Source organism: Treponema sp. UBA753 (assembly GCF_002297325.1).
Lineage (GTDB): Bacteria > Spirochaetota > Spirochaetia > Treponematales > Treponemataceae > Treponema_D.
This window is the reverse complement of the sequence record NZ_DBKJ01000042.1, coordinates 26,636-84,306: the sequence shown is the minus strand read 5'-3', so window position 1 is coordinate 84,306 and position 57,671 is coordinate 26,636. Positions and strand designations below refer to the sequence as shown.

At 37.5% G+C, this 57,671-nt stretch carries 46 protein-coding genes and 1 tRNA gene (1 of these 47 cut by a window edge); 16 read left to right on the top strand and 31 right to left on the bottom strand.

Going from position 1 to position 57,671, the window contains the following annotated elements; all coding sequences use genetic code 11:
* Window positions 1–562, bottom strand: the 5' portion of a protein-coding gene (locus B4C08_RS03550; RefSeq protein WP_296662942.1) for an IMP cyclohydrolase. The gene continues 152 nt to the left of window position 1, outside the view; the window shows 562 of its 714 coding nt (coding positions 1–562); its start codon is at window positions 560–562; the stop codon falls past the left edge of the window.
* A gap of 152 nt (window positions 563–714) precedes the next feature.
* On the opposite strand from B4C08_RS03550, the gene B4C08_RS03545 reads away from it, so the two are divergent.
* Complete coding sequence (locus B4C08_RS03545; protein ID WP_296662939.1) at window positions 715–2,232, top strand: peptidylprolyl isomerase; 1,518 nt, start codon at window positions 715–717, stop codon at window positions 2,230–2,232.
* Window position 2,233: 1 nt separating this feature from the next.
* Window positions 2,234–3,862: a 6-hydroxymethylpterin diphosphokinase MptE-like protein gene (locus tag B4C08_RS03540; RefSeq protein WP_296662936.1), complete on the top strand. Its 1,629-nt coding sequence runs from the start codon at window positions 2,234–2,236 to the stop codon at window positions 3,860–3,862.
* A gap of 3 nt (window positions 3,863–3,865) precedes the next feature.
* Here the strand turns inward: B4C08_RS03540 and lepA are convergent, their stop codons facing one another.
* The 8 genes from lepA to ispE all read right to left on the bottom strand — a co-directional run bounded on the left by lepA (window position 3,866) and on the right by ispE (window position 12,902).
* A complete protein-coding gene (lepA, locus tag B4C08_RS03535) occupies window positions 3,866–5,671 on the bottom strand; it encodes a translation elongation factor 4 (RefSeq protein WP_296662934.1) in 1,806 nt (601 codons plus the stop codon).
* 33 nt (window positions 5,672–5,704) lie between these two features.
* Entirely contained in the window at window positions 5,705–7,369 is a 1,665-nt protein-coding gene (locus B4C08_RS03530) for a S1C family serine protease (protein WP_296662932.1), read from the bottom strand.
* The gene (locus tag B4C08_RS03525) at window positions 7,353–9,470 is read right to left on the bottom strand and encodes a hypothetical protein (RefSeq protein ID WP_296662929.1); all 2,118 of its coding nucleotides are present in this window, start codon (window positions 9,468–9,470) and stop codon (window positions 7,353–7,355) included. The genes B4C08_RS03530 and B4C08_RS03525 overlap by 17 nt, the downstream gene beginning before the upstream one ends.
* Window positions 9,467–10,831 (bottom strand): tRNA lysidine(34) synthetase TilS, encoded by a 1,365-nt coding sequence (gene tilS / locus B4C08_RS03520; protein WP_296662927.1) that lies wholly within the window; start codon window positions 10,829–10,831, stop codon window positions 9,467–9,469. The genes B4C08_RS03525 and tilS overlap by 4 nt, the downstream gene beginning before the upstream one ends.
* Window positions 10,832–10,952: 121 nt before the next feature.
* Complete coding sequence (locus tag B4C08_RS03515; protein WP_296662924.1) at window positions 10,953–11,507, bottom strand: 50S ribosomal protein L25; 555 nt, start codon at window positions 11,505–11,507, stop codon at window positions 10,953–10,955.
* Window positions 11,508–11,545: 38 nt separating this feature from the next.
* Window positions 11,546–11,618: transfer RNA gene (locus B4C08_RS03510), tRNA-Gln, on the bottom strand.
* A gap of 21 nt (window positions 11,619–11,639) precedes the next feature.
* Window positions 11,640–11,918 (bottom strand): septation regulator SpoVG, encoded by a 279-nt coding sequence (spoVG, locus tag B4C08_RS03505; RefSeq protein ID WP_013701997.1) that lies wholly within the window; start codon window positions 11,916–11,918, stop codon window positions 11,640–11,642.
* Window positions 11,919–12,014: 96 nt separating this feature from the next.
* Window positions 12,015–12,902 (bottom strand): 4-(cytidine 5'-diphospho)-2-C-methyl-D-erythritol kinase, encoded by an 888-nt coding sequence (ispE, locus tag B4C08_RS03500; RefSeq protein WP_296662920.1) that lies wholly within the window; start codon window positions 12,900–12,902, stop codon window positions 12,015–12,017.
* A gap of 167 nt (window positions 12,903–13,069) precedes the next feature.
* Here ispE and B4C08_RS03495 point away from each other — a divergent pair, with 167 nt between their 5' ends.
* Window positions 13,070–13,363, top strand: a complete 294-nt coding sequence (locus B4C08_RS03495; RefSeq protein WP_296662919.1) for a hypothetical protein — start codon at window positions 13,070–13,072, stop codon at window positions 13,361–13,363.
* An 85-nt stretch (window positions 13,364–13,448) separates the two neighbouring features.
* Here the strand turns inward: B4C08_RS03495 and B4C08_RS03490 are convergent, their stop codons facing one another.
* The 11 genes from B4C08_RS03490 to B4C08_RS03440 form a co-directional block, all read right to left on the bottom strand.
* Window positions 13,449–14,666, bottom strand: a complete 1,218-nt coding sequence (locus B4C08_RS03490) for an HD domain-containing protein (RefSeq protein ID WP_296662916.1) — start codon at window positions 14,664–14,666, stop codon at window positions 13,449–13,451.
* Window positions 14,666–15,466, bottom strand: a complete 801-nt coding sequence (locus B4C08_RS03485; protein WP_295796130.1) for a hypothetical protein — start codon at window positions 15,464–15,466, stop codon at window positions 14,666–14,668. Before B4C08_RS03485 ends, B4C08_RS03490 begins: the two co-directional genes overlap by 1 nt.
* Window positions 15,466–17,163, bottom strand: a complete 1,698-nt coding sequence (gene recN / locus B4C08_RS03480; protein ID WP_296662912.1) for a DNA repair protein RecN — start codon at window positions 17,161–17,163, stop codon at window positions 15,466–15,468. Before recN ends, B4C08_RS03485 begins: the two co-directional genes overlap by 1 nt.
* On the bottom strand, window positions 17,156–18,010 hold the full coding sequence (locus B4C08_RS03475; protein ID WP_295796124.1) for an NAD(+)/NADH kinase: 855 nt from the start codon (window positions 18,008–18,010) through the stop codon (window positions 17,156–17,158). The genes recN and B4C08_RS03475 overlap by 8 nt, the downstream gene beginning before the upstream one ends.
* Window positions 18,007–19,083, bottom strand: a complete 1,077-nt coding sequence (locus B4C08_RS03470; protein ID WP_296662908.1) for a DegT/DnrJ/EryC1/StrS family aminotransferase — start codon at window positions 19,081–19,083, stop codon at window positions 18,007–18,009. The genes B4C08_RS03475 and B4C08_RS03470 overlap by 4 nt, the downstream gene beginning before the upstream one ends.
* A gap of 112 nt (window positions 19,084–19,195) precedes the next feature.
* Window positions 19,196–19,687: a chemotaxis protein CheW gene (locus B4C08_RS03465; RefSeq protein WP_288506683.1), complete on the bottom strand. Its 492-nt coding sequence runs from the start codon at window positions 19,685–19,687 to the stop codon at window positions 19,196–19,198.
* 69 nt (window positions 19,688–19,756) lie between these two features.
* Entirely contained in the window at window positions 19,757–20,518 is a 762-nt protein-coding gene (locus B4C08_RS03460; protein WP_296662905.1) for a ComF family protein, read from the bottom strand.
* A gap of 50 nt (window positions 20,519–20,568) precedes the next feature.
* The gene (mutS, locus tag B4C08_RS03455; RefSeq protein WP_296662902.1) at window positions 20,569–23,160 is read right to left on the bottom strand and encodes a DNA mismatch repair protein MutS; all 2,592 of its coding nucleotides are present in this window, start codon (window positions 23,158–23,160) and stop codon (window positions 20,569–20,571) included.
* A gap of 67 nt (window positions 23,161–23,227) precedes the next feature.
* The gene (locus B4C08_RS03450; protein WP_295796113.1) at window positions 23,228–23,761 is read right to left on the bottom strand and encodes an OmpH family outer membrane protein; all 534 of its coding nucleotides are present in this window, start codon (window positions 23,759–23,761) and stop codon (window positions 23,228–23,230) included.
* A 37-nt stretch (window positions 23,762–23,798) separates the two neighbouring features.
* Window positions 23,799–26,276, bottom strand: coding sequence for an outer membrane protein assembly factor BamA (gene bamA / locus B4C08_RS03445; protein WP_296662900.1), 2,478 nt, complete (start codon window positions 26,274–26,276; stop codon window positions 23,799–23,801).
* Between the two features lie 21 nt (window positions 26,277–26,297).
* Window positions 26,298–30,701 (bottom strand): translocation/assembly module TamB domain-containing protein, encoded by a 4,404-nt coding sequence (locus B4C08_RS03440; protein WP_296662897.1) that lies wholly within the window; start codon window positions 30,699–30,701, stop codon window positions 26,298–26,300.
* Window positions 30,702–30,777: 76 nt separating this feature from the next.
* Between B4C08_RS03440 and tmk the strand changes: the two genes are divergently transcribed.
* Genes tmk through B4C08_RS03410 form a run of 6 tightly spaced genes read left to right on the top strand, consistent with a single transcriptional unit; the run spans window position 30,778 to window position 38,003 of the window.
* On the top strand, window positions 30,778–31,422 hold the full coding sequence (gene tmk, locus B4C08_RS03435; protein ID WP_296662895.1) for a dTMP kinase: 645 nt from the start codon (window positions 30,778–30,780) through the stop codon (window positions 31,420–31,422).
* A 32-nt stretch (window positions 31,423–31,454) separates the two neighbouring features.
* A complete protein-coding gene (locus B4C08_RS03430) occupies window positions 31,455–32,084 on the top strand; it encodes a hypothetical protein (RefSeq protein ID WP_374041745.1) in 630 nt (209 codons plus the stop codon).
* A 52-nt stretch (window positions 32,085–32,136) separates the two neighbouring features.
* Window positions 32,137–33,585 carry an NFACT family protein gene (locus B4C08_RS03425; protein ID WP_296662893.1) on the top strand — a complete coding sequence of 483 codons (1,449 nt, stop codon included), beginning with the start codon at window positions 32,137–32,139 and terminating at the stop codon, window positions 33,583–33,585.
* A gap of 21 nt (window positions 33,586–33,606) precedes the next feature.
* Entirely contained in the window at window positions 33,607–34,479 is an 873-nt protein-coding gene (gene metF / locus B4C08_RS03420) for a methylenetetrahydrofolate reductase [NAD(P)H] (protein ID WP_296662890.1), read from the top strand.
* A gap of 15 nt (window positions 34,480–34,494) precedes the next feature.
* A complete protein-coding gene (locus tag B4C08_RS03415) occupies window positions 34,495–37,068 on the top strand; it encodes a homocysteine S-methyltransferase family protein (protein WP_296662886.1) in 2,574 nt (857 codons plus the stop codon).
* Complete coding sequence (locus tag B4C08_RS03410; protein ID WP_296662883.1) at window positions 37,065–38,003, top strand: hypothetical protein; 939 nt, start codon at window positions 37,065–37,067, stop codon at window positions 38,001–38,003. The genes B4C08_RS03415 and B4C08_RS03410 overlap by 4 nt, the downstream gene beginning before the upstream one ends.
* 24 nt (window positions 38,004–38,027) lie before the next feature.
* Here B4C08_RS03410 and B4C08_RS03405 read toward each other — a convergent pair whose 3' ends face one another.
* The 4 genes from B4C08_RS03405 to B4C08_RS03390 form a co-directional block, all read right to left on the bottom strand.
* The gene (locus B4C08_RS03405; RefSeq protein WP_296662881.1) at window positions 38,028–38,819 is read right to left on the bottom strand and encodes a type I phosphomannose isomerase catalytic subunit; all 792 of its coding nucleotides are present in this window, start codon (window positions 38,817–38,819) and stop codon (window positions 38,028–38,030) included.
* Window positions 38,820–39,728, bottom strand: a complete 909-nt coding sequence (locus B4C08_RS03400; RefSeq protein WP_296662877.1) for a hypothetical protein — start codon at window positions 39,726–39,728, stop codon at window positions 38,820–38,822.
* Window positions 39,729–39,865: 137 nt separating this feature from the next.
* Window positions 39,866–40,567, bottom strand: a complete 702-nt coding sequence (deoD, locus tag B4C08_RS03395) for a purine-nucleoside phosphorylase (protein ID WP_295798683.1) — start codon at window positions 40,565–40,567, stop codon at window positions 39,866–39,868.
* A gap of 66 nt (window positions 40,568–40,633) precedes the next feature.
* Entirely contained in the window at window positions 40,634–41,170 is a 537-nt protein-coding gene (locus B4C08_RS03390) for an adenine phosphoribosyltransferase (RefSeq protein WP_295798680.1), read from the bottom strand.
* Between the two features lie 287 nt (window positions 41,171–41,457).
* On the opposite strand from B4C08_RS03390, the gene B4C08_RS03385 reads away from it, so the two are divergent.
* Genes B4C08_RS03385 through B4C08_RS03375 form a run of 3 tightly spaced genes read left to right on the top strand, consistent with a single transcriptional unit; the run spans window position 41,458 to window position 45,019 of the window.
* Complete coding sequence (locus B4C08_RS03385; RefSeq protein WP_296662874.1) at window positions 41,458–41,934, top strand: SH3 domain-containing protein; 477 nt, start codon at window positions 41,458–41,460, stop codon at window positions 41,932–41,934.
* On the top strand, window positions 41,934–42,881 hold the full coding sequence (locus B4C08_RS03380) for a M48 family metalloprotease (RefSeq protein WP_296662871.1): 948 nt from the start codon (window positions 41,934–41,936) through the stop codon (window positions 42,879–42,881). Before B4C08_RS03385 ends, B4C08_RS03380 begins: the two co-directional genes overlap by 1 nt.
* A complete protein-coding gene (locus tag B4C08_RS03375; protein ID WP_296662867.1) occupies window positions 42,878–45,019 on the top strand; it encodes a CHASE2 domain-containing protein in 2,142 nt (713 codons plus the stop codon). Before B4C08_RS03380 ends, B4C08_RS03375 begins: the two co-directional genes overlap by 4 nt.
* A 27-nt stretch (window positions 45,020–45,046) precedes the next feature.
* Here the strand turns inward: B4C08_RS03375 and B4C08_RS03370 are convergent, their stop codons facing one another.
* From B4C08_RS03370 to B4C08_RS03340, 7 genes are all read right to left on the bottom strand, one after another.
* Window positions 45,047–45,940: a prephenate dehydrogenase gene (locus tag B4C08_RS03370; protein ID WP_296662864.1), complete on the bottom strand. Its 894-nt coding sequence runs from the start codon at window positions 45,938–45,940 to the stop codon at window positions 45,047–45,049.
* A 66-nt stretch (window positions 45,941–46,006) separates the two neighbouring features.
* Window positions 46,007–47,041 carry a 3-deoxy-7-phosphoheptulonate synthase gene (gene aroF / locus B4C08_RS03365; RefSeq protein WP_296662861.1) on the bottom strand — a complete coding sequence of 345 codons (1,035 nt, stop codon included), beginning with the start codon at window positions 47,039–47,041 and terminating at the stop codon, window positions 46,007–46,009.
* 272 nt (window positions 47,042–47,313) lie between these two features.
* Window positions 47,314–47,541 (bottom strand): tautomerase family protein, encoded by a 228-nt coding sequence (locus B4C08_RS03360; protein WP_296662858.1) that lies wholly within the window; start codon window positions 47,539–47,541, stop codon window positions 47,314–47,316.
* A 1-nt stretch (window position 47,542) separates the two neighbouring features.
* Entirely contained in the window at window positions 47,543–48,829 is a 1,287-nt protein-coding gene (locus B4C08_RS03355; protein WP_296662854.1) for an O-acetylhomoserine aminocarboxypropyltransferase/cysteine synthase family protein, read from the bottom strand.
* 35 nt (window positions 48,830–48,864) lie between these two features.
* Window positions 48,865–50,808 carry a ribonuclease catalytic domain-containing protein gene (locus tag B4C08_RS03350; RefSeq protein WP_296662853.1) on the bottom strand — a complete coding sequence of 648 codons (1,944 nt, stop codon included), beginning with the start codon at window positions 50,806–50,808 and terminating at the stop codon, window positions 48,865–48,867.
* 153 nt (window positions 50,809–50,961) lie between these two features.
* Complete coding sequence (locus B4C08_RS03345; RefSeq protein ID WP_288566939.1) at window positions 50,962–52,167, bottom strand: ABC transporter ATP-binding protein; 1,206 nt, start codon at window positions 52,165–52,167, stop codon at window positions 50,962–50,964.
* Window positions 52,168–52,257: 90 nt separating this feature from the next.
* Window positions 52,258–52,788, bottom strand: coding sequence for a hypothetical protein (locus B4C08_RS03340; protein WP_295796916.1), 531 nt, complete (start codon window positions 52,786–52,788; stop codon window positions 52,258–52,260).
* A gap of 199 nt (window positions 52,789–52,987) precedes the next feature.
* Between B4C08_RS03340 and B4C08_RS03335 the strand changes: the two genes are divergently transcribed.
* The 4 genes from B4C08_RS03335 to B4C08_RS03320 all read left to right on the top strand — a co-directional run.
* A complete protein-coding gene (locus tag B4C08_RS03335) occupies window positions 52,988–55,081 on the top strand; it encodes a methyl-accepting chemotaxis protein (RefSeq protein WP_296662849.1) in 2,094 nt (697 codons plus the stop codon).
* Between the two features lie 71 nt (window positions 55,082–55,152).
* Window positions 55,153–55,941, top strand: coding sequence for an META domain-containing protein (locus B4C08_RS03330; RefSeq protein ID WP_296662847.1), 789 nt, complete (start codon window positions 55,153–55,155; stop codon window positions 55,939–55,941).
* Window positions 55,942–56,069: 128 nt separating this feature from the next.
* On the top strand, window positions 56,070–57,218 hold the full coding sequence (locus tag B4C08_RS03325; RefSeq protein WP_296662844.1) for a 3-dehydroquinate synthase: 1,149 nt from the start codon (window positions 56,070–56,072) through the stop codon (window positions 57,216–57,218).
* Window positions 57,215–57,671: aminotransferase class V-fold PLP-dependent enzyme (locus B4C08_RS03320; protein WP_296662841.1), on the top strand; the 457-nt coding region annotated here is incomplete at its 3' end. The genes B4C08_RS03325 and B4C08_RS03320, both read left to right, overlap by 4 nt.

The window sequence follows — 57,671 nt, the reverse complement described above, 5'->3', positions numbered from 1 at the left end:
GCTCGCCTTCAAAGCTAGGAAGCGGATTTCCGTTCTGCATATAGGTGTGAATGTAGCGACCGATTCCTGCGCGCGGATTTTCAAAGTCAAAAGTGTATCTGTTTACAGAAGATTCGTTTCCGCAGTCGCTCTTTAAAATCGACATTGAAAAATTAAAGTTTCCGTTTTCAACTTCAAGCAAAGCTGAAATGCGCGGTGTAAAATTCGGAGAATCTGGCTCAAACCTTCTTGACTGCAAGGATTTTTCAAAGCTAAGTCCGTTTTTAAGCCCACCATAAACTGTGTCTGTCTGGTCGCCGTTTGTTACAATTGTCTTGGAGCCAAGAACTTTTACAGGCGCGTAGATTATAAGGCTTGGGTCTGTAAGTTTTGAAGGATCAAATGCCTGAGTGCGGATTCCGTCTCCGTCCTCCACAAAAATTCTATTGCGGCTGTTTTCGCTTCTTCCCATAATCCAGTAGGCAGAAACTGCGTATTTTCCGTCAGCAGATTTTCCTACAATAATTCCGCGTCCTGGATATTCATTTTTAGAAAGAGCTTCTTTCAATGTTTTTTGAATCATAATTCCTCCGAATAAAATAAGTATAGCATGAAAGTGAAAGTTTGTGTATTGACAGGCAAAATGCGTAGAAAAGTTTCTACATTGACACTTGCATTTTACAATGATAAAATAGTTTTTACTTCTATTTATATATAAAAAGGATGAATCTTCTTATGGATCAAGAAAACAAAATCACTGAACAGAAAACAAAAAAAGACAGTTCAAAAATCGGAGCTGTAATCATACTTGTAATTTCGGCGCTGGTATTTCTTCCCTTTGGAGCGAGCGCAGTTTTTCAGTCAATCTTTAACAAGCAGAAGGCAAGCACCTTCGGTTCTTACAACGGAAAAAACATAACTTATGAGCCAGGCTCAAACTTCTATACTGCAGTTTCAAATCTTGCGCAGTCATATCAGGCTAGCGGCTACAAAGTTGACGAAAAGTCTTATTACCGCATTATGAGAGAAGCTTTTTATCAGACTGTAATCAACATGGCGTTCACTGATTCAGTAAAAAAATCAGGCTACATAGTTCCAAAAGAAGCTGTAAACAGATTTGTAATTGAAAAATTCACAGATCCTTCAACAGGAAAATTCTCACAGAAAGCTTACAATCAGACAAGCGCAGTTGATCTTGAAAAACTAAGAAAAGACATTGAAAGCAAACTTGTTTACAAACGCTATTTCTATGATTTATTCGGGACTGGCAATGAAGTTTCTTTCAACGGAACTCCATTGTACGGACTTAAAAGAAGCGGCGCGGAAAAGAAATTTCTTGCTTCCATGGGGGCAGAAAAACATTCATTTGACGCAGTTGCATTCAGCACTTCAAATTTTCCAAAAGAAGAAGCTGTAAAATTCGGAAAAGAAAACGCTGAGAAATTCATTAAATACGACCTTTCTGTAATCACAGTTGACGATGAACAGGAAGCAAAGGCGCTTTTAAAGCAGATAAATGGAAACGAAATTACATTTGCAGATGCCGCAAGTGAAAAATCCCAGAAATATTATTCTGACGCAGATGGAAAAAATGCAGGAGCTTACCGCTACCAGATTGAAAATATGCTTGACAACGTGGATTCGCTTGCAGAGCTTGAAAAACTTCAGAAAGATGAAATCAGCGCAGTTATAAAAACAAAACGTGGATATTCAATATTCAAATGTGATGGTTCTGTAGCGGCAGCGGACTTTGAAGACAGCGCAGTTCAGGATGCAGTTCTTGACTATATAAATTCAAATCAAAAAAGCTACATTGAAAATTATTTCCTTGAGATTGCGGAAAACTTTGTTTCAGAAGCCGCTATTTCAAATTTTGACAGCGCGTGCAAAAAGTTCAATGTGGAAAAATCAGAAGTTCAGCCTTTCCCTGTAAACTACGGAAGCTCAAGCATTTATTCTTCTGTTTCTGAAACTGAACCTCTTGCAAGAATCGCTTCAAATGAAGATGCATACAAGACAGCATTTTCTTTAAAGCAGGACGAAATCAGCTCGCCATTTATTCTTGGCTCAAATGTCGTTGTTCTTAAGTGCACAGGAATTCAAACTGATGAAGTGGAAGATGCAAGCGAAACTGAAATCCGCAATGCAGATTTGAATACAGCAAATTCCGCTCTTTTTGCAAGTCCAAAAGTTGTAGACAATTGCTTTGCAACTTACATTACTCTTATGAGTGAAAACAAAAACAGGAAATAAATTGAACGAATCAGTTCAGGAGAAGCCCCGTCTGGTAAGTGCCGGCCAGGGCTTTTCTGTTTTAAAGACAGTAGAATACAAAGGCCGCTTTTTATATTCAAAGTACAATCCTGCAAAGGCAATTGAAACTTACATAGACAAAATACAGGTTTTGAGTGGAACTCTTGTAATACTTTGCTCTCCTCTTCTTTGGTACGGAATTGAAAAAATAAAATCACTGCTGCCAGAAAATTGTGAAATAATCGCGCTTGAAAATGATGAGAATCTTTTTGAGCTTGCAATGCAAAACAACAGCACAGGCATTCCGTTATTTAAGTTAAGCGAAGGCGAAAAAATAGATTCATTTGTAAGAAGTATTTGCAAAGGCGGAAGCATAAAGCGCGCAGTGAAAATTGACTTTAGCGCAGGAGTAAATTTTTCAAAAGAAAAATTTGATTTTACCGTCAATGCAATAAGTGAAATAATCGCCACATTTTGGAAAAACAGAATCACACTTGTAAAATTCGGCAGGCTTTTTTCCAAAAACTTTTTAAGAAACATTGCGCGTCTTGAACATTCAAAAACGTTGGAAGATGAGGCAAATACAGTTTCAAAGCCGTTGCTTGTTTTAGGTGCAGGTGAAGGACTAGACAGTTTGCCGTATTCAACTTTCAGTCCAAATGATTTTTTTATAATTGCAGTTGATGCTGCTCTAGCCCCTCTAGTATCAAGAAACATAATGCCGGATGCAGTTGTTACAATGGAAAGCCAGATTGCAATTGAAAAAGCGTTTTTAGGTGCAAAAAATAAAAACATTCTTTTGTTCGCAGATCTTTGCGCAAGACCTGAAGCCACAAAAATTCTTAGCGGAAATATAATCTGGTTTGCAACAAAATATGCAGATGGAAATTTTTTTGATAATCTAAAGAATGAAAAAATCATCAAAAATTTTATTGAGCCAATGGGTTCTGTTGGACTTGCGGCAACATACATTGCGCTAAAACTTAGAAGAACTTCTTCTGTTCCAGTTTTTGTTGCAGGACTAGACTTTAGCTATAGTATAGGAATAACTCATGCAAAAGGCACTATGGCTTTAAAGCAGCGTTTTATAAATTCAGGCAGGCTTATGCCAATAGAAAACTACGATGCGGCTTTTTCAATGGCGGCGCAAACTGTCATTTCAAAAAGCGGGAAAAAGATATGCAGCACAAAAATCCTTTTGCAGTATGCCCAGCAGTTCTGCATGATGTTTAAAAATGAAAGAAATATTTTTGACTGCTCAAGCACAGGAATAAATCTTGGGATACCTCAAAGCAGCCTTTTTACAACAAAAGAAAATATGCAAAAAGAAAAATGCAAATCAAATAAAAATGTTTCTAACTTCTGTGAAGAGGAAAAGAAAAAACTTGAAGAGCTTAGAAGCCTGCTTTCAGATGGAGAAAAGTCGCCTTTTAGAAAAAATTTACATAAAGAAATTTCTCTTAGCGAGCAGATAAAAAAAATTGCGGAAGAACGGGAATACCTTTTTCTGCATTTTCCTGATGGATACGTATTCAAAATGGAGCAGTCGTTTTTAAAAAGAATCAGAGCGGAAACAGATTTTTTTATAAAGCAGCTTGAAATCGCCATAAGAGAAAACAAGCCGCTTTAGTTTTTAAGAATCTTCTTTTTCCTTTAAGACAGCAAGAAACGCGCTCTGCGGAAGTTCCACGTTTCCGGCCATAAGCATTCTCTTTTTTCCGGCTTTTTGCTTTTCAAGAAGCTTGCGTTTTCTTGTTACATCTCCTCCATAGCATTTTGCAAGAACGTCTTTTCTAACAGGATTCACAGTTTCTCTTGCAATTATCTGGCTTCCGATTGCACCTTGGATTGCAACTTTAAACTGCTGGCGGGCGATTTCTCCTTTTAGGCGTTCACAGACAACTTTTGCGCGCTCAACGGCACTCGGTCTGTAGCAAAGCTGAGCCAATGCGTCAACAGGCTTTGAATTTATAAGAATATCTATTTTTATTAAGTCAGTCGGTCGGTAATCAATAACCTCATAGTCAAAACTTGCATATCCGCGGCTGTAAGATTTCAGTTTGTCATAAAAATCAAAAAGAACTTCGGAAAGCGGCATTTCATAAGTAAGCTCAACACGCTTTTCGTCAAGGTACTGCATATTTTTTTGTGTTCCACGCTTTAGACGGCAAAGTTCCATGATTGAGCCAAGATATTCAGCAGGAGTTATTATTGAAGCTTTTATATACGGCTCTTGCGACGACTCGATTTTTCCTTCAGGATAGTCAGCAGGATTGTCTACAAAAATTTCTTCATGCCCGGGAATTTTTACCTTGTACTTTACACTTGGAGCTGTAAAAATTACAATCTGGTCAAAGTCCCGTTCAAGGCGCTCCTGAATTATTTCCAAGTGAAGCAATCCCAAAAATCCGCACCTAAAGCCGTTTCCAAGTGCAAGGGAATTGTCTTTTTCATAAATAAGAGAGGCATCGTTAAGTTTAAGTTTTTCCATTGCCTCTTTGAGTTCTTCATAGTCATTTGAATCAATCGGGTAAATTGAAGAGAAAACAACAGGCTTTACTTCTTTGAATCCTGGCAAAGGAGCTGCTGCTGGCTTTGAAGCAAGAGTTACAGTGTCTCCAACGCTTACATCGCTTACAGTTTTTATTCCGGCAATAATATAGCCAACGTCTCCAGCTTCAAGAACTCCAGTTTCTTCATATTTAATTTTAAAAACACCAACCTGCTCTACTTTATAGTCAGTGTTGTTGCTCATAAAGCGGATTATGTCGCCAGTTTTTACGCGGCCTTCCATTACTCTCAAATGAACGATAACACCGCGGTATTCATCATAATGGCAGTCAAAAATCAAAGCCTGAAGCGGCGCATTAACATCACCTTTTGGCGGCGGAAACTTTGTAACAATGGCCTCAAGCAAATCGTCAATTCCTTCTCCTGTTTTTGCGCTGACAAGCTGAGCTTCAGAAGATTCAAGTCCTAAATCATGGTCGATTTGTTTTTTTACAGATTCAACATCTGCGCTTGCAAGATCAATTTTATTTATGACAGGAACAATCGTCAGGTCATGTTCCATCGCCATATAAAGATTGCTCACTGTCTGGCTTTCAACGCCTTGAGTAGCATCAATAAGAAGCAACGCTCCTTCGCAAGAAGCAATCGCGCGGCTTACTTCATAGCTAAAGTCAACGTGTCCTGGAGTGTCAACAAAATTCAACTCGTAGTCATGCCCGTCTTTTGCCTTATACGGAATTGTAACGGCCTGGCTTTTTATTGTAATTCCACGCTCACGTTCAATATCCATGTTGTCGAGGATTTGATTTTTCATCTGGCGGTCGTCAACTATTTTTGCTTTTTGAATAAGCCTGTCCGCCAAAGTCGATTTTCCATGATCAATGTGAGCTGTAATACAAAAGTTGCGTTTATACTTTAATTCTGTCATCTTTATTCCTTATTTAATTTTTTCGGTTTAGTTTTAAAAATAATATGGGCTGTCCAACCCTGCTGAAAATCCGAGGCTCACATCAAGATAGCCATTCTTTCTTTTCTTTGCGTAAAGCTTTATGTATGCGGCTTCTTTTTCCGGACTGAAATCAATTCCAAGAAGTTCAATAGGATCATTTTCGCTGAATCCAGTTTCATCTGCAACAGAGCCTTTTATAATTTTTACTATAGAATACTTTTTTTTGTTTGAAGGCGAAACTCTTACCATCTTCATTCCAAACATTGGATAAAAAGAATTCTCAAGCGAATCACGTTTAAAAAATTCATAACCCGGAGATAACGGACGTTTTTCAAGGTAAACAATTTTCTCAGATTCAGTTCCATCCGAAGATAAAATTCCAAGCTTTGTTATGATTCCAGAAGGCTGCTTCATAAAAGCAATTTGCAAATCCGCAAGTGAATTGATTTTTTCACCGTTAACGGAAACCACAATGTCATCTTCTTTTATTCCCGCACGGTCTGCGCTTCCACCGGGTAAAACATAAAAAACAGTAACGCCTTCATTTTTTGCGCCTGAACCAGGAAGACGTTTTGTCTTTCCGTAAGAAGCAACCCACGGATGCTCGCGCTCGCCTCCATTAAACAAAAACGGAAGCTCATTTTTTAAATACTCAACTGGAATTGCAAAGTTAAGTCCCTGAAAATTCTGAACTCCGGCAAAAACAACAGCCTGAACTCTGCCTTTTTCATCAATTAAAGGTCCGCCGGAATTTCCGCTGTTAATAGCCGCATCAACTTGAAAAACTGTTCCAGCCGTAAAAAGCTGTCTGTCTGTTGAAGAAATTATTCCGCTTGTCAAAGTTTTTTCCAAACCCAACGGAGAGCCAATCGCATAAACTTTATCGCCTACAGAAAGGTCGCTGCTAGAGCCAAGAGCAAAAACATAAGGAGCTTCAATTTCAGTTTTTAAAAGCGCCAAATCCAAAGTCTTGTCATATCCAACAACTTTGGCAGGAACTCTTGTGTCCGGGTCTTCCGCAAGTTTTATATAAAGCCTGGCAAATCCTTCATATTTTTTGTCAACCATGTCAGCAATAACATGATGATTTGTTACAATGTATCCGTCTTTTGAAATAAAAAAACCGCTTCCCAAAACAGCATCAGCATAGCCTATTCCACGTTGAATTTTTATTCCCTTGTCAACAAAGACAGTTACAGTGCCTTTTATCATGTCGGAAACACTTGCATTTGAAACTGAAGGAACAGAACCGCCCGGAACATTTTTGTAAGCTAAATTTTCAAGCTCGTCTTTTGACTTTGGAATTGAATTAAGCTCAGAATATCCTACCGCTTGCAAAGACAAATAATATCCAAGCGCATCAAAATATTTTTCTTCATCTATAGAGCGAATGCAAGATTCCACGCAAATTTTAGTTGTCTGCTCAAAAATCTGCTTGCATTTTTCATTTGAAGAAATTTTATCATACAAAATTTTTGCGCGCCACAAAGACTTTATTTCATTTTCTTTTGATAGCTTTTCAATAAGTTCAATTTCAATGTCAACTGCGCGTTCTTCACTGTAATCAACAGGTACAAAAATTTCACTGCCGCCTTTTATTGTTCCACAGGAAAAAACAAACAGCGCACAACCAATAGCAAAAAATAAACTGAAAAGTTTTTTAATTTTTATTTTCATTTTCTATTAAAATTCCAAAGTCAAATTTTTCAATGCGGATACAAAGCACTGACTGAGTTTCGTTTTCAACAGTAATCATAGAAAAGCCTTGAACATTTTTTTTATCAAGCTCTGATTTTGCATTTTTTGCCAGCGCGGAATATTTTTCAGGACTGAAAGAATTATTTTTCACGAGCCAGTAAAAATTTGAATCAGCATCTTTGCAAACAAAAAATTCTTCTTTTCCATTCGTTACTTTTTGCGGAATATTATTTTCAAATCTTACAACAACAAGATTTTTTTCTGGAACCGTGTAGAACATTGACTCTTCATAAATTCCGTCTGGATAAACAATATGGCGGACGTTCCATTTTCCATCACCGTCTGTATCCCAAGAAGAAATTTTTCCGCTGTTTTCTAAATATTCTTCAGTAAAATCAGGAACTGTATCTTTGTCCCTGTCAATCTGAATCATCCTAAGATAAAATTCCGCATTTTCAGATGGAAGCCCAAAAAGATTTTTTACAACCTGCCGCTCATCTTCAAGCGAATGGAAATTCATTTTTTTATCTGAATCAACTGAATAAAATTCTGTGGCTTCAAAAATTCCATCTTTATCAAAATCAACAGTTCTGAAAACCGGAATGTTATTTTCAAAATGCGCCTGAGCATAAAGCGTTCCGTCAGATGAATAATACAACGCCTGCTGAATATTTCCATCTAAAAGAACAAACCGAATTTTTTCATTTGCAGAAGTTGTAATTTCAAAATCAGATGCGGAATCAAGAAGCTCTGCGACATTTAATTTTTGCCCATCATTTTTTACAGTTGGAATAAAAAAGTCAAAGCCAAACTTTTCTGAAATTTCAGAATCCCGCTCAATCAAAACTGGAGACCAATTCAATGTATCTGGAACAAAATTAAATTTTTCAACTGGAATTTTTTCTTGCACAAACTCTGCATAATTTAAATACGGAAATTTTGCCCAAGAAAAATTCATTTTCATTTCTCTGCAATATCCCAAAACCGGCGTTCCAAAGTCGCACTGAACAGTCCATTCAAGCTCGCCATTCTGATTTTCATCAAATGAAATTTCTTGAGGACGTCCGCGTGAAAATTTTACAATTAAATTTTCAATTCCATCATTGTCAGTGTCAAAAGAAAACGAACCAGAAAAAGCTTCAAGGCGTTTTTTTACATTATCGCAAGAATCATTTTCAGAAAGCTGCAAAATAAAATTCTTAAAAATCTCATAGTCAATTTTTTCGTCTGCGAATTCAAAAATGTAATCAACGGCTTCTTGCTCGCTGATAAGATTTTCACTCAAAGCTTCCTGAGCATAAAGCGGATGTTTAAAACCTTTTGCACTGAAAGATTTTAAAATTCTATTTTTATTTTCGCCAGAAGAAAACAAAGCGGAAAAAATTTCAAGTTCTGAATTTTCAGGCTCAAGTTGCAAATAAAAATCCAGTTGGGAAACAAAAAATGAAGCAAGCCTTTTTACAGTTGAATCTGAATCGTTCGGATTTTCATTTTTTAAAAATACAAGCGGAAACCTTGTGTCAGAAGGATAAATTCTTCTTGCGCCGTCAATTTTATTTCGAGCCTTAGAAACAGAAGAAGAATCTTTCAATCTGTAAAGGCATTTTATTCTAATCAATTCAGAATCAGAAGAATACAAAAACGGCTGACTGTCCAAAACTTTTAACGCATCGGACATTTTGCCAGTATCGCAAAGAATATCTGCGTACAAAAGACGCGCATTGTCGCGGTTGTAATTTGACCAGCTGTCATTTTTTATTGCTTTTTCAATCAAAGGAAGAACAGCTGCCTTTGTTTTTCCCAACGCATTTTCAGAGACAGCATACAAATACCACAAGTCCGAAATTGAATCATCGTATGCAATTCCAAAGCAAGCCTGGCTTTTTGCAGCTTCCCAGTTTTTTTCAAAGATATAATTTGAAGCAGTTTCCAGACAACGCAAAGCAGTCTTTTTATTCGCAAGCTTAGAATTTTCATTTTCAGCAAAAGATAAATCCAAAAAATTCAAAAAGACAAAAATAAATAAAATTCTTTTTAAAAGATGCAGCGATTTCAATTTTTTATCCTGTTGCATTTTCATTTTACAATCCAATCTTTAAAGCCAAAAAGACTTCCCCACACGCAGCAAATTTCCTGAGCGGAATTATTTTTTTCCGGACAGATATTCTGAATCAGCGGAATTGAATCTCTGAGATTTCCAGTTTTCCAGTCATCCAAAATTTTTGAAACCTGCCTAAAAGAACCGTCTGCATTTTTCACAAAGTCGTCCGGCTGCCTGCTTCTGAACACAAACGGAAACTTCAAATTTTTCAAGCAAATCTCAGACGAATCAGTTCTTAAAAAAATTCCATCATCATGCGAAAAAACTTCAAAAGAAATTTCTCCAGCCTGATAACTTCCTTTTTTTTCTATTATAACAAAAAAACCGCTTTCTGTCGCTACTTTTCGTTTCTTTTGAATTAAAAACCTTCCGTTGCAAAATGAAAATTCAAGTCCGCCGCATTCTGAACAGCCGGCATTTTCAAAACACCCAGAAGCCAAACTAGATGCAAACGAATAAGGAATTCTTTCGGAAGCCTTTACAAAATCGATTCCTTTAAAAATTATTCTGATTTTTATTGCAAGCGGAAGTGAAGAAAATTTTTCAGCATCAAATGAAACTTTCTCATTTTCAAATTTGCAGTTAATTTTCAAAAGTTCTTGTTCAGCAAAAAAAGAAAGAGCTTCGTTTTCCGCGCGGCTCTTTTCAGCCAAAGAAAAAACCGCATTCTGCCAGCCTGAAAATTCATTGTCCAAAAAAGGAACGAGCTTATTTCGAATTCTGTTTCTGAAAATTTGATTGTCAAAATTCGTGCGGTCAGTTCTAAAAGCTATTTTTTGCAACTGAAGGTATTTCTCAATTTCACTTCTGGAAATATTTAAAAGCGGACGAATAAACTTTTCTCGCGTCAAAGGAATTCCACAAAAATTAGCCGAACCTTGCAAAAATCGCATGGCAAGAGTTTCAATCTGATCGTTTTTATTGTGGGCAAGGCACAAAAAAGAAATTCCTTCATTTTCTATAAAATCTGAAAATTTTTCATACCGAATTTTTCTAGCGGCATCTTCAATTGAAGTTTTAAGTTTTTTTGCAAGAGAAAGAATTTCACCTGGAGCCACATCATAGCGAACACATTTCACATCAAGGGAACGGCATACGGACTCAACATAATCGGCGTCAGCAGAGCTTTCCTCGCTGGCTCTGATGTTGTGATTTACGGTAACAGCTTTAACTTGAATGTTTAGAATTTTTTTCAGAGCAACAAGAAGCGAAATCGAATCAGCGCCTCCAGAAACTGCAACTCCGCCACAATTGCAAGAATCAAGATTTATATTTAGCCTAGAAAGACATAAGTTTAAATTTTCCAAAACTCTAGCTTGAAAATCCAAAATAAATTCCATAATTCATCTGCCTTAAAAAAGTTCCATTTTGAAAAAGCACAATAAAAAAATCCCCCTGCAAAACACAGAGGGATTCCATTCAGCAACTAAAAAATCTCATAATATGATTTTTAAAAACTGATTATTTTTTTGGAGGTGCAATAGAAACAACGAGAGATGCAGGATCAGAAAGAACTTCGATTTTATCACCAAGATTAAAATCAGCAATTGTAAATTTCTGTCCAATTTCAAGCTTAGAAACATCAGCTGAAATAAATTCAGGCAAATCCTGTGGGAGAGCCTTTATCTTGATTTCAGGAACATGTTTAACCATGAATCCGCCTTTAAGAACTCCAGCTGCAGTTCCAGAATAACGAATCTTATAAACATAAGTAAATTTCTTCTGACCGCTTACAATATGGAAATCAGCATGAAGAGATTTATCTGTTTTAATATCATATTCTGTATCTTTTATAAACGCCTTGTTTTCAACACCGTCAATTTTTAAAACAACAAGTGTAGTCTTTGTAATTGATCTCCATGCTTTTGAAAATTCATTGGCATCAATTTCAAGCATAAAGGATTCACCTTTTTCATTGTATGCAACTGCTGGAATCTTTCCCTGTGCACGAAGTTTTTTTGCATATTTTTTTCCTGATTCCGTGCGTGTTGTTGCATTAATAACAAACTGTTCCATTTTTAGAACTCCTTACAAATTTTAAAATATGTATAAAACTGGGACGGCTGGACTCGAACCAGCGGAATGATGGCACCAAAAGCCATTGTCTTACCACTTGACAACGTCCCAAAATATATGTGGACTAAAAACTTATTCTTCAGAAGAACCAGTTTCTATATGTCCCGCATTATATTCTTCAAGAATTTTGGACTGAATCGCATTGCGAAAGTCCGGGCTGATTGGATGAGCAACATCCTTATACTCACCATTTGCAGTCTTACGGCTTGGCATTGCAATAAAAAGTCCAGAAGATCCTTCGATAATCTTTACATTATGAACAACAAAGCAGTCGTCAAATGTAACAGTAACATAAGCCTTTAGCTTTCCTTCGCCTTCAACTTTGCGGATCCGAACATCTGTAATCTGCATAACAATCTTCCCTCTTTATAATAAAAATCTATAAAATCCCAAGCAAAATGCCTTAGATTTTCCTTTATCAAGCCATGAAGCTTGCATTTTATTATATCAGTCGCCTAAACAAAGCGCAAGATTGAATTCTTTTTCAAGAAGAACTTTCGCCTTTAAAGCCGTTTCTTTTTTTTCAAAAATGCCGAACACAGTTGAACCTGAACCGCTCATGTCAGCAAAATCCGCGCCACAAGACTTGAGCCTATCCAAAGCTTCAGCAATTCCTGCATATTTTTTTAAAACAGGAACTGTAAAATCATTTTTAAAGTTCCAGTTTTTTACAGACAGATTGTAAATCTCTTCAAGTGAAATTTTACTCTGCTTGCATTCCAAAGAAAGAGTTTCATCTACAAGAGCATAAGCATCTTTTGTAGAAACACTGACATTTGGAAAAACCAAAAGCACAGAAAAATCACTTCTATGCTGTATCTGCCTGACTTTTTCTCCACGACCTTCAACTACAGCTGCAAAAGGTTCAAATTTGCCGAACCGTTTTCCACCCTGCGCAGAAAGTGCATAAGTAAAGAAAAAAACATCGCTTCCGACTTTTCCTGCAATTGCAGAAAGAGAATCAATGCCCAAACCAGCTTTAAATAGATTATTTACGGATTGAATAAAAGAAGAAGCATCACTTGAGCCGCCCCCCAATCCACCGCCGGCAGGAATCCTTTTCTTAATTGAAACATGAACCCCTGAATCTATGCCAGTCAGCACGCAGAAAGCTTTGTACGCCGCAGTTATTGTATTTTGCTTCGGAAGTTCCATTCCAAAAGACTCAACTATGCAAGTATTTTTTTTATCGATTTTAGAAACACAAATTTCATCAAACAAACCGACAGTTGTAAAAATACTATGCAACTCGTGATAACCGTCAGCACGCTTAGGAAAAATTTCAAGTCCAAGATTTATTTTCGCAGGTGCCAAAACAGTTATACTGTCAGACATACACGAATATTATAGTGTTTTATTTTATTTCTTGTCAATAAGAAGAATTGAATTATGCATGTTTCTTTGTAAAAAAATAAAATTCAATTGACAAAAACATAACAGTATTTTACTCTTTGTATGAGGCTTTGTCAGCGGCAAACTAAATTACAAAAAGGAATATAGCAATGCTCAATGACGACAATGTTGAATTTTCATCAATGACCGGATTTTCTTATGAAGACGATGATTTTTCAGAAGAAATGTCTGATGACAATTTTGACGACGATTTCGAAGATGATGAATACGAAGATGATTTTGAGGATGATTTTCTAGAAGAATCTGACAATTACGACGAGCCTTATGATGATCAAGAGCCGGAAGACGGATACGACAACAGAATCCACGGATTTGACGATGGATTTTACAATGATGAAGAAGAAATAGAAGAAGATTCAGATCCTGCTGACATGAAAGGTTAAATTTATAAAAGCATTGGTTGGATTTCAGTTGTCTTGCCAATGCTTTTTTTGTACAAACAGTTTTTTTTTAGCAATGAAATATTTTTCAGTCTATAAATTCTTGAAATAGCTTTTTTGCATCGATTCCATTAATAATTTTTCCGTCGTCATAAACTTTCAAAAGATTCGCCTTTCCATCTGTAAGCTGCTGGCTTGTTATTCCGTAGCGAATTGAAAGTCCAGCCTCAAGCAATGCAGAATAATGGTCAGCAACACGAACCAAGCGGCCGTCCACTGGATTATATTTGTCTTCATTGAATGCAGAATTCAATTCCTCAAAACTTACAGGAAGAACGCAACCATCAAAAACACACCTATTCATAAATTCATCGCTAGTAAAATAAAGTATTTCATCGCAATAAAATTTTTCCATAAGCGGAACAAGCTCTTTTGAAACAATTTTATCTTCAATATCTTTTACAATCGCAGGAAGTCCATCTGTCGCTCGTTTTACAGGTGAAATTATATCGCGCGTAACACTTTCAGGCAAATCATGAAAAAGCCCTGAAAAGAAATTATTGTAAAGCCGTTTTGGGCACATTTTTACACCAGAATCACGGCACAAAAGCAAAGTCAAAATCGCAACAAAAAAACAATGTCCCAGCACAGAAGTCCGCGGAACTCTCGGAGTTTGATTCCATCTTGTCTGAAAACGAAGCTGCTCAATCCGCATTAAAAATTCAAATGGCTTCTGCTTCGTAATCAAAAGCTGAAGTCCTCGCAAATCAAGATATTTTTGCAAGTCGGCATTAAGTTCTTTACGAATTGAATCAAGACGCTCAATTTCATTTACCGGTGAAATCATTTCAAGTTCACGCAAAGTTGAATATTTATGCGCTGCCCTGAAAATTTTCACAGTAAGAGGAAGCTCTTTTTTTTCAGCGGAAAAACTGCTCAAATCCTTCAAATAGAATTCAAACTTTTTTAAAAGCTTCTTATCATCGATTAAATCTTTGTAACGTTCCAAGACCCATTCGTTAAGCCGAGCATATTCTTCTGGATATTCATTTTTTATAAGAGTCTGAACCGGGCTTTTTATATCGCAAAGCTGAATTTTTCTGAGCAAATCAAAAAGGCTCGCATAAATCAGCCATTCCCAGTCAATTTTTGCGCCGAGATTTTCTTCATATTTTGCAATTATGTACGCAACGACAGTTTTTTCAGCGTGCTTGTCCATTTCGATTATCTCAAAAGGACGAACCAAATCGTTCCAGCGTTCAATGGAAAATGCTTCGAAAATTTTCAGCGTAAATTCTTTTTTCATTATTTTGAGCTTCCAGCCTTTACATCGGCTTCCATTTTTGTTTTCCAAACAAGAGCTTTTTTTCTTATATTTTCAGATTCTGTGTTATCGCCAAGAGCCATTGCAATTCTTCTGTTTGCAATAAGAAGGTTTATCGCCATCCGCATATCGTCAAGCCGCCGGGAAGCAAGTTCGTAACGGTCTCGGTATTCCATTGCGCATTTGTCCAAAAGGCTGCGCAAAAGCCTTACGTAAATCACAGTTGTTTCGTAAACTGGAGAATTGTGGTCAAAATAATCTTTGCAAGCCTGCTTCATGTCTATAAAATTTTTTGCAACAACAGCATGACGGCCACGCATTTCAACAAATGATTCTTTCCATTTTGAATTTTCACCGAAAGCTTCAACAAGAAGATCAATCGCAAGTCCAATTTTTTTTACAATGTCAAGTTTTCTTCCAACCGGAACAAAAGCAACAGATGCCAAATGAGTTTCCAAATCAGAAAACGGACAGTCAACAATATTTGTAACAAGTTCTTCAAGATAAATTATAGATTTATAAATTGATTTTCTGGCATCGTTAAGAGTGTCATTGTTTTTTGTTTCAAGCATTTCAAGAGATATGCTGTTTATGCTCATTTGCAAAGTCGCCGTATAAATCATTTCTTCGCAAAGAAAAATCTTCTTTTCTTCAATTCCATCTTTCGCGCTTCTAAGAGCAAATGACTCGTCCTTTTCTTTTTTTAGGCAATCGTTGATTTTTTCTTTTATAGGGCGGACTCTTTCATTAAATTCTTTTCGCAACTCATCTGATATAGCCATTACCTTCCTCCGAATTTTTGCAGCATGGCAGCTGCGTGTTCAAGCGACTGGGAAGAATCTGAATCTCCAGACAGCATTCTAGCAATTTCTTTTACGCGCTCTTCGCCGGAAACTTCAAAAATATTCGAGGCAGTTGTATTTCCTTCCACGCCTTTTTGAATCTTAATTTGATTATCGGCATAAACGGCAATGCTCGCAAGATGTGTTATGCAAAGAATTTGCTTTTTTTCTGCAAGAAGCTTCATGTGGCTTCCAACTGAAACCGCAACTTCTCCGCCAATTCCAGTATCAATTTCATCAAAAACAAGAGTTCCCGCCAAATCTCCGTCTGAAAGAATTGTCTTCAATGCAAGCATTACACGGCTAAGTTCTCCGCCAGATGCGATTTTTGCAAGCGGATTCAAAGGAGAACCAGGATTCGCGCTGATTAAGAATTCGATATTGTCCATTCCGTAAGGACCGCATTTTTGCTCAACCGCATTTCCTTCTTTTTCAGTAAGCCCAACGCAAAATTTTGTGTCTTTCATTCCAAGACTGCAAAGAATTTTTTCAACATCAAGCGACATTTTTTCCGCAGAAACTTTCCGCTTTTCACTAAGCGATTTTGCAAGAATATAAACTTTTTTTTCAAGTTCTGAAATTTCTTTTTCCAAAGCTGATTTATCCAAAGCTGAACCGCCAAGCTCTTCAAGCTGCCTAGAAGCATTTTCAGCATAAGAAAGAAGATCGGCGACAGATGAATTTCGGCCTGTGTATTTTTGTTTCAGTCTAAAAATAAGTTCAAGCCGCTCCTGAACTTGCTCAAGTCGCTCCGGGTCAAAAACAAGCGAACTTGAATATCTCCTAAACTCGCCTGCAATGTCGTCAATTTCGTAAAACGCAGACTGAAGCCTGTTTTCAAGAGGCTCAAGGGATTTATCAGAATCCAAGGCTTTTGATGCAGTTCCGCAAACTTTTTTGAGCAGGAAAACAATTCCGTTTTCACCTTTACCTTCAAAAGCGGAATTTATTTCTTCAATATCAGCGTAAAGTTTTTCAAATGATGACAATCTGTTTTCTTCCGCCTCAAGTTCTTCATCTTCTCCAGCTTTTAAATTTGCGTCGGAAATTTCAGAAACCGCAAAATTCAGCATATCGATTTTTGCATTTCGCTCAGATTCATTGCTGTTAAGGTTTTCAAGAATTTTTCTTTTTTCAACAAGCTGATTATAAATTGAAGTGAATGACGAAACTTCGCCGACAATTCCAGCGTAAATATCAAGATAACGGCGATGCTCGGCAACTTTCATAAGCGACTGTTGCTCATGCTGCCCGTGAATATCAACAAGAAATGCAGAAAACTCAGCAAGAATCGCTCTTGTTACAGGAGTTCCGTCAATCCAAGCTGAAGATTTTCCATTGTCGCGGATAACTCGCCGGATTATTATGCGGTTTTCTTCAGATTCAATTCCATGCTCTTCAAGCCAAAGAAAAGTCTCTTTGTTTTCAAGGAAAAATACACCGGAAACTTGAGCTTCATGGCAGCCAGTGCGAATTTGTTCTGAGCCAGATTTTCCACCGAGCAAAAAGGCAAGGCTCCCAATCAAAATTGATTTTCCAGCTCCAGTTTCACCGCTTAAAACAGTAAAGCCTTTTTCAAATTCGATGTGCGCGCTTTCAATAAGAGCGAAATTTTTTATATCGAGTTCTTCAAGCACGTGGACCTCCTGACCAGTTTAGTTTGCTCTGCAATGCAGAAAAAAATTTTTCCTGTGTAGAACAAATAAGCTTTGCCCGAAATTCTGGTATCTTTAAAATTAAAGCATCGCCTTCTTTCAATTCAAAATCAATCTGACCATCGCAAGTCAAAGAAGCATCTGAACGGCTGCTCATCAAAGTTATTACAATTTCGCCTTTTTCTCCAAAAACCAAAGGTCTCGCAGACAAACTGAAAGAACTTACCGGCGTCAAAACTAAAGCAGAAAGCTCCGGCTCCACAATCGGCCCGCCAGCAGCAGCAGAATAAGCAGTAGAGCCTGTCGGAGTTGAAACAATTATTCCGTTTGTTTTAAAAGGTCCTAAAAGAGCGTGATTGTAAGCCACATTTAAATTTACAAGATGAGAAGATGGACAACTTGAAATAACACAGTCATTCATTCCGCAGCACCTGAAAACAGTTTTTCCTTTTCTCAAAACTTCACACTGAACTAGAGAGCGGCTGCTTATGTAGCATTTTTTCTTTAAGAAAAGCTCCATTTCTTTTTTCCAATTGTCTTTTGGAACTGCCGCGATAAAACCAAATTCACCCAAGTTTATTGGAAAAACTGGAATTCCTAAAGGCGCGCATCCACGGCAGGCAAACAAAACAGTTCCGTCGCCTCCCAAAGTTACAACAAAATCATAGCCTGAAAAATCAATGTTAAGAATTTTTGAGCGGACCTCTTTTCCGTCATATAAAAAAAGTGAATTTTCAATATTTTCTTTTTTCAAAAACGCTGAAATTTCATTTCCCAAAAACTCGGCGTTTTCTTTAAAAGAATTAGCTATGATAAGACATTTTTTCATGGTAAAGAAGACAACACCTTTACAATCTGAGCCGCATCTTTTTGACCCAGCCGAGGATACAATGGGAATAATGCGCAGCGCAACAAAAGTGAATTCGCGCAAATACATTCAGAAGCCAGTTCTTCCTGCCTGAGAGCAATTACAGAATTTTCAAAAGCCTGGCGGATTTCAATGTTTTTTTTCTGCGCATAGGACTTTACATCTTTAAATCCTGAATTCAAAACCAAAGGAAATGAATAAATTGTAGAACCGTCTTCCGCCGCGCGCACAAAGGTTTTATGCCGGCCAGACATTACAGCTCTTGAAAACAAAGCAAACAACTCGCGCCTTGTTTTTTCATTCCGCGAAAATTCTTTTAACTCAACAAGTGCTAAAGCCGCATTCATGTCAGGCAAAATATCTGTAAAAGGAGCTTCGTCCGCAATATGCTTTAAAACTGTCCATTCTCGGCGATTTGGAGCTATAAGCAATGCGCCGCCGCCAGAAGTTATAATATCCTTGTCTTCCATTCCAAGAATAGCGTAAAGACCGTACATTCCGGCTTTTTTCTCTACAGCGGCTTTCTGCTCTTCTCCTTCTTTTTTTTCAGGCTGTTCTTCAGCAGGATAAGTTGCAAAAACCGATTGCGAAATATCTTCAACGATAGGAATTCCAAGCTCCAAAAATGATTTAATTTCAGGAAGGATTCCCATTGTTTCATTTAAAATCAAAAGACGTCCACCATTTTTTATACATTTTTCAACAGACTCAATTGTTACAAGCCCATTTCCTTCACAAACATCAGCAGCAAGAACTTTATATCCTAATTTTTCCGCAGTAAGCAACTGATAAGACGGAGCAAGCGCGCTTACAATAACACCGCTTTCTTTTGGCAGATTCAAGGCTTTAAAAATGTACTCCAATGCAATAGCTGGACTTCTCAAGGCAATTGCGCCATCAAATCCAATCAGTTCTTTTGCAGTCTGAACAAGCCTCGTGTTCATTTCACCAGGTCCGATTTTTTCATCAACCATGCAGGTAAGAACAGCTTCCATTTCTTTGCGGCGAATTGTAGAACTATAAGTATGAATCATTTTAAATTCCTAAAAACATAATATTCACAGAAACAATAATTCTATTTCCGCATAAAAACACATCAAACGGACAAAAGAGAAGATGTTCTGAGAAAACAAGCATGAAAAGAAATCAGACAGCTTCCGGCTCAAGAATTTTCTGAAGTTCCTTTGCGCTGAACAACCTGCGTGTATCAAGGATAATAAGATAATTATTTTCCTGACGAACTACGCCGTGAATATATTCAGTACCAATTCCGCTGAGCATCTGTGGCGGCGGTTTAATTTCATCACCTTGGACAGGAACGACACGCGCAATTCTATCTATAATAATTCCGATTTTATTTCCTTCAATATCAAGAATAATAAATCCGCCTTCATCTTCACCGATTTCATCATCTGAAGCCTTCGCCATTTTCTTGATATAAAATCTTTTATGCAGATTTATAATGGGAATGACTTCTCCGCGCAAATTTATAATACCTTCAACATAAAAAGGAGCATTCGGAATAGGACGCACATTCTGAATCTTAACGATTTCCTTGACATCCATAATGTCCACACCATAAAGCTCATCTCCAAGCTGAAAAGTTACAAGCTGCAACAATGTATCTTCATCTGCCATAGATTTCTCCCATGAATCCATAAAGATTTTTAAACTAACACTTCTATTATTTTAATTCATAAAACAATTCTAGTCTACTACAAATAAAGACAAAACGTCTACTTTTGAAATTCCGGCATTTTTCAAAATTTCACAGCAACTTTCAACAGTAACGCCAGTTGTTAAAACATCGTCGATTAAAAGAACTTGTTCCGGCAAAGAATTTTCAGAATAGAGGCGCTTTAAAAGCTTTGACTCTGTGTAAATTTTTCCTTTAGAAGACAAACGCTTTTTTCTGTCTAGTTTTTTCTGCTGAATTTTTTCTGTGCGCACCAAAAGCTTTAAAACTTTATATCCAAATTTTACTTTGAGAATTTCGGAAAGCTCTTCAATTTGATCCCAGCCTCTTGATTTTATTTTTCCAGGACGAGGCGGAACAGGAACAATAAAAACATCTTCTGAAATTCTTTTTTTAATTACTGAATTGCAAATTTCAGCAAAGAAAAGCGAAAGGCTTCTTTGGTTTTGCATTTTCCATTCGAATAAAAGAGTTTTTGCCCAAAGTCTGTATGGAAAAACAGGAACAACTTTATCTGAATTTTTCAGAATGCGCTCCTCACGGCAAGACATGCAGATTTCATCTTCGCTTATTAAAGATTTTCCGCAGATACGGCATTTTTCACAATGAGAATTTTCTGCTTCATTATAAAGTTTTTTTGAACACGAAAGACAGATTTTTCCATTGAAAGTGGAATTTCCGCAGACACAACATTTTCCGTTTCCGAACATGAAGTTCAAAGCAAGCATTGCAAAACGTTTAAAATCATAAATTGTAAATTTTCTAAAAGTCATCAATATATGATTACTCGGAAAATAAAAAAAATGCAGTTTTTGTAAAAAATTTATTTTTCAGCCAGACATTTTTTCCATCGCAAAATATTTTGCAATGCCGCCATAGGAGTCATGTTATCAATGTCGCAAGAAAGAATTTCGTCAAGCACAAGTTCTTCTTCAGAAAACAATGAACCTGAAAAAATTTCAACTTTTGTTTTTGAAATTTCTTCTGTTTCAGTTTCGGGAATTATAACGGACGCATCGCCTTGAATTTTCTCTAATATTTTCCCTGCGCGTTCAATGACGGACTCTGGAATTCCTGCAAGCCGGGCAACATGAATTCCGTAGCTGTTCTCACTTGAACCTTCAACAACTTTTCTAAGGAAAACAATATCATTGCCGTTTTCCGCAACAGCCATGCAAAGCCGTTTCAAAGACTTATGCTCAAGCCTTGTAAGCTCATGATAATGCGTCGCAAAAAAAGTCTTGCACTTCAACGTATTTAAAAGATACTCGCTTACAGCCCAGGCAATCGAAAGTCCATCCTCCGTGCTAGTTCCCCGACCGACTTCGTCCATTATAACAAGAGAATTTTGTGTTGCGGAACGAAGTATTCTTGCAGTTTCAGTCATTTCAACAAGAAAAGTAGATTCTCCACGCGCAAGATTATCGCTAGCTCCAACACGGCAAAAAATCCTGTCAACAATTCCAATTTTCGCTTCATCAGCCGGAACAAAACTTCCAGTCTGGGCAAGAAGCGCAATAAGAGCATTCTGACGCAAAAATGTACTTTTTCCAGCCATATTCGGACCTGTAATCAAAGCGAACGATGCGGAATTTTCAGGCTCAGAGCCGCAAAGAGAAACATCGTTCGGAACAAATTCGCCGGCAGGAAGATGACGCTCAACAACAGGATGCCTTCCGTTTTTTACAAAAAATTCCAAGCTGTTTGACAAGACGTGCGGTCGGTTCCAATTGTAAAGAATTGCTGATTCTGAAAAAGAACAGATTACATCAACGTAAGCAATTTTTTTTGCAGCCTGCTGAAGATACGGAATATATTTTTTCAGTTCATTTCTTACTTCAATAAAAAGATTGTGTTCTAGCTCAAGAATCTTTGCTCCGGATTCATTTAAAGAATTTTCAAGTTCCTGAAGTTTTTCAGTTGTATAACGCTCAGCATTTAAAAGTGTTCTACGCATAATAAAATGTGGCGGAATTTTGTCAAGCTTGCCTTTCGTAACTTCTATAAAATATCCAAGGTTGCCGGTACTTTTTATTTTTAAATTTTGAATTCCAGTTTTTTCTTTTTCTGATTCAATGTATTCCTCAAGAATTCCGTTAAAATCATTTCGCACTTTTTTCCAGTAATCAAGCTCTTCCGACCAGCCGTCTTTTATAATCCGACCTTCCGTAAAAACTGTAGCCGGATCTTCGGCGATTGAATTTTCTATAAGATCAATAATTTTTTGCGCGGAGTCTTTTTCAGGCATAGAAAAATCGTAGCGTTCCAAAATTGTCTGGGACTTAAGCCAAAATTTAAGGCTGACTTTTAATGCCTGCAAATCTTTTGCATGAGCTCTGTCCATCGCAATTCTTCCAGCCAGCCTTTCAACGTCAAGAATTCCATCAAGATTTTCACGCACGCAATGCAGCAAATTTCTGTCTTTTACAAAAAGTTCAACATGGTTCTGCCTTGAATTTATTTCATTTTCGTTTGTAAGCGGAAAAGAAAGCCAAGAGCGCAAAAGGCGGCTTCCCATTGCAGTTTTTGTATTGCTAACAGATTCAAGCAAAGTATAACTAGAAGTTCCGTCACGCAAATTAAAAGTAATTTCAAGATTCCTGCGCGAAGAATCATCAATTATTACAAACTGCGAATCCTGATAAACTGAAATTCCTGAAATATGTGAAACTGGAGCGTTTGTAGTTTTTTCTATATAATCAAGAAGAAATCCTGCTGGAGGAACTTCTGGGCTTTCTTTTGTAAGTGAAAATGAATTTAAATTCGCAACTTTAAATTGCTTTACAAGATGCTCATAATTTTTTTCAGCATTGAAGTGCCAGTCTGGATACCAGGAAACGGACGCAACAGAAATCGTTTCAAGGACAGTTTGAATTTCCTTGTTACTTTTTAAACTTTCAGGAAGAATTATTTCCTTTGGACTGCACCTTCCAAGTTCTTTTGAAACATTCTCCGCAAATTTAGACTCTGGAAATTTTGTAGCCCGAAACTCTCCTGTCGTTACGTCAATGTAAGCAAGTCCTGTAAATCCGCCAGAAATAAAAATGGAAGCAAGAAAATTATTTGAGCCGCCGTCAAGATACTCGCTTTCAACAGTAGTTCCAGGCGTTACAATTTCAACAACCTTGCGCTCGGTAAGTCCGCGCTTTGCAACTTCGCCAACCTGCTCTGCAACCGCAACCTTTTTTCCCATCCGAAGCAGCCGTGCAATATAGCCTTTTGCAGAATGATATGGAATGCCGCACATAGGATTGTCGCCCTTATGCGTCAATGTAAGATTTAAAAGCCGTGAAACCTCAACAGCGTCTTCATTGAACATTTCATAAAAATCCCCTAGCCTAAAAAACAAAACATCATTCGGATGCTGTTTTTTTATTCCAAGATACTGTGTAATAACCGGGGTTTCTTCTGCCATTTTTTGCTCCAAATTTCAGACCATTGCCTGAATGAAAATTCAAAGGCAGGTTTTTATTTTTATAAAATCACATAAGCCCAAGTTGCGAAATAACTTGATCTGTAATATCAACAGAAGAACTGTACCACAAAATTGAATTTGATTCCTGAAGATTCAAAATCATGCTGTAGCCGCCAGTTTCTGCAACACGCGCAAGTGTATCATAAAGTTTTTTATAAAAACTGTTGTTTTCCTGAAGCGATTTTTTTAAGGACTCAAGCTCAGTGTTTTTTGCATTTGTATATTCATTTATAAAATCTGATTTCTTTGTAATCTGCGCTTCAATTTTCATAGCTTCCGTGTCATTGCCTTTGCGCTCAAATTCTATTTTCTGATCATTCAAACGCTGAAGCTCTGCAACAAGGCGGTCAATTTCTCTTTTAAATTCTTCTTTTTTATTTTCATAATTTCTTACAGGAGCGGAATTTCTAAAATACGCCTGATAAACTTTTGAAGTATCAACAACAGCGAATTTTGTAATCTGCTGCGCAAACGAAAATGCCGCCGAAAAGATTCCGAGCAAAACAAAAACAGCAATTCTTTTTGTAAAAAAAACTTTCATAAAAACTCCAATTAATTTTAAATTTCCACCATAAATACTAGCGATTTGTCATGCTGAATGAAAGAACAAAATGCCAGTTCTTACTCCAGTTGTAATCTCCATCTGCGTCCTGGTCAGTAAACACAGGAGAACCGTCCTTGATTTTAAATGTGTTGGCAAACAGCAAGCGCAAAGGAAACTGCTGAATAGAAAATCTAAAACTCGGACCAAAACTAAAATACCAGTCTTCTTCTTTTAAATTAAAGAACTGATAAGGCTCGTCTGTAATTGCAACTGCATCACCCCAAAGGTCAAGAGAGAAAATTCCTGGAATTACAGGCATTCTAAGCTCAAGAGAGTTGCACCACAAAGCTTTTCCACGGCCCTTGTCTGAATTATAAATTGTCCAGCCGCGTCCATTGAACATTCCGTCTATATAAAGCTGGTTGTTCTTTTTTATTGTTGAATCCAAAGCCGAGAACTGGAACGAAAGTCCAGAATATCCCATAAGGACAAGCTTTAATGCCCAAGAATCTGTTATTGGTTTATTTACAAGAGTGAAATATTTTTCAGCCTTTGTGTCTGTGCGCAAATAGAATTCCGTTTCTCCCCAGTCAGGTGCAAAAGGCAAAAATCCTTCGTGCATAAGTCCATACCAAGAAAGACGCTGGCTTGCAAACCATCCGCTTGAAGGATCCCATGAAATATTTCTTCCGTCCATAGAAAATGAAGTCCAGATAGAATTACGCGGTTCCCAGTTATCAGAATACTGGCTTATTGAAGTATCATAAGGAATCCAAAGTGAATCATCGTAAAGATTATTAATAAGACTGCTCGTAACACCGCCAGAAAGTGTAAGAATCGCAAAGTTCGGAGTCCAACGGTGTCCTAAAGAAAGTCCAAGGCTAAACTGATTCTGCTCATACTGCATATAATAGTAATCATTGTCAATGTCGCCGCTTGGAAGCATCTTGTCTCTTAGCGCGTAATTATTTGAATGAGAATAACTAAGTGAAACGTTTGTGCTTATAGGTTTATTGAAAAGCCAGTTCTGACCGTAGCTTACAGAAACAGACTGTTCATTTGTAGAAAGCGTTGTTCCAACAGAAGCAAGTTTTCCTTCACCAAAAATATTAGAATCCTGAATTCTTGCAGTAAGCGCAATCGGAATTTCTCCAGGATCTGAAACTCCACTGAACGTAAATCCAAAGTCAAGTGAGGTTGTGCTCTGCTCTTCCACGGTGAAAACAATGTCAACAAGATTTTCTTCTGAGCCTTGAAGAACTTCCGGGGAAACAGCAGAAAAATATTGAAGGTTGTAAAGGTTTCGCATTCCGTTTGAAATTTTTGCATTTGAAAAAATATCGCCTTCTTCAATCGGAATTTCACGGCGGATAACAAAATCCTTTGTTTTTTCATTTCCTTTTATAAGAATATTTTCAATGTGGCTACGCGGATTTTCCTGAATTCTTATTGTATATGAAATAACTTTGGATTCCGCATCTTTGTTTATATCAGTTGCAAATCTGTTTGAAGTGTAGCCGTTTTCATAATACAAGTTCTGGATATTCATTCTTGTTTCTTGAAATTTTGTCTCGTTGTAAACCGCTCCGGTCTTCAGGGTAACGAGATTTTCAAGTTCTTCAGTTGTAAAAACATGGTTTCCGTCAAAAGTAATTCCGCCGAAGTTGTACTGAATTCCTTCCTGAATCTCAAAAGTTATTTCTATTTCCTCGCGGTTCTTTTTTTCATTGTACGAAGTTTTTTGATCAATATTTACAACCTTTGCATCTGCATATCCGCGGTTCTGATAATAAGCAACAATCGCCCTAGAATCCGCAGACAAAGATGATTCCTGAAATGAACCTTTCTTAAAAAGTCCGGCTTCTTTTAATGAAATCTTTCCTTTTAGAGTTTTTGAGGAAACAACTTGATTTCCTGCAAAGCCAATGCTTTTTACAACAGTCTGGCGGCCTTCTCTGATTTTAAAAGTAACATAAGCCCCGTCGTCGCGCATTTCAAAAGAAGATTCCACAGAAATTTTAGTATAGCCTTTTTCAATGTAATAATTTCTAATAGCCCTTTCATCTTCAAGAACTTTGCTTTCTACAAAAATGTCCTTTGCCTTTAAAGAAATTTTTGACTTTAAATCAGCATCATGAATATATCTGTTTCCATCAAAATTTAATTTTATAACGACAGGACGCTCAACAACACTCAATATAAGATTTACGGTTTTGCCGTTGTCGGTATTTTTTGCAGCTTTGATTTCAACATCGTCAAAATATTCAAGGGAAAAAACTCTGTCATAAAGCTCGCTGATTAAATCATCAGAAAACGGCTTGCTTATAAAACTGCTTGTAACGCCGTCCAAGTCGCTTTGCTTTACATTTTTTAAATTATCAAAAACTATATTTTTTATAGGCTTTCCGTAAAACCAATCTTCCGAATCTGTCTGAGAAAAAACAGGAGCAGCAGAAAAAATAGCCACAACACAAAAAACAGCAAACACAAAAAAAGTGTTCTTAACGCGCATAAAATAAAATCCTCTATATAGTTAGAATGATACACGCCATGACAGTGTAATAGAAGTTGCCTGTGTCCACGATTGCTGGAGTTCGCCCAAGTCAGGAGCAAAATTCCATCTTATGTTGGCAAAAGGCGCTTCAAATTCCAAACCGATTTCCGGCTGAAAAACAAGACCGCTGCCAGAAGTTCCGCCAGAATCAACTTTAGTCTTGTCATAAGTCCAATGCAGCAAAGCATCAGCATAAATGTCATCGCCGAAGTATTTACCAATATAAACAGTCGAATTGTCAAATAAGTTACCAATTATAGAATTATTATCTGAAGCTCTGTTCATATTAAGTCCCTGCATAATTGAATTCTGCAGGATAGTGGTTCTGACAGAAAATATATCAAAATTACTCAAATCACGCAATGCACTTTCAATTTTTCTAAGAAGCGTAACCTGAACTCCATAGTCGCCTGCTGCAACGAGAAAGTTTCCGACAGAAGACGCATCGCCTGAAGCAATCTGTCCCAAAATTTCCATAATTTCATTTTCAGATTTTGCAGGACTCGAAGAAAGAACCGCATTGAACCTTGAAATATTTTGCGAGACTGCGGAAAGTGTAATTGTAACAGGGTCGCCGTTTGTGTCGTGCTCACGAGTTTCCGCGCGCACAGTTATAACAGGATCAAATTTATTCTGAGTTTCATCCAAAATAAGCTGACCTTGCTTAAGATAAAAGTTTCGGCTTAAATATGAAACTTCCCCTCCGCGCAAAACAATATCACCCTTTATTCCCCAAAGTCCAGTCGCAGTATCGGCATTTACAGAAATCGGAGTTGATGGAGCAACAAGGCTTCTAACCAATGGATTTATCGCAATCTGAACTTTTTTTCCAATCATCAAATCCAAGTTTATTGAAAAGTCAATGTCATTTGACGCAGCGGGCTTTTTCTTTTGAGTAAAGTCAGAGGCATTCATGGAAACTGAGAGCTCAGCATTCCGCAAACCAACAGAACCATTCAAACTTACAGAGCGATCTTCCATAACAAGAGAAGCATCTACAGAAGTGTAGCCTTTTATTCTAAAGTATGAAACCTTTGAGTCAATCGGAATATCCTCGTCCTCCAAAGTTGCAAGATTCAACTCAAGAGTTCCAAGCGACCATCTGTCCAAGGAAACAACCGCATTTGTCGCAAGAATTCCGTCTTTGATTTTAAAGTTTGTTTCTGGAATTGAAATTTCTTCCTGCGAAAAATCCACATTCATTTCGTCAGTTGTAAAATGCTCTGGAACAAACTGAGGTAGATTAAAGTCAACATCTGAAACAACAAACCGTCCGTCCATATCAGGATCTGTTATGACACCAGACAAATTTAAATTTCCTTCAACAATTGCTGAATAAATAGAAAAAAGTTTCGTATTAAAAATGCGGGCGCATCTTGAAACGTCCCAAAATATATTTTCAAAGTCAAGATCAACAATTTGCTTTTTTACACTTCCATTCAAATCAAAATGAAAAGGCTTGTCTTTGCCAACAGAAAAATTGATTTTTCCATCATCAAGAATTTCTCCAAATGCACCGAGATTTTCATCAGTAACAACATCGAATCTTCCTGGAGAGCGGATTACAGAAAACTTAAATGGAACAAAATCTGTAATAAGCTCGCTTTCAACAGAAGCAAAAGTTGTTTCAACTGAATAGGCTTCCGGGAAAAAGCCTTCTGGATTTTCAGAAAGATTTGAAAGCGCAAGTTCTATTCCCGATTCAATTTTCTTTTCTCCAAGATGAGCTTTAGCTTTTAATGAAGCAGTTCCAGAAAAAGTTTCAAAGTCAACATTTGAAGAAACTGAATCTATCTGAAAATTCTTCCATGAAACATCCGCGCCTGAAATTGTAAAAATATTTTCTATTAAAGAAGCCTCTGCCGATACCGTTAAATTCGAACCGCCAAGCAGAACAGAAGAGTCTATTAATTTTGCAGACAAATAAGGATTTTCAAAAGTACCGCTTGCAGACAATTCCGCATTTAAAACATTGCTTTCGTTTTGCCTCAAAAGGAAACGGCTAAAAGGAAACGAATCAACTTTTGCACCTGCTGAAAAATAAAAGTCACGTTTTAAATTATCCATTGAAAAACTTTCTTTCATAGGATTTGTAAGCTCAGCCTGAAAAGAAATTTTTTCAGAACTTTTTGGATCCTTCAGGTGAACCGACAAAGTTGAGCTGTCAAAAGTTTTTTCATTTATATTCCAGAAAGCATATCCTTCGCCTTCCAACTGCGCAAAAGAATCTTTGTAAATAACGCTAGAAGCAAGGAAACTTTTTTCATTCACCTCGCCTTTTATAGCAATTTCTGGCTTCAAACGGAATCTTCCAGAAAGTTCAGAAGCAGAAAAATTTTCAATAAAAAAGTTCCAGTCATCTTTTGACAAAACAGAAAAATTTGAATCCAAAGAAAATGCAACTGTAAAATCATTTACAGAAACCGGCAAATCTTTAAAACGCAAAGAACCGTCTATAAAATTCTTAAAGTCAACAGCGACATCAAGTCCGTAGTCCCCAGAAATGTTCAGCCAGTCTCCAAAAACAAAAAGTCCGTTAAACGCATAAGGAATCGAATTAAAACTAAAATCTGAAGAAAATGTCATCTGATGCTTTGGAAACTCCACATCAAGTCCGCCAGATACGCTCAATGAATTTTTTCCATAAATCAAATCAGCTTTACTTACTTGAACAGAAGTTCCAGTTTTTCCGCCTGTTCCATCAACAGATAAAAGCAAAACTTCTTTGTCTTTTTTTGTGTTAGCAAAAATTGCAAGCGGTGAATTGTAATTGTAATCTTTAAAATCTGTTGCAAAATAAGCTTCAATATTTGAAATATACGGCTCGGAAATTTTAACAACGTTGTCTAAAACATTCTTTCCATTTTTTTCTGTAAAAAAAGCCCCAGTCTTAACACCTGTTTCAACAAAGAAATTTTTCAATTCAGCAGAAGCTTGCAAGTACATATTTTTTCCAAGCTGAAGACTTCCGCTCGCATTTATTCTGCCAGGCTCACCATACTCAAGATGAGAATAATCGCTAGCTTCAATTGCAAGCTCAATAGACATTCCAAGCGATGAATATCCTTGAAAAGCCGTGAAGCAGCTATAATCTCCAAAATACAATTGCGGAATAAAAAAATCAAAACCTTTATTTTTTCGCGGCTCAAAAAAAATCTCAGCAGAAATTTTATTCCCATTAAAAAATGCGTAATGCTCAAGATTTAAATATCCAGAAGGTTGGAGTTTTGGAATATAAAAAGAACCTTCAAATGTTCCTTGCACGATTCCGCCAGTTGCAGAAATTTTTTTTATGTTTATATCAGTATTGTTTCCTGAAGCTTCAACATTCAAAGTCTGCGTTCCTTTTGAAAAGCGTTTTGGCAAGGAAAAAAAAGTTTTTGACTTCCAATTATATTTTAAAGAATTTAAATCAAATAAAAATTCTGAATCGGTTGAAAAAATAGTTCCTTTAAAAAAATTTACAACGGAGTGAAGTTTATGAGTTCTAACAACTTTAAGCGGATCAAAAGAATTTGACTTCAGCTTTGCTAAGATTTTTTTTGAGCTAACATCAAAGGAAAACATTGCGGAAAAAGGAAAAACTTCGCGCACAGAAAATATTTCAATCTTAGGACTTTTATAAGCCGCAAGAAATTCAACTTTCCTAAGAGAAACTTCGGCCTTAGAATAATTGTCAAGTTTTACAGTGCAGGAACTTCCAGAAATAGAATTTAAAATTCTTCCGTTCAATCCAAAAGTCGCGCCAAAACTTTTTTCTCCAGAATAGAATAAAAAATTTCCTTCGGATTTTAACCAAGCATCAACAGCAGTTTCGTTCTTTCCAAAATAAAAATTCTTTACTGCCAGAGAAAAAATTTTATTTTCCGCAGTAAAACTTAATTTAAAATTTTTTACCTGAACATCAAAAGGAAGAACAAAAGCAATTTTTTTAACCAAGGATTCAATTTTCTCAAAAGAAATTTCATCTGAATTATTTTTCTCTTCAGAAACAATTTTTGCAGAAGATTTTTTGCTTTTAATATTAACAGAAGCGTCTTTTAGCAAAAGTTTTTCAAACGCATTTTCAAAATCACCTTTTAAAATTTTGGACAAGCTGAAATGAATATAAATTTTATTTACAAAAATAATTTGCTGTCCGCTTTTTGAATCCAAAACCTCTATACCTTTTATGCAGATTTTTGATAAAATGGACGGAGACAAAGATTTGTATGAAATTTTCATGCCAGTATTTTTTTCAAGTTCCAGCACAACTTTTTTCTCATAACTTCTGATTGCTCCGTCAACTTTGCTATAAACAGGTTTCATCGCAGCAACAAAAGACGCAGCTATCAAGAGAAAAATAAGAATGCCAATGCTTGTCTTTAACACTTTAGATTTCATAAAAAATCTCTTTTCTATTTTAACAGAAAAAATTATTTGAGGAAATGCCCGAATTTAGGCAACGGAGCTGTTTAATATGGTCTTAGAAAATTTTATTGTATTCGAGGGAATTGACGGAGCAGGAACAACTACTCAGCTTGAAATTTTAAAATCAAAATCTCCAGAATTTTTATTTACAGCAGAGCCAACATCATCAGAAACTGGAAAATTTCTTCGCAAAATGCTAAAAGGCGAAATTCAGGTTACAAACGAAACTGCCGCATATATTTTTGCAGCAGACAGAAACGAGCACATAAATGGAAACCTTATAATAGAAGAAAACAAACTAATCACAGGAATAAAATCAGCCTGTGAAAAAGGAAAAATCGTTGTGAGCGACCGTTATCTATTTTCAAGCCTTGCATATCAAAGTATAGATTGCTCTCCAAAAATTCCACGGACACTTAATAAATTTTTTCCATTGCCGCGGCTTCTATTCTTTTTTGACATCGAGCCTGAACTTTCACTAAAAAGAATTTCATCAAGAGGGCAAAAAGAAATTTATGAAAAAATAGATTTCTTAAAAAAGACAAAAGAAGAGTATGAAAAAGTTCTTGCGGAATACAACGGAACAAAAATCGGAAAAGGAATGAAAATAGTCCGCATAGACGCAACACTTGACAAGGAAAAAATCAGCCAGAAAATTGAAAAAGAAATAAATTCAATTTGCAAAATATTCTAAAAACAACAGGCATTTTTTCCGATATTCAAAAGGTGAAAAAGTCTTTTTTTAAAGCAACCAAGATTTTATTTTTGTTTCTCATCGCGCTTCTTTTTTCAGCAGAGAAAACCAGCGCTTATATGGTTAAATACAAAGAAGATTTTTACAAGCTTTACCACGTTCATTATCAGCAGCAACCAGATGACTGCATAGAAAATATTTACTGGCTAGAAAAAGCAGTTAAAGCAGATTTTTGTAATCCGCTTTATGCATACACAAAAATTGAAAATGAACTTCAATGGGAAAAATATCGTTATCTTTTTCAAATGCACTTAAATTTAAAATTAATAGAACAGCACTTGCGGCTTGGACGAATTTACGATAAAAACGTCGCATATTTTTACGATGCTCCTTGGAAAGATGAATATTTGCGCAATCTTGAAAAAGCAAAAACTTGCTATGAAACAGGATACATTTACTGGCAGGAAGCATCTCTTTGGGCTGAAAAAGCAAACGTTGGAAAATTCAAATTTTTATTCTTGACAGGATTGCAAAATTGGGAAGATGAAAGGGAACGAATAAATTCAGGATCTTTGGATTATAAAAAAACTTTGGATCGAGAGCTAAAAAGACTTAACAAAGTTATAGATAATTTAAAATCAATGGAAAAGAAAAGCTACTAGCTTTTTTAAATACCAATTCACTATCCATTTTAAATCTGATATACTCTTGCAAATGTCTTTAAACTGCAATGAAATAAATTTAATACTGAGTGAACTCAACATTGAAGGTTCTTTTATACAAGAAATAATCCAACCGGGATACGACACAGTTTCATTTAAAATTGTCGGAAAAACAGAGCCTTGCAATATTGTAATTTGCACATCGCCACAATCATGCAGAATAAACAAAACAAATTCAAAGCCTCCAAAAAATGAAAAGCCTTTAAGATTCAATGAGTTTTTAAAATCACGTGTTCAAGGAATGAGAGTCAATTCATGCAAACAGCTAGGACTTGACAGAATTGTAAAATTCGATGTTTCAACCTGGAAAGACAGGCTTTTTATTTATGCCAGGCTTTGGTCAAACGCGGCAAACATTATCGTAACAGATGAAAATGGAAAAATCCTTGACTGCTTGTACCGCCGACCAGCAAAAGGCGAAGTCACTGGCGGAGTTTTTGTTCCGCAAGAAAAAATTCCAACTGAAGAAGAAAAAGAACTTTCACTTCAAAAATTTTCTATAAGAACATTTAATGATAACGATTTTTTCAAAGGCAAAGAAAATCTTTCGTTCAATGAAAAAATCAATCTATATTACACAGAATGCGCTGGAAAACTTTCAAGAGAAAATCTCCTTATTCAAGCTGAAAAATGGTACAATGTAAAAAGAAGCAAAATGGAAAATGCGCTTCAGCATCTTATAGAAAAAAAAACAGAATTTGAAAATGCAGAAAAACTAAAACACATAGGAGACTTAATTCTTTCGTTCGCAAGTCAAATAAAAGGCTCTTACTTGGATTGCACGGACTACAACACAGGCGAACAAATTCACATCAGGCTGAACGAAAAACTAAGTCCACAGGAAAATGCCGCGTCTTACTATGAGCAATATAAAAAAGCCGTATCTGGAACAGAGTCTCTTGAGAATGACATTGAACTTTCAAAAAAAACAATTGCTTCGCTAGACGAAGAATACAACCGGATAATTTCAGAAAAAAACACTTTAAAAATCGAGCAGCTTCTTAGACATGACACAAAGCCAAAACAGCAGATTCAAAAAAAACATCCAGGACTTCACTATGAAATTGACGGTTGGACAATAATCGTTGGAAGAAATTCTTCTGAGAATGACGATCTTTTAAGACACACTGTAAAAGGCCAAGATATGTGGCTGCATACAAGAGATTATGCCGGCGGATATGTTTTTATAAAAGCACAGAAAAATAAAACCATTCCACTTGAAATTCTTCTTTACGCAGGAAACCTTGCAGTCTACCATTCAAAAGCAAGAAAAAACAAACAGGCAGACTTATACTATACCCAAGTAAAATTTTTACGTCGTGCAAAAAACGGGCAAAAAGGGCTTGTACTTCCAACTCAGGAAAAAAACTTGTTTATAAAAATCGATGATGAAAAATTAAAACGTCTTGATGAAATTGAAAAGGCAAGCGCAATTCTATAGAATAGAAAACCGAGGAAACAAATGACAATATCTAAAATTCTTGAACAAAAAAAGACGCTTCTATCATTTGAAGTTTTTCCACCAAAACAACAAGCTAATTTTGAAAACACAGTCAATGCGGCAAAAGAACTTTGCAACCTAAATCCTGATTTTATAAGCGTAACTTATGGAGCTGGAGGAACAACAAGAGAAAACACAGTTGAAATAGCCTCTAAGATTTTATCATTTGGAACACCAGTTCTTGCGCACCTTACTTGCGTTGGAAATACAATTGACGAAGCTAAAAACATAATTTCTCAAATGAAGAAAAACAAAATTGAAAATGTTCTTGCGTTGCGCGGAGATATTCCGCAAGGAATTTCAAATCCACTAAGCAAGGAACTTGAGCATGCAAATGTTCTTGCAAAGATTTTAAAGGACGAAGGCTTTTGTGTTGGAGGAGCCTGCTACCCAGAAGGACACCCAGAAAGCCATAACAGGCAAGAAGATATAGACAACTTAAAATACAAAATAGATGCTGGCGTTGACTTTCTTACAACACAAATGTTTTTTGACAACAATATGCTCTACAGCTATCTTTACCAAATCCAGTCAAAAGGAATTCATGTCCCGGTTTTTGCAGGAATTATGCCGATTACAAACAGCAATCAAGTTTCAAAAATGGTAAAACTTTCATCCGCATATATTCCAGCAAAACTCCTTTCAATTTGCGACCGCTTTTCTGAAAATCCAGAGGCAATGCGCCAGGCCGGAATTGCCTATGCAACAGACCAGATTATAGACCTTATTTCAAACGGAGTAAGGGGCATTCATATTTACACAATGAACAAGCCTTCTGTTGCTCAAGAAATTTACAAAAACGTTGATAAAATTATTTCCGCAACAAACAGCTAACAAAAGGAGTTTGTCTTGAGCGAATTTAAAAATTTCCTATTTAATAAAATGCAAAAACGTGAACCCATTTTCTTTGACGGCGGAATGGGAACAATGATTCAAAAAATTCCAGGTCTTTCCTACTCTATTCCGGAAGACTTGAATTTTTATAATCCAGAAGCAATAAAAGAAATTCACAAAAAATATATAATGGCCGGAAGCAACATTTGCACAACAAACACATTCGGAGCAAATCCTATCAAGCTTGAGAATGCATCTCATTCAGCACAAGAATTTATTGAAAAAGGAATTGCTCTCGTAAAAGAAGCAATCGCTGAATGCAAAAAGCAAAATGAAAACACAATCTGCTTTACCGCATGGGATTCAGGACAGATTGGAAAACTACTTGAGCCAAACGGACCTCTTACATTTGATGAAGCATACAATTCATATAAGGCTGCTGCAATTGCCGCAGAAAAATCAGGCGCAGACCTTGCAATAATCGAAACGATGAGCGACCTTTATGAAGTAAAAGCCGCAGTCCTTGCAATCAAAGAAAACACAAAGCTTCCAGTTATAACAACAATGACGTTCCAGTCTAACTTCAGAACCTTAACAGGAGCAGACGTTCTTACGTGCGTAACTTATCTTGAATCTTTGCACGTTGATGTTCTTGGTTTTAATTGCGGAGGAAGCCTTGAAGAAGACATTGAGATTGCAAATCAATTCTGCAAATATTCGCACATTCCAGTTCTTTCTCAGCCAAACGCAGGACTTCCAGAAGTCATAAATGGAAAAGATGTGTTCAAAGTAACTCCAGAAGAATTTTCAAACGCGCAAGAAAAAATTCTTGACTCTGGAGTTTCAATTTTTGGAGGCTGCTGCGGAACAACCCCAGACCATATAAAAACAATGGCAGAAAAACTTTCAGAAAAAAAACTGAAGGCAAGCAAAGAAAAATTCCAGTCATTTATCTGTTCTTACAACAAAACCGTTCAAGCTGGTGGAACAGTAGGTCCTGTAATTATCGGTGAGCGCATAAATCCAACTGGAAAAAAGAAATGCAAGGAAGCGCTTCAAAATAACGATATGCAGTTTATAATTGATGAAGCAGACAGCCAGATAAATTCAGGTGCGCACATTCTTGATGTAAACGTTGGACTTCCTGGCATAAACGAAAAAGAAATGATGCTTCAAGCTGTAAAGTCAGTTCAAAAAGTTTTCAATACGCCGCTGCAAATTGATTCAAGCGAAAGTGATGTTCTGGAATACGCATTGCGATATTACAACGGAAAAGCTCTTGTAAACAGCGTCAACGGCAAGCAAGAAGTCATGGACAAAGTTTTTCCTCTAATAAAACATTACGGCGGAGCTGTTGTCGCACTTTGCATAGACGAGGACGGAATTTCCCCGACTGCGGAAGGAAGAGTAAAAGTCGCTGAAAAAATAATTCATGAAGCCGCTAAATACGAAATCCCCATAAGAGATATTTTTATTGACACACTCACACTGACTGTAAGCTCAGAACAGAAGGCATCACTTGAAACTGTAAAAGCAATCAGAATCTTAAAAGCGAAATTCGGAAAAGAAGGAATCCAGTTTGTGCTTGGAGTTTCTAATATTTCATTTGGACTTCCAAGAAGAGATATTATTAATTCAAGATTTTTTATGCTTGCACTTGAAGCAGGACTTAGCGCAGCAATTATAAATCCTGCAAGCACTCCTATGATGGACACATATAGAGCTTACAGAGCACTTGGCTGCTTTGATGAAAACTGCCTTGACTACATTCAGACTTACACAGGAACTATTGATTCTACAACTGAAAAATTCCGGCAGAAAATTATCTTGGATGCAGTTAATGACGGAACAATTTCCATTCAGATAAACGGAACGCCAATCGCATCTCCCCAAAAAGAAGGAGAAAAAAAAAACACTTTAACTGAAACTAGCAATACAGAAAAAAACACGGAAGAAAAAGAGCTTATTCAGATAATTGAAAAAGGTTTCAAGGATAAGGCGGCAGATGCAACTGCAAGGCTTCTTGAAAAAAATGCCCCTGTAAAAATAATCGATAACTGCATAGTTCCAGCTCTTGACAACGTAGGAAAAGACTTTGAAATTGGAAAAAAATTTCTTCCGCAGCTTTTGCTTAGTGCAGAAACTGTGGGCAATTCATTTCTTAAAATAAAAGAAACGCTTGCAGCTTCAGGAAAAGAACAAGAAGAAAAAGGAACTATAGCAATTGCAACTGTCTTTGGAGATATTCATGATATTGGAAAAAACATTGTCAAGGCAATGCTTGAAAATTATGGATACAAAGTAATCGACCTAGGAAAAAATGTTCCGGCAGAAACAGTTGTAAAAACAGTTATAGAAAACAAAATCCGGCTTGTAGGTTTAAGTGCGCTAATGACTACAACGGTCGCTAATATGGAAGAAACAATAAACCAGCTTCATAAAGCGTTAAAAGAAAATAATTTGGAATGCAAAATTGTAGTAGGCGGCGCAGTTTTAACACCAGACTATGCAAAAAAAATCGGAGCTGACTTCTATGCAAAGGACGCAATGGAAACTGTATCAGCTGCAAAGGAAGTTTTTGGAAAATGAAAAAGAAAAATCTAAAATACAAATTCAAAATTAAAAACGCTAAAAAGCCAGAGCAAAAGAAAATCAAAAAGACACTAGGAAGAACTTTAAAAAGTTTTAACGTTCTGTATGCTTATGCGATGTTCACTTTTCACTGGACAGGTCTTAAGTATTTTGCAGTTTTTATTTTAAACGTAATACAAAAATTCTTTATAGTTCAGTATCTTGAAAAATTCCATATAATACACATTCCAGTAAAAAGAGTAGACCATAAACTGGATTCAAAAATTCCATTCAAACCAGAATTCGCACAATGCTACCTTGACTTTGTAAATTACTGGATTCGTCCTATGTGCATGACAATGAAACGCTACGGAAGTTTTGAAGGAATCAAGCTCAGCGCAGAATATGTCCAGTACATGATTATGATTTACAAGGAAGCGTATAAAATTTATTCACACTGCCTCACAACGACAGTGCGCCCAAAGCCAACAACAAAAGCATCCAAAGGCATTCAGTTTTGGGATCCGCATTATCTTTGCGTGCCAAGCCTGCATATTGCAATAGTCGTTCTTACAATCGGATTTTATAAAATGCTTTTTGAGCGTGAAGAATTTACAGAACCAGAAAAAGAACAGTGGAACAGTGAGCTTTACACTCACGGAATAGAAATTGCTGAATCAGTCTTATACATGAAGCAGCATAGCGTAAACTGTATTTCAGCAGCAATATATATGGTAACAAAAACTGCGCCAGAACTTTTAACAGAAGAAATGTCTATTGATTTTATTGATTCGATGTTCAAAAATTCTATTTATATTGAAAAATCCGATTCAAAAGAAATCACAAGTTACATAAAGGAAATGTACAAAAATTTAATAGAGAAAAGCCAGCATTCCAATGAATGGACAGTTCCGCTTAAAGAGTGGCTGAAAAATTATCAAAGTCAAACATAAAATCAAAATGTAAAAATTAATAAGCTACTTTGCAGAAATTTTCATAAGATTTAAATGACCTTTTATTTCAACGGATTCTCCAGGCTCAAATGCAAAAATATCTTCCGCATTTGCAGGAAGTCCGTTTACAGTTCCGCTTCCTTCAATTACAAAGCCAAGAACTATATCATGGGGATTTTTTTTGCCGCAAGCATTTTCTATTTTTGAAGAATAAAAATCTTCAACATTGATTTCTTCAAGAGAAAAATACGGACAAGAAAAGGAACCTGGAAAAGGCGCAATTTTTCTTACGCTGCTGTCTTTTATGCAGGCAATTCCTTTTTCTACATGACACTCTCTTCCGCGTCCCCAGTCGTACAATCGGTAAGTAATATCGCTTGACTGCTGAACTTCCAAAAGACGCAAACCACCGCAGATTGCATGGACAGTACCAGCCGGAATATAAATAAAATCTCCAGCCTTAACTTTTTCATAGCGCAGACAATCCTGCAAAGAATTCGCTTCAATAGCCTTTCTAAGCTCACTCGCGTTATAGACTCCATTCAGTCCGTAGACAAGTTCTGTATCTTCTTTTGCTGAAAGAACATACCAGCATTCAGTTTTTCCACGGCAATGTTCATAAAGAGCAGCTTTTTCATCATCAGGGTGAACCTGAACGCTCAAAGTCTTGTCGGCTTGAATAACTTTTACCAAAAGAGGATAATCGCCGCCGCACATTTCAAAGAAATCCTTTTGGAATCCATTTTTATGAGTAGAAGCAATCCAGTTTTCGTAGCCCCAAATTTTTTCAGACTTTATAGCGTTCAGTTTTTTCATTTAATTCTCCCAAAGTTTTGCAGGATAATATCCGTCTTTAATTTTCTTTGCAATTTCCTGCTTTACAATCTCACGGTCTTCTGGATAAGTCATTCCAAACCACTTTTCAGAGGAAGTAAAGAATTTTATACTGCCTTCACCGTTCTTTACGATGTCGCTAGCAGCAACAGGCAGTAAAGCTTCCGCCTTAAGCTCGTCAATTGAAGAAGCTTTAAAATCATCCCAATACTTATGGAACCGCTCAAACGCCTTTAAACTGAACCCAAAGAAATTCATGCTTACCCATTCTTTTCCTGTGAATGGAATTTCCTTGCCGTCAAGCTCACTTATAATTCCATCGCCTTTGTAGCTGATTTTCGTATTTTCAACAATTGACTCAAGATAGCCGTCCTTTACAGAACAAACTCCACGGCTAACAGAACCGCTTTTGCTCATAGTGTTTCCAAGAACATAGCCAACCATTGCGTGCTCAGGAGAATCAGGGCTTATACCCCCAAGATATTTTCCCAAAGTTGCAAACGCCTCTCTGCCATAATAATCATCGCTATTTATTACAGCAAACGGAGCATTTATTTTTTCTTCAGCGCAAAGAACAGCATGAATTGTTCCCCAAGGCTTTGTGCGCGCAGAAGATTTTTCCGCCTCGCCAGCAGTCAAAAGAGAATCATGTGTCTGAAAAACATACTCAGCATCAAAGTTGCGGGCAACTCTGTCAAAAAGACGTTCCCTAAAATCTTTTTCAATATCAGGACGGATTACAAATACAACTTTTCCAAAGCCGCTCTTTTTAGCGTCAAAAGTCGCAAAGTCCAAAAGACACTCGCCATGCTGACCTACAGAATCAATCTGCTTAACTCCACCGTAACGACTTCCCATTCCAGCTGCAAGAACCAACAATACAGGTTTCATTTCTCATTCTCCCGTTAAATTAATTTTTTAGTTTTTATATTTTTATGTCATTATCGGGCTTGACCCGATAATCTATTGAAATTTTATAACAAATTCCCATGTCTCAGCATGGGAATGACATTTTGTTTTATTTAAAACTATGCAGTAACAGTTTCAAGCGCAATCTTCATCATGTTTGTAAAAGTAACCTGACGTTCTTCTGCGGAAGTTTCTCCACCCAAAAGAATGTGGTCACTAACAGTAAGAACTGCCAAAGCTTTTCTCTTGAATTTTGCAGCAAGAGTATAAAGCTCCGCGGCTTCCATTTCTACGCCCATAACTCCATATTCTGCCCAAAGCTTCCAGTTTTCCTTTGGATCGTAAAACATATCGCTTGAAACGCAAAGCCCAACATTCGGTTTTATGCCGATTTTTTCAGCAGCAGAATAAGCCTTTGTAAGAAGCTCAAAGTCTGCAACAGGAGCAAAATGAAGCCCGTTGAATCGCATTGTATTCAGCCCGGAATCTGAACACGCGCCTTCCGCAAGAATAACATCTCTAAGCGCAATGTTCTTCTGCACAGCCCCGCAAGTTCCAACACGCACAGCTTTCTGCACATTATAAAACTGAAAAAGTTCATTCACATAAATAGAAAGCGAAGGCTGCCCCATTCCAGTTCCCTGAACAGAAACTCTTTTTCCATTATAAAGCCCTGTAAATCCATACATTCCGCGGACTTCATTATAGCACTTGGCATCCTGCAAGAAATTTTCAGCAATAAACTTAGCTCTAAGAGGGTCTCCAGGAAGCAAAACTGCCTCCGCGATGTCTCCTTCTTTTGCATTAATATGTGTACTCATGCTTAGAATTATAACATAAATTTTTATAAAACGATACAAAAATTATACAATCGGAAAAGCGAAATCTTATTCAGATTGATAATTTACAAGAGTTGTAACATTAAGGCCTTCAAGTTTTTTCTGATAATTCAAGAAAGGTAATCCTATAACACCAAAAACATCTGTCGCTTTAGCTCCGCCCTGCTCTATCAAATTTGCCGCCGCCTTTAAAGTTCCGCCAGTTGCAATAAGGTCATCAACCAAAAGAATATTCTGGCCTTTTGAAATATCGGCAGTATGTACTTCAATTTCAGCGGAACCATATTCAAGCTCATATTTGCAAGTATATGTTTTTCCGGGAAGTTTTCCTTTTTTGCGAATCAAAATAAGAGGAATCCCCATTGCCTGGGCAAAAGGTGCTGCAAACACAAATCCGCGCGACTCAATTCCAGCAACAGCATCTATTCTTTTACCTTCGTAGAGTTCTACCATACGTTCAATTGTATAGCGAAATGCTTCCGGATGGCGAAGAACTCCAGTTATATCGTAAAACAAAACGCCTTTTTTTGGAAAATCAGGCACACGACCAATTACTTTATCAAGAACATCAAAATCTTTATTCATCAAATTTACTCCAGAGTTTTCTATTATAAACTGAATATAGCCAAAATGCAAACATTGGTTTGCTTATAGATTCTATATGAATATCACATACAGACTATCTATGAATATACGTACTGACAGTCGATGAGTATGGGTACTGTAAATGTATGTTTTTTCTATATTATTAGAATTCTAAAATCCTTTAGTCAAAAGTTTCTGAAAAAACAGATTCCACAACAATATTGGAGTATATAGATTTTATCATTTTTACTATTTAACACAAACAGTTACAATGATATACTTTGGGCATGAGTAAAATCAAAATTATTCTTTTATCAGTTATGGCACTGAATTTTTGTTCAGCATTTGCCGCAGAGCCAAAGCCGCAGTATGTGCAGGTGGATTCAGCAATTGTCAGAGTCAAGGCATCCCAGTTTGCATCTAGCACAGGAACTTTAAAGCTTGGCGATAAAGTAAAAGTTACTTCAAAAGGAAAATCTTGGTCCTGTATTTCATCCGAAGATGGAAAAATTAAAGGCTGGCTTCCAAATTCATCTTTAACAACAAAAAAGCTGATTGTAAATGTCAGCGGAAAAACTTCCGCAAATGCAAAAGAACTTGGACTTGCAGGAAAAGGAATGGACAAAGCTTTTGAAAAAGTTTACAGCCAAGCAAATGAAATTTCCTATGCTCAAGTTGATAAAATTGAAACAAATGCATGTTCAGAAAAAGATGCCATTGCTTTTATAAAAGAAGGCCAGCTCAATGCCGGAGGTGAAGAATAATGAAAGAGCTAGCAAAAAAAATTATTTGCGCTTGTATATTTTCAGCAATTTCTTTAGCCGCATTTTCCGCTGATATTTTTGGCGCATTAAATAAAGTCAATTCCGCTGTTCAAAAAAGCCAAGATGTAAAAAAAACACTTGAGCAAGCCAGCAGTACAGTTGAGTCAATCGATAGAGCCGCAGAGCCTATTACAACGCAGGACTCATATTTTATCGGAAGAACTGTTGCGTCAAACGTCCTTACAGAATACAAGCTTTACACGGCATTTCCAAAGGCAACTGCCTATGTTAATAAAATTTGCAAAGCAATCACAATGAATTCTGACACACCAAAAATTTATAAGGATTATTGCGTTGCGATTCTTGATTCAGATGAAATCAATGCGTTGTCTACAAGCGGCGGACATATTTTTATTACAACAGGAATTTTAAAATGCTGCAATTCAGAAGACGAAGTCGCAGCAATCATTGCACATGAAATTGCACATATTCAGCTTAAGCATGCAACCACTGCAATCAAGACCGTAAGAACAACAGAAGCAATTTCAAATTCTGCAACAATGGCAAAAAACTACACAAAGCAGTTTTCAAATCTTAATCAAGAGGAAAAACAGTCCGCAGATTTTCTTACCAGTTCCAGCATTTCCATGATGAATGTCATTACAGAAACTGGATATACAAAAGGCCAAGAATTCAAAGCTGACGAAAAAGCAGTTTCGCTTATGGCAGATACAGGCTATGATCCAAATGCTTTGACTGATGTTCTTAAAATGCTCAAGTCCAAAAGCAGCGGAGAAGATTCAGGCTGGGGAAAAACCCATCCAAAGCCAGAGACCAGAATCAACAGCGTGCAAAAAGTTCTTAAAAATTTTACTTTTACAGGAATCGGAAGAGATGCCCGCCAGTCAAGATTTGAAAACGCTTTAGCAGGAATAAAACAACCATGAAACAAAAACATAAGCTTTGGACAAGAGCCATACTTATTGCTCTTTCAAGCATTCTGATAACTTTAATTTTTCACTTTTCAGGAGCATTCAACGCTTTTGAAAACAAATCTTACGATCTTCGCATGATAAATGCAGCAAAATACAAGCAGCCTTGCGAAGAGATTTGTTTAATTATTGTTGATCAGGAAAGCATTGACTGGGCAAAAGAAAAATACAACTGGTCATGGCCTTGGCCTAGAGAAGCTTATGGAAGAATGATTGATTTTATTTCAGCCGGAAATCCTAAGGCAATTGCATTTGATATTCTTTATACAGAGCCTTCTGTATATGGAGAAGAAGATGACATTGCCTTAGGCATGGCAGAAGCAAAAAGCAAAAAAGTTATCCAGACATTTTTTTATTCCGCAGATGACTACGGAAAAACTTTAATGCCTGTAAAGCCAATCAATGACAATGCTGCTCTTTTAGGAAACATTACAAGCACAAAAGACAGCGATGACATTATTCGCCGTACCCGCCTTTTTGACACATTTTATGAAACTGAATATCCTACGCTTGGACTTGCTCCGCTTTTTTTAACTGAAGAATCTCCTGACTTTTCTTCTATTCCTGTATTAGACAACAACACTGCCCTTTTACGATTTACAAAATCCATAGATGATTATTTTCCATACAGCGCAAAAAATATTCTTGAAAGCCATGAACTTTGGATGCAAGGAAAGGAAGGTATCTTGTCTCCAGACGATTTTAATGACCTTTATATTTTCTGTGCATACTACGCTCCAGGACTTTTTGACATTTGCTCAACACCGGTTTCACAAGTTTACCCTGGAGTTGGAATTCATATTACAGCTTTGGACAATTATCTTACAAACAGCTTTATAAAAAAAGTTCCATTTTGCATTTCTCTTTTGTGGCTGATTGCGCTTGCATTTTTTGCATCTTTGTTTGCTGTCATAAGTGAAAAAATTTCTCCGCGGTTCTCTGCTGCTTTTATTTCAGCAGGAATTCTTGCAGGAATTGCAGTTTCAATTTTTGTGCCTGTAATTTTGTTCAACAACGGAATCTGGCTTTTAATGATTGCGCCTTTGTTCGCCTTTCTTATTTCAGAAATGGCAAGTGTTGTTGTAAGCTTGTCTGTAGAAGGAAAGCAAAAACGCTTTATCCGTTCTGCGTTCAGCCAGTGCCTTTCAAAAGATGTTGTCAATCAAATTATAAATGACTCTTCTTCATTTACATTGGGAGGAAAAGAATTTGAAATGTCGGCGATTTTTACAGACATTCAAAAGTTTTCATCCTTTAGCGAGCTGCTTACAGCAAAAGAGCTTGGCTGTCTTCTAAACTTTTATCTTACAAAAATGTCTGACATCATAATTGATGAAAAAGGAACTGTTGATAAGTACGAGGGAGATGCGATTGTTGCTCTTGTCGGTGCGCCAGTTGCAATGCCAGACCATGCAGTTCACGCGTGTGCCGCCGCAATAAAAATGAAAAAAGCAGAACAAGTAATGAATCAAGATATTATCCGATATTCGCAAAATCCTAAGCCTTCATGGATGGAAGAAGCCTTGTATTCAGCGTTTAAAACACTTGTGGCAAACAACAAGTCAATTTTCACAAGAATCGGAATTAACTCCGGAGAAATGATTGCTGGCTACTTTGGCTCAGAAAAGAAAAAGAACTACACAATGATGGGCAACAATGTAAACCTTGCGTCCCGTCTTGAAGGTGTAAACAAGCAGTACCATACAAATGGGATTCTTATCAGCCAAAGCACAAAAGAATTGCTTGGAGACAGATTCGTTGTGCGCTCTCTTGATCGTGTTCGGGTTGTAAATATCAACACACCGATTGGACTTTATGAACTAATTGAAGAAAAATCGCTTGCATCTCCAGAGCTTCTTGACTATATGCAAAAGTGGGAAAATGCAATGGTTGAATTTAACAACAGAAATTACACAAAAGCAAAGGAACTATTTTCTTTGCTTGCGGAAAAAAACAGTGCTGACAACGTTGCAAAATATTACATTCATATGCTTGACGACTATTTTCTTAAAGGAACTTTTCCTAAAGAAAGTGACGATGAAGGAGTTGAATTTAATCCAGACGATGGAGTTTTCAAACTGCTTCAGAAGTAAATGAATTGCATCGGGCTTCTTTGAGCTTTACACTTTTAATTCTATGCGGCTCATGGAAATGCGTTTTTCACGTACATTTTCGAGATAAGATTTCAAGGAAGCAGCATCGCTTTTTTCTATAAAGCCTTTTAATTCATTCAAAGATTTTTCAAAGTTTTCAATGTGAAGCAGAAGTTCTTTTTTATTCGCAAGAAAAAGTTCCGTCCACAAAGGCGCGTTAATCATAGCGATTCTAGTTAAATCCTCAAAGCTTCCGCCGCCAAAAGCCGTTATTTTTGAATCTTCAGCACTATCAACAAGCGCGCTCGCAATTACATGGCAAAGTTGGGAAGTAAACGCAATTTTATGGTCGTGAACAAAAGCATCTGTTTCTACAATGCGAGTAAACCCCATAAGCGAAATAAGCTGCTTAAAAAGTTCCAGACTTTCAATCTTGTTCTGTTTGAGAGGCATTAAAATGTAATTATGGTTTTTAAAAATTGAACCGCAGGAGTTTGCATATCCTTCCTTTTCGCTACCCGCCATCGGGTGTCCCGGAATAAAGTCAAACTCGCCAGAAAGAATTTCATTCAACTGGGAAAATATTTCAGACTTGACTCCGCTTATGTCCGTTACAATTGAGCCGGGCTTAAAACTGTTTTTGTGCTGAATTAAAAATTCCAAAGTCGCATGAGGATAAAGGCACACAAAAACAAAGTCGCACTGGCAAAGCATAGAGTCAACTTTGCTGATAAGAAAAGTTTCATCCGCAATGTGCTGCTCCCTCGCCAAGGAAAGGGAGGATTCATTTATGTCCGCAGCAAGAATTTTTCCGCTGGCAGAAGAAACTGAAAGCACATTTTCCCTGATTGCCTTTCCAAGAGAGCCGCCCATAAGACCGAATCCAACAATTCCATAAGTCAAGTCTGATAAATTTTTCAATTTGAAATCCTTTTATTGCAAAAGTGCCGAAACTTCATTTTTTCTTATGAAACACCGGCATTTTTTTTACATAGATTTTCCTTCAACAGCTGCATATTTTCCAAGCTTAGCCATAAGCTCTTCAAACTGGCTAGGTGGAAGCTGCTGACTTGCATCGCTCCAGGCTTTTTCAGGGCAGCAGTGAACTTCAATTTCAAGTCCGTCAGCACCGGCGGCAACAGCAGACTGGGCAAGAGTTCCAACCATCCACCTGATTCCGCAGGCATGGCTTGGATCAATTACAACCGGCAAGTGGGAAACTTTATGAAGATAAGGAACTGAGCTCACGTCAAGGCAGTTGCGTGTGTAGCCATCATAAGTTCTGATTCCGCGTTCGCAAAGAATGACATTTTCGTTTCCGTTGGCCATTATATATTCCGCGCTCATCAAAAGCTCGTTGATTGTTCCAGAAAGACCGCGCTTGAGCAAAACAGGTTTGTTGAATTTTCCAAGTTCTTTCAAAAGATCAAAGTTCTGAAAGTTTCTTGCTCCAACTTGAATCAAGTCAACATTTTCAAAATTTTTTAGCTCGCTGATTGCCATAAGTTCTGTGCAGATTGGAAGTCCTGTTTCTTTCTTCGCTTTTTCAAGAAGCTTTATGCCCTCTTTTCCAAGTCCCTGAAAACTATAAGGTGAGGTTCTTGGCTTGTATGCTCCGCCACGTAAAATTCTCGCTCCAGCTTTTTTTACAGCAAACGCAGCATCCATAATCTGACCTTCTGTTTCTACAGCGCAAGGACCTGCAATTACAGGAACAGTTTTTCCATCTCCAATTTTGCATTCAATAACGCCGCTCTGTCTGGCTCCGATGCAGACAACTGTGTTTTCCGGATGAAACGAACGGCTTGCCATTTTATATGGTGCGCTGACACGCTCAGCAGTTTCAACTATATCATTTGCAAGAAAATCCTCTGGAACAAGCTTTGAAGTATCGCCCAAAAGACCAATAATTGTTTTGTCCACACCTGTTGAAATATGAACGCCAAGACCTTTCTGCTTAACTTCTTCAACAAATTCATTAATTGCCGGCTCTGTTGCGCCTTTCTTTAAAATCACTATCATACAAAAACCTCCAAAATTTAAACCATCAGGCAAAAAAAAGAGCCTTCCACTGCGGAAGGCTCCATTATTTTACCAGTTATACGGCAAACACAATGCTCGCTATTATTTAGCGAAACTTCCGCAAGGCACGAGAAAACCAATAAAAGCTAAAGTAAAGGTAAGCCAACGATGAGATATTGATGATTACTGCCCAACGGGTTATGTTTTTCATAGTAGAAAATATATCATGCAAAACTGATACTGTCAACAAAAACATTTTATTTTATATCCGGCTACATTGTATAGCCAGGCTTTACAAAAACTGTTTTATTGTCCGGGTCTACAATCTTGTCAAAAACACGGCTTTTCCATTCATCCTGCGGAATATCTTCTACAGAAACAGAAAAATGCTCGATTCCCCTGCCAAGTTCTTCGCTCGCAAGTTTTGCAAGTTTTTCTGCAAGATTTTTCTTGATTTCGTCGTTTCTTCCGGGAAACATTTGAACTGTAATATGCGGCATTTTAAACCTCCAGTGCCTGAGTTAAATCAGCAATTATATCATTTACATTTTCAACACCAACAGAAAGCCTTACCATATCTGGCAAAACTCCTGCAGCCTTTAGTTCCTCGTCTGACATCTGTCTGTGTGTTGAACTTGCAGGATGAAGAACACAAGTCCTGCTGTCCGCAACGTGTGTTGCAATCATTGCAAGCTTAAGATTCGACATGAATTTTTCAGCAGACTTTCTTCCGCCTTTTACTCCAAAAGAAACAACTCCGCAAGTTCCGTTCGGCATATACTTTTTTGCAAGTTCGTAATACTTGTTTCCTTTTAATCCAGGATAATTCACCCAGGAAACATTTTTATTTGACTGAAGGAATTCTGCAACTTTCAAGGCATTTTCGCAGTGACGGGCTACACGAAGCGGCAAAGATTCAAGTCCAAGATTCAAAAAGTACGCATTTATCGGGGACTGAACAGAGCCAAAGTCTCTCATAAGCTGAACGGTTGCCTTTGTAATAAATGCGCCTTCTTTTCCAAATTTTTTTGCATAAACCACGCCATGATAGCTTTCATCTGGAGTACAAAGCCCCGGAAACTTCTGAGCATTTGCAAGCCAGTCAAATTTTCCAGAATCAACAATTGCGCCGCCAATAGTCGCATCGTGTCCGTCCATATATTTTGTCGTGGAATGAGTTACAATGTCTGCGCCCCATTCAAACGGACGGCAATTCACTGGAGTTGCAAAAGTATTGTCTACAATAAGCGGAACTCCGTGGTTGTGCGCAGCTTTTGCAAAGCGCTCAATATCAAAAACAATCAAAGCAGGATTCGCAATCGTCTCGCCAAAAACTACTTTTGTGTTCGCTCTAAAAGCCGCATTAAGTTCCTCTTCTGAGCATTCAGGATCTACAAAAGTAAAATCAATTCCCATCTTGCGCATTGTAACATTGAACAAGTTGAAAGTTCCACCGTAAATCGTAGAAGAAACAACAACATGATCGCCTGCGCTTGCAATATTGAAAACCGCAAAAAAATTTGCAGCCTGTCCAGAAGAAGTAAGCATGGCAGCCGTTCCGCCTTCAAGAGCAGCAATCTTTGCAGCCACATAGTCATTTGTAGGATTTTGAAGCCTACTGTAAAAATAGCCGGAAGCCTCAAGGTCAAAAAGCCTTCCCATTGCCTCGCTTGTGTCATACTTAAAAGTTGTGCTTTGAACAATTGGAATCATTCTAGGCTCGCCATTTTTTGGCTCATATCCTGAATGGATGCATTTCGTTTCAATTCCGTTCTGAAAATTTTTCATTTAACATATACCTCAATATTTTTGTGCGTAAAAATTTAATTTATAATTTCAAATTCAACTTGCTGCTCTGTAAGATCAATTTTCTTTACCTTTATTTTCACTACATCATTAAGCTCTGTTTTTTCAGGGCACGGCATAAAGGTTTCAATTGCAAGAGAAGGAATTGAAAACAAAGGAAGCTTCATGCTCTTGTCAACGCATACAGCTTCTCCTGTCCATCCGGGATTCTGCAAAAGATAAACAAGAGTCCAGTGCATATTGCTTTTGCGTTCAGCTTTGTGCGCCGCCTGCGCTCCGGCATCACCTTCTGAAATGCGCATAAGCATAGTGTCTTTATCCAAAAGCTCCCTCTTATCCAAAAAAGCCCTCAATTGAATATGCGCAATCAAATCTCCGTAGCGGCGCAAAGGACTTGTAACTTGGCTGTACATATTAAGCCCTAAAGCGCAGTGCATTCCAGGAGTTACGCCGACAGATCTTTTTCTCATGCACCTTCTAAGTCTGAACTGACCTGCAAGACCTTCTGGAATATCATCTGGAATTACAGGAGCTTCCTGGCTTATAAACGGAAACGGAATTTGATTCTTAAATGCGAATTTTGCAGCTCCTTCTCCGGCCAAAAGCATCATTTCACGAATCATTTCTGAACTTTTGGGATGAACAAGAGGCTCTATTGAAACTTTTTTTGATTCAGGTTCAACTGAAATATGAACTTCCGGCATTGAAATCTGAACAGCTCCGGACTTTTTGCGGCGTTCTACATTTTTCCATGCTATAGAAAAAAGAGGTTTTAGCTCTTCACTTTCCATAAGTTCATCAGCCTGCTCATAAGAAAGCCGTTTTACTTTTATAAGTGTCTTAAAAACAGAACAATCTTCAATTGCACCATTTTCATCAAGAAGAATTCTAAAAGACAAGGCACGGCTTTTTTCCTTTAGTCCAAGCGCATAATCTTCAAGACAGCTTTCGCACAGCATTCTTGCAGCACCCTCTGGAATATAAAGAGTTGCCCCTCTTGCGCGTGCATTTTTATCAATTGGCGAATCTGGCTGAACTGTAGACGCCGGGTCTGCAATATGAATCCAAAGATATTGTCCATCAAAAGCAACAGCATCGTCAGGATCTGTTGACCAAGCATTGTCGATTGCATAAGAAACACTGTCAAGCTCAAGCCTCTCTTCTTCGGGCGGAGAATCAAGGGAATCTGATGCTGACTTTGTGGAAAGTCCCCAGCGCAAAGGATACGGATTGCGTGTAATGTCCCAAAGTCCAGTATCAAGCAAAAGTTTATGAGCTCGCTCCGGAGTTTCTTTTAAACCGGCATCGTGCATCGTGCGGCTTTTATCTGTTTTTCCAAGCGCAAGAGCTTCTACATCGCCCATAAAAACAGAATCTTCTGGCAAAAGCTTGCCAGTTTTTAATCGCTGAATAAATTCTGACCGCAGTTCGGCTTCTCTTTCTTTTTCACCGGCTTTTTTTACAAGGGAATCAATTTCTTTTTGAGGGCGGACAGCAAACGCAATTTTTCCGTCCAGCTGCTCCTTTAAAACCTGGCTAAAATAAACTGTATTCTTTAAAGCGCAGTAAAGCCCCCAAGCTTCATCAGCTTTTACTTCGCCTCTAAAAAGCGAAACCAGTTCATTGAAAGGGTAAATTTCCCCGGAAGATTCGCCTGCCAAAAGCTCATAGCAGTCTTTTATCTGAAGGAAAACTTCATTTGTCTGCTCAAGATTGTAAATATCAGAGGCTGAAGGACATTTTTCCGCAGTAAATTTCAATGCAGATTCAAGGGATGAAACAGGCCCCTCATTCAACAAAAGAATATCTTTTGTGCGGACATTCTGAGTGTCATAGACAGCAGGCTTTGTGGCAGTGGCAGGAACAGACTGGAATTTTATAGAAAACTTATTATTTTCAGCAGCAGAAAGAACAACAGCAGCAGTATTTTTATATATAACAAGTGAATTAGCTTTTATCATGCTGAAAGTTTACAATAAAAAAAAAGCAATTACAATAAATATTATACAGCCAAACACTTCAAATGATATAAAAAAAACACCGCCAGAATTGCTCTAGCGGTGTCCAAGGCTACAAATTTTCAAGCCTGCCTAAGCAAACTTGAAAAGCATAGATTATTTTCTGATTTCAGAACCAATTGCTACTTTATAGCCAACTTCGCCTGTAATAGCATTCTTGAGCCATGGAGCAGAAATTTTGTCTGCTTCACAGATGTTGATTTCCTTGCTCTGATCTTCTGGATTCTTAGCAAAGAACTTGCATCTTTCCATTGCTGGCTTAAAGTTTACAGTTTCACCAATTTTGAAGTCTCCCTTAGAAGAAGCCTGTACACGGGCAACAATGCTCTGTGTCTTTGTAGAAAGGAAGAGGTGTGTTTCTGCACCAAGAGGCTCCTTGTTAGAAACTTTCATCTGCATATTGTTTTCTGCAGCTGGAGCTTCTGAATAAACAAGGTCTTCTGGACGTACACCGAAGTAAACTTCTTTTCCTACATAGTCTTTAAGAGAAGCCTGCTGCTCTGCTGTCGGAACAACTGTGAATGTGCCTTCATCAGCAACAATCTTATCGCCTTCTTTCTTAATTGTAACAGAAAGGAAGTTCATTGGAGGAGTTCCAATAAATCCTGCAACGAATTTATTGATTGGGTGGTTATACAAATAAAGTGGTTCGCCAATCTGCTGTACGTGGCCATCTTTCATAACAACGATTTTTGTACCCATTGTCATAGCTTCAATCTGGTCGTGAGTAACATAAATCATTGTTGCATTAAGTCTCTGGTGCAAGCCTGCAATTTCTCCACGCATTGTAACACGGAGTTTTGCATCAAGGTTAGAAAGAGGCTCATCAAACAAGAATACTTTAGGGTTGCGAACAATTGCACGTCCTACAGCAACACGCTGTCTCTGTCCACCAGAAAGAGCCTTTGGCTTGCGGTCCAAGTACTGTGTAAGACCAAGAATATTAGCAGCTTCATCAACACGGCGTTTAATTTCACCTTTGTCCATTTTGCGGATCTTAAGTCCGAATGCCATGTTGTCATATACTGTCATGTGCGGATAAAGAGCATAGTTCTGGAAAACCATCGCAATGTTTCTATCTTTTGGCGGAACATCGTTCATAAGCTCGCCGTCAATAAGAAGCTCGCCTTCTGAAATTTCTTCCAAACCTGCAACCATGCGGAGAGTTGTTGACTTTCCACATCCAGATGGACCTACGAATACACAGAAGTCGCGGTCTTCAATAACAATGTTGGCATTTTCTACAGCCTGAACATTTCCGTCGTAAATCTTACCGATTCCTTTTAATTCTACCTTTGCCAATTTCGGCCTCCTAAGGGTTTATGTTATGCAACAATTATAAATTCAAAAACTACAGAAGTCAAACAAATTCTTTAAAGAAAATCAGTTTTTTCAGCCGACAGAGCCGTTTTTGTAAACTTTGGCTTCAATGAATTTTCCGTCCGCACCAATTTTCTTTCCGTCGATTTCAACAAATCCGTCTTTTGTATAAATTTTGAACGAAAAGAATTTATCCGGCTTAACATAGCAGTATTTTTCAGTAGGAGCTTCAAAACCTTCCGGCTCAAGAATTGTTCCAGGCTCAAACTGAGGCACAAAAAGCACTTCGCAAGTTTCCTGGTCCGTAACATTTGGATCAGACGCCGCAAGCAGCATTCCGTTGCTTCTAACTCCGCGGAAATTTGCAGGCTTCAAATTGTAAACAATAACGATTGTTTTTCCCAACAGTTCTTCCGGCTTATAAAAAGGCACAATTGAACTTACAATCTGTCTAGGCTCTTCATCCCCATCGTTCAATGTAAGTATATATAGAAGGCTTCCACCAGGATGCTGCTCAACTTTTTCTATGCGCGCTGCCTTTAAAATAACCCGGTTTCTAAACTGTTCCGCTTCTGAAAGCATTTTTTCTTCGTTTTCTTCCATAAATAGCACCTCGTTTTATGTTTTTATATACAAAATATAGAGCAAATTCAAAAGAATATCAAAGCCCCGGCAATGTAGAAACATACAGAATCGGCATTCAACATAAAAAGTTCATTTAGCAGAATTTTTGATAAAAAAATATTTTTAAGTTGAAATAAAAAAAATCTAATGTATAATTTATAATAAATTGGAGGCCGCCATGTCTTTAATGAAAAAAACTCTTCTGTTTTCGTCTGTATTTTTCCTTTTAATCTGTTTTATTTCACTTTTTACTTATGGCATTGCAAAGAACAAAATCGGGCGAAAGAATATTTCGCAGGGAATTCGAACGGAACTTAGCATTGACCAGCTCATGCTTGAGTCTTCGGTGAACAAGGACATCACCCTTGCCCTTCAAATGGCGCATTCGCCTGTAATTTCAAATTATTTTCGGAATGCGACCGACAAGAGCTTGCAAAAGCCTGCCTTTGACGAGATGTCAGCCTACGGAAAAGCTTTTTCTTCCGGCATAAATTTTTGGATAAACGACACCGATCATTTTTTCTACTTTGGAGACAAATATTCCTACACACTTGATCCCAAAAAGCCAGAAAGCTACTGGTACAACATGACTCTTTACGAGACCGAATCATATAACTTCAACATAAACTACAATCCGGACGTGGATGAGACTTGCCTCTGGGTGAACGCACCTGTTTTTTCTGCGGACAAAAAGCCGGTTGGTGTAGTCGGAACAGGAATTATTTTGGATTCGTTTCTTGAGTCTGTTTACAAGACTGTAAGCGGAGGCGGAAACGGACAGCTTTTCTTCTTCAACAGCCTTGGTGAAATTACTGGGGCAGAAGACAAGTCGCTTGTAAGCCAGAAGGCACTGGTAAAGAATCAGTTCGGCGGACTTTACGAAAAAATAGAAGGCTCACTTGAAAACTACAAAGACGGACAAGTTTATACGTTCAGTTTGGGCGATTCAGAGTATGGGCTTTGCTACGTAAAAGTTCTTGACTGGTATCTTGTTCGCCGCATAGACATTTCTTCCGGAATGGCAACCGAAAGCTCTCTTGTCGTGATGCTTGCTATGTTCATAACTGGAATGCTCGTTGTTTCATGCCTGTACACTCTCTTCATCTCGCTGATTTTAAAGCCTCTTTTAAAACTTAGGGAATCCATGAACAAAATTGCAGACGGAGACTTCACAGAGAAATTCAACTACAAGAAAAAAGATGAAATCGGAAGCCTTGCGGGAAGTCTCTCGCATATCACGGCGACTGTAAATTCTCTCATAAACGGAATTACGGAAAAAGCAGACTACGTTCACGATACAAACAATCTTCAGCAGAAAAATTTCGATTCAGGAAAGGAAAAGTCAGCGGCAATTGTTACTGAACTTGAGGAAGTAAAGAATTCAGTTTCGGAGCAGCAGGAAATGATTCGCACCGCATCCGACACAATCGAAAAGACCGCAGAAAGGCTCAAAGGATTCGGAAGCATAATCAGCACACAGATTTCGGACATCGAAGAGTCAGGCGAACAGGTCAAGCAGCTTCTGGATTCAGTTGAATCGGTTGACAAAATAAGAAAGTTCACGGTTGAAAATATGGGACTTCTTTCTTCCGCATCGGAAAAAGGAAACCTGCACATCAAGCAAGTTTCGGAAACGATTCAGCAGATTTCAAACGACACGGAAAAACTTCTTGAAACGAATAAGATTATTTCATCAATTTCAGACCAGACAAACCTTCTTGCCATGAATGCGGCGATTGAGGCGGCTCATGCCGGAAAGGCTGGCGACGGTTTTGCGGTTGTTGCGCAGGAAATCAGAAAACTTTCAGAAAAAACACACGCACAGTCGGAGAATGTTGCAAAAGTTATCAGCGGAATCATCGACTCAGTTCAGCATGTCGTGGAAGTTTCAGAAGTTACAAGCCAGATTTTCTCGGACATCGTGAAGCAGGTTTCCGCAGTTGACTCAGACTTTAAGGAAATGTCTGGCATAATTGAAAATGAGAATGCACTGAACATTTCAGTTGCGGAAAAACTTAAGGCTCTGTCGTCCGGTTCAGCTTCTGTTTCCAGCGGATTTTCGGACATGGAAAAGGACACTTTGAATATCGCTTCTGCAATGGAAAAAGTTACAACGCGGACAATGGAACTTGTAATGAGCGTAGATGCGATTTCTGAAAGCGCGCTTGCCATAAACACGCAGCTCAAGGAAGTTTCAAATCTTGCGAACAAATCCGTGGAGCAAATTCAAACCCTTGCAGACTCGCTTGAAATATATAAAATAGAAAAATAAGTATAAGATAAACTAGCTGAAATACTGTTATTTTTATCTACATTGACTTTTTTTTATGGAGCAAAATAAAAATGAAAAAAATCAAACTTTTTACGGCAGTTATGTCATTTACAGTGCTGGCTTTTTGGGGCTGTAAATCAAAGGACGCAAAGCAAATTGAAGGCGATTGGAATCTTGTTCAGTACAAAATTGGAGAAAAGCAAATAGACTTTTCATGCGCCACAATTTCTATTTCAAAAGATGAAAACTTGAACATCAAAGTATCTGGATTTTCCGGCGTAAATTCTTTCTCTGGCCTTTACAAAGCAAATGGGAAAAAGCTTCGTGCAGAGCCGGGATTTATTTCTACAAAAATGATGGGAAGCAAAGAGGACATGGAATTTGAAAGGCTCTTTTTAAATTCCGCAGTGGGGGCTGACAGTTGGAAAACAAAAACTCAAGACGGAAAAATTCTTTTGTGCATTTTTAATTCAACAGAAAATTCAGAGTTTGTTTTTGCAAAGGCTTCTATAAAAGACGCAAACTGGACATTAACTGCAATTCTAAAGAACAACGGAGTCCAAAGCATAGACGCAGACAAAACAGAACTTCCCACACTTACATTTAATGAAGAAAACAAAGCTTCTGGTTTTTCCGGCGTAAACTATTACTCAATGGACTACAATCTTGACGAGACTGAAAAAAAACTTTCGTTCACGCTCGGAGCCTCAACGTTGATGGCTTCCGGAAGCAAAGAAGCACAGGAACTTGAGCAGCAATTTTATATCAACCTAGATCAGACCGCATCTTATTCTCTCGTTGGAAACACACTTACGCTCCGTTCAAAAGACGGAAAAATTCTTTTGGAATTCGTAAAATAATTTTTAACTAGCCAATTATCATTCCTGTGAAATTCAACTGAATGTCGCGGGAATGACTTTCTGCAAAAATCATTTTCAAAGTTCCAATAGGGTTTGCTTCCATTTACAAAATGCAGTAAACTGTAGCAATGAATATTTCACCGATAGATAGTTTTGAACTTTTTTTTCCTGAAAATTCAGGCTTTGATAAAACTGACATTCTTTTTTACAGCGGAAAAAATGACCTATGCAGCCTTTATCTTTCTGCGGAAAACAAACGCAACAGGCTCTTCGTTACCGACACAAACATCGCTCCTTTATGCGCAGATTTTATTTCACATTTTACAAGTGAAAACACAGACAAAATAAAAGTTCCTTCTGTTTTCAAAAAAGGAAACGACACGCTTTGCATCCTTGGGGCAGGTGAAAAATACAAGACAATAGAAAATGTCCTCGAAATTGTAAGAGCAGCTTTAAGCTCAAACTTCAACAGGAACTGCCTTTTTGTTGCAATCGGAGGCGGAGTTTTAAGCGACATGACAGGGTTTGCGGCTTCGATGTTCAAGCGCGGAGTTGATGTTGAGTTTGTTCCAACAACTTTGCTTTCTGACGTTGACGCTTCGATCGGTGGAAAAACTGGATGCGACTTTAATAGCTACAAAAACATGATTGGAGCTTTTTATCCTGCAAAAAAAATTCATATATGGAGTTCATTTATACAAAGTCTTCCGCAGAATGAATTTATTTCAGGGCTTGGCGAAGTTGTAAAAACAGCTTTTCTTTTTTCTTCAGAATTAACAGAAATTTTAAAGACACAAAAAGAAAAAGTTATGAGTCGCAACGAAGAAGTTCTGCAAAAAATAATTGCAATTTGCGCAAAAGCAAAAGCAAAAACCGTGCATGAAGATTTTAAAGAAAAAGGAATCCGCGCATATTTAAATTACGGACATACTTTTGGGCACGCGCTTGAAACTGTAGCAGGACTTGGAAGAATAAGCCACGGAGAAGCTGTTGCCTGGGGAATTGGAAGAGCCTTGGATCTTGCTTTTAGCAAAAAACTTTGTACTGCTGAATTTACAAAAGAATGCAAGTCAATTCTTTTTGACTACGGATTCTGCACAGAGCACATTCCACAAATTATAAAAAACATTCCAGATGCAACACTTGCTTTAGTTTCTGCAATGCACAAAGACAAAAAAAATTCTGGAAGCTGCGTAAAAGTAATTCTTCAAAAAACTGAACAATCCACATTGGCAACAGAAGTTCAAGACGATGAAATTCTTGAGGTTTTAAAATGATTTCAGCAAACCACTATTTTGACTGGGCCGCAACAGCTCCAAATGATGAAGAAATTTTAACTAAGGCACTAAAATACTCTATGGAGCATTGGGGAAATCCTTCAAGCATTCACAAAGCTGGAACTGATGCAAAGTCCGCTTTGGAAAACGCAAGAAAAAGAGCAGCTCAAGCCTTAGGAGTAAATGCAGAAAATATTTTTTTCACTTCCGGCGGAACAGAAGGAGATCATCTTGCGCTTCTTTCTGTCTTAAGCCGACCTCAAAAAGGAAGCGTTGTATTAAGTTCTATTGAGCATCCGGCTTTACGGGAAATGGCAAAGCCAATGCAAAATTGCGGATGGAAAGTTATAAATGTAAATCCAGGTAAAAATGGGATTGTTTGCGCCCAAAGCATTTCAGATGCGCTTCAAGAAGACACTGCATTTGTTTCCGTAATGGCGGTAAATAACGAAA

What these genes read in the sequence shown, in the direction of transcription:
- B4C08_RS03425 (WP_296662893.1), top strand. Translation starts at nt 32,137, where the DNA reads ATGTCTTTAAACTGCAATGAAATAAATTTAATACTGAGTGAACTCAAC.
- metF (WP_296662890.1), top strand. Translation starts at nt 33,607, where the DNA reads ATGACAATATCTAAAATTCTTGAACAAAAAAAGACGCTTCTATCATTT.
- aroF (WP_296662861.1), bottom strand. Translation starts at nt 47,041, where the DNA reads ATGATAGTGATTTTAAAGAAAGGCGCAACAGAGCCGGCAATTAATGAA.
- B4C08_RS03485 (WP_295796130.1), bottom strand. Translation starts at nt 15,466, where the DNA reads ATGGCTATATCAGATGAGTTGCGAAAAGAATTTAATGAAAGAGTCCGC.
- B4C08_RS03525 (WP_296662929.1), bottom strand. Translation starts at nt 9,470, where the DNA reads ATGAAAATGCAACAGGATAAAAAATTGAAATCGCTGCATCTTTTAAAA.
- B4C08_RS03465 (WP_288506683.1), bottom strand. Translation starts at nt 19,687, where the DNA reads ATGGCAGATGAAGATACATTGTTGCAGCTTGTAACTTTTCAGCTTGGA.
- B4C08_RS03530 (WP_296662932.1), bottom strand. Translation starts at nt 7,369, where the DNA reads ATGAAAATAAAAATTAAAAAACTTTTCAGTTTATTTTTTGCTATTGGT.
- B4C08_RS03495 (WP_296662919.1), top strand. Translation starts at nt 13,070, where the DNA reads ATGCTCAATGACGACAATGTTGAATTTTCATCAATGACCGGATTTTCT.
- tilS (WP_296662927.1), bottom strand. Translation starts at nt 10,831, where the DNA reads ATGGAATTTATTTTGGATTTTCAAGCTAGAGTTTTGGAAAATTTAAAC.
- B4C08_RS03545 (WP_296662939.1), top strand. Translation starts at nt 715, where the DNA reads ATGGATCAAGAAAACAAAATCACTGAACAGAAAACAAAAAAAGACAGT.
- mutS (WP_296662902.1), bottom strand. Translation starts at nt 23,160, where the DNA reads ATGGCAGAAGAAACCCCGGTTATTACACAGTATCTTGGAATAAAAAAA.
- B4C08_RS03385 (WP_296662874.1), top strand. Translation starts at nt 41,458, where the DNA reads ATGAGTAAAATCAAAATTATTCTTTTATCAGTTATGGCACTGAATTTT.
- B4C08_RS03355 (WP_296662854.1), bottom strand. Translation starts at nt 48,829, where the DNA reads ATGAAAAATTTTCAGAACGGAATTGAAACGAAATGCATCCATTCAGGA.
- B4C08_RS03450 (WP_295796113.1), bottom strand. Translation starts at nt 23,761, where the DNA reads ATGAAAGTTTTTTTTACAAAAAGAATTGCTGTTTTTGTTTTGCTCGGA.
- B4C08_RS03440 (WP_296662897.1), bottom strand. Translation starts at nt 30,701, where the DNA reads ATGAAATCTAAAGTGTTAAAGACAAGCATTGGCATTCTTATTTTTCTC.
- lepA (WP_296662934.1), bottom strand. Translation starts at nt 5,671, where the DNA reads ATGACAGAATTAAAGTATAAACGCAACTTTTGTATTACAGCTCACATT.
- B4C08_RS03340 (WP_295796916.1), bottom strand. Translation starts at nt 52,788, where the DNA reads ATGGAAGAAAACGAAGAAAAAATGCTTTCAGAAGCGGAACAGTTTAGA.
- B4C08_RS03390 (WP_295798680.1), bottom strand. Translation starts at nt 41,170, where the DNA reads ATGAATAAAGATTTTGATGTTCTTGATAAAGTAATTGGTCGTGTGCCT.
- B4C08_RS03405 (WP_296662881.1), bottom strand. Translation starts at nt 38,819, where the DNA reads ATGAAAAAACTGAACGCTATAAAGTCTGAAAAAATTTGGGGCTACGAA.
- spoVG (WP_013701997.1), bottom strand. Translation starts at nt 11,918, where the DNA reads ATGCAGATTACAGATGTTCGGATCCGCAAAGTTGAAGGCGAAGGAAAG.
- ispE (WP_296662920.1), bottom strand. Translation starts at nt 12,902, where the DNA reads ATGTCTGACAGTATAACTGTTTTGGCACCTGCGAAAATAAATCTTGGA.
- B4C08_RS03325 (WP_296662844.1), top strand. Translation starts at nt 56,070, where the DNA reads ATGAATATTTCACCGATAGATAGTTTTGAACTTTTTTTTCCTGAAAAT.
- B4C08_RS03360 (WP_296662858.1), bottom strand. Translation starts at nt 47,541, where the DNA reads ATGCCGCATATTACAGTTCAAATGTTTCCCGGAAGAAACGACGAAATC.
- B4C08_RS03335 (WP_296662849.1), top strand. Translation starts at nt 52,988, where the DNA reads ATGTCTTTAATGAAAAAAACTCTTCTGTTTTCGTCTGTATTTTTCCTT.
- B4C08_RS03460 (WP_296662905.1), bottom strand. Translation starts at nt 20,518, where the DNA reads ATGACTTTTAGAAAATTTACAATTTATGATTTTAAACGTTTTGCAATG.
- B4C08_RS03350 (WP_296662853.1), bottom strand. Translation starts at nt 50,808, where the DNA reads ATGATAAAAGCTAATTCACTTGTTATATATAAAAATACTGCTGCTGTT.
- B4C08_RS03475 (WP_295796124.1), bottom strand. Translation starts at nt 18,010, where the DNA reads ATGAAAAAATGTCTTATCATAGCTAATTCTTTTAAAGAAAACGCCGAG.
- B4C08_RS03515 (WP_296662924.1), bottom strand. Translation starts at nt 11,507, where the DNA reads ATGGAACAGTTTGTTATTAATGCAACAACACGCACGGAATCAGGAAAA.
- B4C08_RS03470 (WP_296662908.1), bottom strand. Translation starts at nt 19,083, where the DNA reads ATGATTCATACTTATAGTTCTACAATTCGCCGCAAAGAAATGGAAGCT.
- B4C08_RS03490 (WP_296662916.1), bottom strand. Translation starts at nt 14,666, where the DNA reads ATGAAAAAAGAATTTACGCTGAAAATTTTCGAAGCATTTTCCATTGAA.
- bamA (WP_296662900.1), bottom strand. Translation starts at nt 26,276, where the DNA reads ATGCGCGTTAAGAACACTTTTTTTGTGTTTGCTGTTTTTTGTGTTGTG.
- B4C08_RS03380 (WP_296662871.1), top strand. Translation starts at nt 41,934, where the DNA reads ATGAAAGAGCTAGCAAAAAAAATTATTTGCGCTTGTATATTTTCAGCA.
- deoD (WP_295798683.1), bottom strand. Translation starts at nt 40,567, where the DNA reads ATGAGTACACATATTAATGCAAAAGAAGGAGACATCGCGGAGGCAGTT.
- B4C08_RS03410 (WP_296662883.1), top strand. Translation starts at nt 37,065, where the DNA reads ATGAAAAAGAAAAATCTAAAATACAAATTCAAAATTAAAAACGCTAAA.
- B4C08_RS03375 (WP_296662867.1), top strand. Translation starts at nt 42,878, where the DNA reads ATGAAACAAAAACATAAGCTTTGGACAAGAGCCATACTTATTGCTCTT.
- tmk (WP_296662895.1), top strand. Translation starts at nt 30,778, where the DNA reads ATGGTCTTAGAAAATTTTATTGTATTCGAGGGAATTGACGGAGCAGGA.
- B4C08_RS03400 (WP_296662877.1), bottom strand. Translation starts at nt 39,728, where the DNA reads ATGAAACCTGTATTGTTGGTTCTTGCAGCTGGAATGGGAAGTCGTTAC.
- B4C08_RS03330 (WP_296662847.1), top strand. Translation starts at nt 55,153, where the DNA reads ATGAAAAAAATCAAACTTTTTACGGCAGTTATGTCATTTACAGTGCTG.